Source organism: Pseudomonas tremae (genome assembly GCF_023278125.1).
Classification (GTDB): domain Bacteria; phylum Pseudomonadota; class Gammaproteobacteria; order Pseudomonadales; family Pseudomonadaceae; genus Aquipseudomonas; species Aquipseudomonas tremae.
Window position 1 is genome coordinate 5,210,934 of sequence record NZ_CP066270.1, and the last position, 57,671, is coordinate 5,268,604.

Genomic DNA, 57,671 nt, shown 5'->3' on the forward strand with positions numbered 1-57,671 from the left:
GCCAAGCGGATTTGTAACCGGCCTTGTAGAGAATATCGGCGTAGGCATCAGCGCCCAGTACTTCCTCGATCCCCATGTGGTTGTTGACGAAAAAGTGACGGGGCACGTAGAGCATCGGCAACGCATCGGAGGTCCAGACTCCTGTTTCGCTGTCGACTTCGATGGGCAGTTGCGGGGCGATTTTAGCCATGGGGGACAAACTCCAGATGATTCGGGTTACACCCACCGCCGTCAGGGCCGCGGGCGTTCAATTCAATAAGGTATGGCTGGCGGGTTACTCGCCCCAGACATCGGCCAGAACGTTGACCCAGTTCTCACCCATGATCTTGCGCACCACGCGCTCGGAATGGCCGCGCTTGAGCAAGGTCTCGGTCAGGTTGGGAAACTCGCCCACGGTACGAATGCCCAGCGGGTTGATGATCTTGCCGAAGCTGGTCAGGCGGCGGGCATAGCCCTTGTCGTGGGTCAGGTACTCAAAAAAGTCCTGACCGTGCCCCTGGGTGAAATCGGTGCCGATACCGATGGCGTCTTCGCCCACGATGTTCATCACGTATTCGATGGCTTCGGCATAATCGTCGATGGTCGACTCGATGCCCTTGGCCAGAAACGGCGCGAACATGGTCACGCCGACAAAGCCGCCGTGGTCGGCGATGAACTTCAGCTCGGCATCGGATTTGTTGCGCGGGTGTTCCTTGAGGCCGGAAGGCAGGCAATGGGAGTAGCACACCGGTTTTTTGGATTCGAGAATGACCTCTTCAGAGGTTTTCGAGCCGACGTGAGACAGGTCGCACATCACCCCGACGCGGTTCATTTCGGTGACGATTTCACGCCCGAAACCCGACAGCCCGCCGTCACGCTCGTAGCAACCGGTGCCGACCAGGTTCTGCGTGTTGTAGCACATCTGTACGATACCGACGCCGAGCTGCTTGAAGATCTCGACGTAACCGATCTGGTCCTCGTAGGCATGCGCGTTCTGGAAACCGAAAAGGATGCCGGTCTTGCCCAGTTCCTTGGCCTTGCGAATGTCGGCGGTGGTGTGCACGGGCATCACCAGGTCGCTGTTCTCGCGCATCAGCTTCTGGCTGGTGCAGATACTGTTGATGGTGGCCTGAAAGCCTTCCCATACCGACACCGTGCAATTGGCCATGGTCAGGCCGCCCTTGCGCATGTCTTCAAACAGCTCGCGATTCCACTTGGCGATGATCAGCCCGTCAATGACGATGCTGTCGGCGTGCAGTTCGGCTGGGCTCATCAGGCTGTCCCCTTTTTTGGTTCCGGCGCACCGAATCGGCTGTCGGCGCTAATGGGGTCAGCATATGCCGGAGGGTCCTGAGAGCCGGGTGCAAAAACGACAGGGGGTTTGCCGAAAGCGTCAAGATGCGACAAAGGGTGACAGCGTGTCGCCTGTCGGTGTTGCAAACCTGTTCATTGTCTCGCGCTTGAGACAGAATTCAGCGTATCAATGGATCGGAGCGACTCGATGAAAACGTTTTTGCTGACCCTGGCCCTTATGGCAACGGCTGTGACAGGCGTACAGGCTGCTCAGAACCCTGACGCCACGCCTTGCGACGGTGTCGACGATGACAAGCAGACACTTGAATGTTCGGCCTACAGCCGCACGACCGCCGAGCAGTTGCTCAAGGAAAACTTCGACAACCTGCTCAAGTGCGTTCAATCGCAGTTCGTCGCCAACAAGACGCAGTTCAACGATTTTACGAGCAAACTCAAGACCGCCCAGCAAGCTTGGGAGAAGCTGCGCGACGCCGACTGTGCCGTTGAAGTCTTCCCTTCTGCAGCAGGCAGCAAAGCCTTCAGTATCAGTGAGAACGACTGCATCGCGCGGATGAGCGACGAACGCTCGGAATATCTGGAGTCGATAGCTCAGGAATAACGTCTACGATGAGATAACCTGCGTCTTTTATATGAACGAGCTCATCAGGTTTTCTCATGATTATTTGCGGTGTAGAAATCAAAGGCAGCGAAGCCATTTTCGCGCTTGCCACACGGCAGAACAACGGCCTCGCCCATTTGCCGTTAGCCACGAAAAAAATTGCGCTGGAGGACGATGAAGAGCCCGCCAACGTCAAGGCTTTCGCTGCGCATCTGGCCAGCTTCGTGCGCGAGAACGGCGTCAGCCACATCGCCATCAAAAAGCGCAGCAAGAAAGGCGAATTCGCCGGCGGGCCGACCACGTTCAAGATTGAAACCATCTTTCAATTGATGGCCGATTGCAACGTAGCCCTGATCTCACCGCAAACCATCAACGCGCAGAACAAGAAACACACCTTCGCCCTGCCCGACACGCTGAACAAATACCAGCACGAGGCTTACAAAACGGCGTGTGCAGGACTGATGAAAAGCGTTTAAGCCCACACGCAGAGCGTCTTGAACTGCATGCCCACGCGGAGCATGGGCACGATAGGTGTCTTCCACGGGGACGATAGCTGCTTTCCGGGCGCCCATCGTTCCTCACGCTCAGCGTGCGAATGCCTTGCGTGACGCTCTGTGTCACATTTGCGCTGACGCAGCCAGTTTTGGCCAGACATAAAAAAACCCGCATTTCTGCGGGTTTCTTCAATGCTTGATCAACTTAGTTGACCTTGGCATCCAGCTCGCCACGGGCGTAGCGTTCGAACATGGCGTCCAGGGAGATCGGTTTGATCTTCGAGGCGTTGCCAGCGGTACCGAAAGCTTCGTAACGCGCGATACATACGTCGCGCATGGCGACTACGGTTTTGGCCAGGTACTTGCGCGGGTCGAACTCGCTCGGGTTTTTAGCCATGAATTCGCGGATGGCACCAGTAGAGGCCAGACGCAGGTCAGTATCGATGTTGACCTTGCGCACGCCGTGCTTGATGCCTTCAACGATTTCTTCGACCGGCACGCCGTAGGTTTCTTTGATGTCGCCGCCGAACTCGTTGATGATCTTCAGCCATTCCTGAGGAACCGACGAAGAACCGTGCATGACCAAGTGAGTGTTCGGGATGCGCTTGTGGATCTCTTTGATGCGCTCGATCGCCAGAATGTCACCGGTAGGCGGCTTGGTGAACTTGTAAGCGCCGTGGCTGGTGCCGATGGCAATGGCCAGGGCATCGACCTGAGTGCGCTTGACGAAGTCAGCCGCTTCTTCCGGGTCGGTCAGCATCTGGCTGTGATCCAGAACGCCTTCCGCGCCGACGCCATCTTCTTCACCGGCCATGCCGGTTTCAAGCGAACCCAGCACGCCTAGCTCACCTTCCACGGAAACACCGCAGGCATGAGCAAAGGACACCACGCGACGAGTGACGTCGACGTTGTAGTCGTAGTCAGCCGGGGACTTGCCGTCTTCGCGCAGCGAACCGTCCATCATCACCGAGCTGAAGCCCAGCTGGATCGAACGCTGGCAGATGTCAGGGCTGGTGCCGTGATCCTGGTGCATGACAACCGGGATGTGCGGAAACTCTTCGATTGCCGCGAGAATCAAGTGACGCAGAAACGGCGCACCGGCGTATTTGCGGGCACCAGCCGAGGCCTGAACGATCACCGGGGAGTCGGTCTTGTCGGCCGCTTCCATAATGGCGCGCATCTGTTCCAGGTTGTTCACGTTGAAAGCTGGAACGCCGTAGCCGAACTCGGCTGCGTGGTCCAACATCTGGCGCATGCTGATAAGTGCCATTGTCTGTCTCTCTCCCGGTAGGGTCGTTATCGTGCAAGCCTGCCGTAGTGGCGGCTGCTATTCAAGTTATAAGCATCGGCCACGAAAGCCATGCGTGTGTGCGTGATCCGACTTATCGGGCCTTGCAGCCGCGACCGATCAGATCGTTGGTAGCGTCCCAGTAAACCAGGCCTTCGCTACCCTTGTTGACGAATGCCAACACGTTGTTGCTATAAAGGGTGCCGCTGGCGGCACCGGGTTCGGCCTTGAGCCTGAACACCTGCTCGCTCTGGTTCAGACGCACATCGACCTCCTTCTGGGACGAGTCGATATAACGCCAGTGAACCTCAGCGTTACTGTCGCAGACCCAGCGATTCCACGGGTCATTCTGCTGCGGAGTGCCCATGCTCGAACAACCGCCGAGCACTGCCAAAGCCACGAGGGCAAACAAGCCTTTCATCACGTCTCCTGCCTGCCCCCGTCAAACCGCAATATCAAGGGCAGTTCTGTTCCTGTTTACTATCGTCGGCCGGTTCACCCGTGACGTGTGCTTCGACCCGCTGAGCGTTTTCGGTCGTAGGCACATTCACAGCGGCCGGGCTCAATACTTGACACGTCTTGGCATGCGAACCAGAACCGGTACAGCCAGCCAGTGCAACAACACTCATCAGAGCCAGGGCAGGGATCTTCATGGCGAAACTCCTTCCTCGGAAAAGACATCCACTCAATAAAGACCGCCGAGCCCCCTCAATGGTGCCGAGTGTTTTTCAGGCCCGGACTACAGGCAACCAATGCCGCCTGTCGTCCTGGGCATGAACTCGTACCGATCCCAGACCTCCTGACCGCCACGTTTGTAAATCACCGGCACTGTCTCGGCCTGCCAACCTGCCTGATAGCAGCTCAACTGGAGCGGTTGAGTCGGGGAGTCACCCTCCACTTCCTCAGCCACAGGTTTGCCGGCACAACCGGCCAGCAAACCCGCGACAAGAAACCACGGTAACGCCCTGACCATTGACCACTCCTTGTCCAAGGGCATCATTCAGGCCTTGGCACGTTGTTCGAGCATTTCGACCGCTGGCAGAACCTTGCCTTCCACGAATTCGAGGAACGCACCGCCGCCTGTCGAGATATAGGAAATCTGTTCTGCCACACCATACTTGTCGATGGCCGCCAGTGTGTCACCACCGCCTGCAATGGAGAACGCCTTGCTTTCGGCAATGGCCTTGGCGAGCGTCTTGGTGCCTTCGCCAAACTGGTCGAATTCAAACACGCCGACAGGGCCGTTCCACAGGATAGTCCCGGAAGATTTCAACAGTTCGGCGAAGTGCGCTGCAGTTTGTGGGCCGATGTCGAGAATCATGTCGTCATCGGCGACGTCGGCAATCAGCTTGACGGTTGCAGTCGCACTTTCGGCGAACTCCTTGGCAACCACCACGTCAGTCGGCAAAGGCACGCTGACCTTGGCAGCGATGGCGCGAGCAGTGTCGAGCAGATCAGGTTCGTACAGCGATTTGCCTACCTTGTGACCGGCTGCGGCCAGAAAGGTATTGGCGATGCCACCGCCGACAATCAGCTGATCGCAGATCGCGCTCAGGCTATTGAGCACGTCCAGCTTGGTGGAAACCTTTGAGCCCGCCACGATGGCGGCCATTGGCTGTGCCGGAGCGCCCAGCGCCTTGCCCAGCGCTTCGAGCTCTGCCGCCAGCAACGGGCCCGCAGCTGCAACCTTGGCAAATTTGGCCACACCGTGGGTCGAACCCTCTGCGCGGTGAGCGGTGCCAAAGGCGTCCATCACGAACACGTCGCAGAGCGCTGCGTATTTCTGCGCCAGCTCATCGGCGTTCTTTTTCTCGCCCTTGTTGAAGCGAACGTTTTCGAACAGCACGACGTTGCCGGGCTTGACGTCAACGCCGTCCAGATAATCGGCGATCAGCGGAACATCACGACCCAACGCCTTGCTCAGGTAATCGGCAACCGGCTTGAGGCTGTTTTCGGCAGAAAACTCACCCTCGGTCGGACGACCCAGGTGCGAGCAGATCATGACCGCGGCACCTTTCTCCAGCGCCAGCTTGATGGTCGGCAGCGATGCGAGGATGCGTGCGTCACTGCTGACAACGCCGTCTTTGACCGGGACGTTGAGGTCTTCGCGGATCAGTACACGTTTACCCTGCAGATCGAGGTCGGTCATCTTCAACACGGTCATGAGCATTCCTGTTTTTTACTGTTATTGGTCAGCGACGCGCAGAAAGTGATCGGCGACGTCGAGCATTCGGTTTGCAAAACCCCATTCGTTATCGAACCAGGCCAGCACATTGACCAGCCTGGGACCGGAAACGCGGGTCTGACTCGCATCGACGATGGCCGAATGCGGGTCATGATTGAAATCGCAGCTGGCGTGCGGCAGCTCAGTGTAGGCCAGCAATCCCTTGAGCGGGCCGCTTGTGGCGGCCTCACGCAGAAGGCGGTTGATCTCCACGGCATTGGTGTCGCGCGACATCTGCAGCGTAATGTCCAGACACGACACATTGACGGTCGGCACACGAACAGCTTTGGCCTGAATTCGGCCGGCAAGTTCCGGAAGCAGCCGCTCGATTCCTCGCGCCAGACCGGTGGACACCGGAATGATCGACTGGAACGCCGAGCGTGTGCGGCGCAGATCCTCGTGGTGATAAGCATCGATCACCGGCTGATCATTCATCGCCGAATGAATCGTGGTGATGGTGATGTACTCGAGGCCAATCGCCTGATCCAGCAAACGCAGCAGAGGCACACTGCAGTTGGTGGTACACGAGGCCGCAGAAACCAGCAGCTCGCGGCCGGTTAGCCGGTGCTGGTTGATGCCGAACACCACGGTGGCATCGACATCCCGCTCGCTGGCCATCGGCTGGGAAAACAGCACGCGCGGCGCACCGGCGTCCAGAAAACGCTGGCCGTCTTCACGAGTGTTGTAGACACCGGAACATTCGAGCACCAGATCGACCTCGAGACCCGCCCAGTCGACACCTTCCGGCGTAGGGCTGCGCGAGACCTTGATGCGGTGATCATTGATGTGCAGGTATTGCCCTTCGACCCGCACTTCGCCGGGGAACCGGCCGTGAGTGGAGTCAAAGCGCGTGAGGTATTCGAGACTGGCCATATCGGCCAGATCGTTGATGGCGACCACTTCAAACCCGGCCTTGGCCCCTCGCTCGCACAACGCGCGTACAACACAACGGCCAATACGGCCGTAACCGTTCAGAGCAACTTTGTAAGGGCGGGGCTGGGGCATGAAATTTTCGCCAGAGGAAGATAACGATGTGGGAGCGGACCGTCGCCCGGTCCGCTCCCACAAAATCAAACACAAACCATCAAGCAGGTGATCAGTCTTCCAGCAGCTCGTCAGCAATGCTCAGGACGTTTTCCAGCGTGAAACCGAACTCTTCGAACAGCAACGGCGCCGGGGCCGATTCGCCGAAGGTGGTCATGCCGATCACGCGACCTTCCAGGCCGACGTACTTGTACCAGTAATCTGCATGAGCAGCCTCGATGGCGATACGCGCGCTGACCTGAAGCGGCAGAACGGCTTGCTTGTAGCCTGCGTCCTGAGCTTCGAAGACGCTGGTGCACGGCATGGAGACCACACGCACGTTGCGGCCCTGAGCGGTCAGCTTGTCGTATGCCTCTACAGCCAGACCGACTTCCGAACCGGTAGCGATCAGGATCAGTTCAGGTTCCGCAGCACAGTCACGCAGCACGTAGCCGCCACGGGTGATGGCATCCAGCTGCTTGTCGTCACGCGCCTGATGAGTCAGGTTCTGGCGAGAGAAGATAAGTGCCGAAGGACCGTCATTACGCTCCAGCGCATATTTCCAGGCCACTGCCGACTCAACGGCATCCGCCGGGCGCCAGGTGTCGAGGTTCGGCGTGGTGCGCAGGCTGGTCAATTGCTCGATCGGCTGGTGAGTCGGACCGTCTTCACCAAGACCGATGGAGTCGTGGGTAAATACGTAGATAACACGCTTCTTCATCAACGAGGCCATACGCACGGCATTGCGAGCGTATTCCATGAAGATCAGGAAGGTTGCGCCGTAAGGCACGAAGCCACCATGCAAAGCGATACCGTTCATCATCGCGGCCATGCCGAACTCGCGAACGCCGTAATGCAAGTAGTTGCCGTTAGGGTCTTCGCCGGTGATGCTCTTGCAGCCCTTCCAGATGGTCAGGTTGGAGCCAGCCAGGTCGGCCGAACCGCCGAGAATCTCAGGCAGCAACGGGCCGAGAGCGCTCAGGGCGTTCTGGCTGGCCTTGCGGCTGGCGATGGTTTCGCCCTTGGCGTTGACTTCGGCGACATAAGCAGCCGATTTTTCCGCGAAGTCAGCAGGCAGTTCGCCACTCATGCGGCGGATAAAATCATTGGCCAGCTCTGGAAACTCGGCGGAGTACGCAGCAAAACGCTGGTCCCACTCGGCTTCGACTGCCAGGCCTTTTTCCTTGGCGTCCCATTCGGCGTAAATATCAGCCGGGATTTCGAAAGGACCGTGGGTCCATTTCAGCGCGGCACGGGTCAGGGCGATTTCGTCGGCACCCAGCGGCGCACCGTGGGACTCTTCCTTGCCCTGCTTGTTCGGCGAACCGAAACCGATGGTGGTCTTGCAGCAGATCAAGGTGGGTTGATCGCTCTTGCGAGCTGTGTCGATGGCCGTCTTGATTTCTTCAGGGTCATGACCGTCGACGTTGCGAATGACCAGCCAGCCGTACGCCTCGAAGCGCTTTGGCGTGTCGTCGGTGAACCAGCCTTCGACTTCACCGTCGATGGAAATACCGTTGTCGTCGTAGAACGCGATCAGCTTGCTCAGTTGCAGCGTGCCGGCCAGCGAAGCGACCTCGTGCGATATACCTTCCATCATGCAGCCATCGCCCATGAACACGTAGGTATTGTGATCAACGATGGTATGACCTGGGCGGTTGAACTGCGCAGCGAGGGTTTTCTCGGCAGCAGCAAAGCCGACTGCGTTGGCGAAGCCCTGGCCCAGTGGACCGGTGGTGGTCTCAACGCCCGGGGTGTAGCCGAATTCCGGGTGGCCCGGGGTGCGGCTGTGCAGCTGGCGGAAGTTCTTGATGTCGTCGATGGACAGGTCATAGCCGGTCAGGTGCAGTAACGAGTAGACCAGCATCGAACCATGACCGTTGGACATGATGAAGCGGTCACGGTCGGCGAACGACGGGTTTTTCGGACTGTGCTTCAGGTAGTCACGCCACAGTACCTCGGCGATATCCGCCATGCCCATCGGGGCACCCGGATGGCCGCTGTTGGCTTTTTGCACGGCATCCATGCTTAAGGCACGAATAGCATTTGCACGCTCACGACGGCTTGGCATCGCTGATCTCCTGGGAATTGAGAAATAGGACTGGAAAAACGGGGGTCATTTTCCCTCACGGACAGGCCGGGGGCAATCACAGATAGACGACCATAGGCTTTTTTCCTGAATAACGGACATTATTTAGCCGGTAAAGACTGGATCACCTGTGCGCATGACAAGTTCATGAAGGTTGACCAGCGCGATCCGCCGGGCAATATCAAAACTTTTTGATATTGCCCTTGCAGGGTCAGGAATCGCTCTCTAGACTGCGATGCCTATGAACCTGCGCGTACCAGCAATCCGCCACGACGCATGCGACGACCTCTCTGCCCTGTGCAAGGCCGGCGGCGATCCGTTACGGCTGAATGTATTACGCGCACTGACCAACGACTCGTTCGGTGTGCTCGAACTGGCGCAGATTTTCGCGATTGGCCAGTCAGGCATGAGCCACCACTTGAAGGTGCTGGCGCAGGCCGATCTGGTAGCGACCCGCCGCGAAGGCAACGCGATTTTCTATCGCCGTGCCCTGCCCCATACCGCATTGCCGGGCGGCAGGCTGCACGCGGCACTGCTTGAAGAGGTCGACACGCTGGATTTGCCAGATGATGTTCAGGGCCGCATCGGCCTGGTCCATCGGCAGCGCGCATTGGCCAGTCAGGACTTTTTTGCCCGGACTGCCGAAAAGTTTCGCGCCCAGCAGGATCTCATCGCCGGCCTCGCGCAGTACAGCGAAAGCCTGCTGACGCTGCTCGACAAACTGAGCTTCGGCACGCAGGCAACCGCGCTGGAAGTAGGCCCCGGTGACGGCGGCTTCCTGCCAGAACTGTCCCGGCGCTTCGGCCAGGTCATTGCAATGGACAACAGCCCGGTCATGCTAGACCTGGCACGTGGCGTCTGCGAGCGCCGCGCGCTGGCTAACGTTGAGCTGAGACTGGCCGATGCACTGACCGACAGTAAAGTCAGCGCAGACTGTGTCGTCCTCAACATGGTGCTGCATCACTTCGCTGCACCGGCAGACGCCTTGAGGCAACTGGCCGAACACGTAAAACCCGGCGGTAGCTTGCTGGTAACAGAATTGTGTAGTCATGACCAGAGCTGGGCCAGGGAGGCCTGTGGCGATCTCTGGTTAGGTTTCGAGCAGGAAGACCTGGCCCATTGGGCCATCGCTGCGGGGCTAGTTCCCGGGGAAAGCCTTTATGTAGGCTTACGTAATGGTTTCCAGATCCAGGTTCGCCATTTTCAGCGACCGGCTGGCGACACTCACCATCGGTAAAATGAAGGAAACCCGTAGAGATGAGCGAATACTCACTTTTCACCTCCGAGTCCGTGTCCGAAGGGCATCCGGACAAGATCGCCGACCAGATTTCCGACGCGGTTCTGGACGCCATCATCGCTGAAGACAAATACGCCCGTGTGGCGTGCGAAACACTGGTCAAGACTGGTGTGGCGATCATCGCTGGCGAAGTGTCCACTTCGGCCTGGGTCGATCTGGAAGACATCGTGCGTAACGTCATCCTCGACATCGGCTACAACAGCTCCGACGTCGGTTTCGACGGCGCAACCTGCGGCGTGATGAACATCATCGGCAAGCAGTCGGTAGACATCGCCCAGGGCGTTGACCGCAGCAAGCCTGAAGATCAGGGCGCTGGCGACCAAGGCCTGATGTTCGGCTATGCCAGCAACGAAACCGACGTGCTGATGCCTGCACCGATCACCTTCTCGCACCAGTTGGTGCATCGTCAGGCCGAAGCCCGCAAGTCCGGCCTGCTGCCGTGGCTGCGCCCGGATGCCAAATCCCAGGTCACCTGCCGTTACGAGAATGGCAAAGTGGTCGGCGTCGACGCCATCGTGCTGTCGACCCAGCACAACCCGGACGTGTCCTATAAAGACCTGCGCGAAGGCGTGATGGAGCTGATCGTCAAGCACGTCATCCCTGCGCACCTGCTGCACAAGGACACCCAGTTCCACATCAACCCTACCGGCAACTTCATCATCGGTGGCCCGGTGGGTGACTGTGGCCTGACCGGCCGCAAGATCATCGTTGACACCTACGGCGGCATGGCCCGTCACGGTGGTGGCGCATTCTCCGGCAAAGACCCATCGAAGGTTGACCGTTCGGCCGCCTACGCCGGTCGTTACGTTGCCAAGAATATCGTTGCTGCTGGCCTGGCCGAGCGCTGCGAAATTCAGGTGTCCTACGCCATCGGCGTCGCCCAGCCTACGTCGATCTCGCTGAACACCTTCGGCACCGGCAAGCTGTCCGACGACAAGATCATCAAACTGGTCCGCGACAACTTCGACCTGCGTCCATATGCCATCACTACCATGCTCGACCTGCTGCACCCGATGTACCAGGCCACTGCGGCCTACGGCCACTTCGGTCGTACCCCGGTCGAAATGACCGTTGGCGATGACACTTTCACCGCCTTCACCTGGGAAAAAACCGACCGCGCCGACGCTCTGCGCGCCGCTGCCGGTCTGTAAAAACCCGCAGAAAAGCCCCGGACGACCAAGTCGTTCGGGGCTTTTTTTCGCCTGCATGCACAGCTCTTCAGCAGCCACTTTTTACGCCCGCCGCGACACCAGCAACACAGACGCAGCCCCCGCCAACAGCCCTGCGCATAGCCTGTTGAACAACCGCTTGCCACTGGGCTTGGCCAGCAGACGACGAGCATGGATACCCATAGCGGCGTACAACGCAATCGCTACGCACTCCAGTACCAGAAACAAACCGCCCAACACTGCGAACTGAACCGAAACATCACCTTCGCGATCAACAAACTGTGGAAGGAAAGCCGTAAACAGCAGGATCGCTTTCGGATTGCCAATAGCCACCAGAAACTCCTGACGCGCCAGGCTGCCTTTTTTTGCTGTCGCAAAGCCTGCCTGATCCTGTCCATTCGGGTCGGCACGCCATAGCTGCACCGCGAGATAGAGCAAATAAGCCGTGCCTATGACCTTGATCACATGAAACATCCATTCAGACGTATGCAGCACAACCGTGAGCCCGGCCGCTGCCAACGTAATCATGATGACAAACGCCAGCAAACGCCCAATACCACCCACACATGACTGGACGAAGCCATAGCGAGTAGCGTTGCTGATCGACAGAAGATTGTTCGGGCCCGGCGCCATGTTCAGCGCAAAGCAGGCGGGGATGAAGACAGCGAGCATCGAGATATCCATTGGCATCAGTCCCTGAAAATAGATCGCTATCCAGTCTGACTTCATTTTATGAATGATCAAGACACAGTTGCGCGATGAGTTCGGCCATGACCGTATCGTCCAGGCCGCTCTCAAAAGACACCCGGGAAACCGCGCTTTTGTAGCAGGCACCTAGAGAATCAGGCTTTTGTGGGAGCGGACTTGTCCGCGAGGACGCGAGATCGATAAGTCACTTTGGGGGAAACTACAGGTCTTTCCCCGAATGATCGAGGCAGAACCGGTCCCCTTCTCACGTATGCGGACATAAGCCCCGAACTGTTCTGGAAATATCGGCGAGGAACTCCGGAAAAACCCGGTAACCAGACCATTCACCTGTAAAGCACACCAGCAACTAGCCTCATCGGGCCTATCCCTAAAGCAAGGATGCTTCGATGTTGCCCACCATCCGCCTGATGACGTTCGCTCTGGTCTTTTTTCTCCCCGGCCTCGGCTACGCCAGCCAGTGCCCTGACTGGTCTGCCGCCAGGGCAAACAACGAAATAACCGCACTGCAAAAACAAATCGCCGAATGGGACGACAGTTACCACCGGCAAGGCGTATCGCAGATCCCTGACGAACTTTACGATCAGTCCCGGCTGAAGCTGAAGGTCTGGCGGTCGTGCTTCAGGGTCTCGACGGTCGCAGACAACCCACTTAAAACCGTTACCGGTCCGCTTGCCCACCCCATCCCGCACACCGGCGTGAACAAGCTCGCGGACGAGAAAAGCGTCACAGCCTGGCTCAGGGGCCGCACCGACGTCTGGATTCAACCCAAGGTCGATGGGGTAGCGGTCACGCTGGTCTACGAGGGCGGCAGATTGGTGCAGGCGATCAGTCGCGGTGACGGGAAAAAAGGTAAGGACTGGACCCCGCAAGCCCGGTTGATCAAGGCAGTCCCTCAGCAGTTGCCCCACGCTGAATATCTCGTCCTGCAAGGCGAGCTTTACTGGCGGCTGGACGATCACATTCAGGCAATATCCGGCAGCATCAATGCACGCAGCAAGGTCGCGGGGCTGCTGGCCCGGCGGACAATCAGCCCGCAGCAGGCCGACGCCATCGGGCTTTTCGTCTGGGATTGGCCGAACGGCCCTGCCGACATGCCTCAGAGGCTCGCAGGCCTGCAAGCACAAGGCTTCGAGGACAGCGCGACTTACACGCATAGGCTGGAAAACCACGCACAGGCCTCACAGTGGCGTGAGCACTGGTATCGCAACCCGCTGCCGTTTGCCACCGACGGCGTGATCATTCGCCAGGGTCAGCGCCCACCGGCACAGCGCTGGCAAGCCAGTGCGCCTTACTGGATTGCAGCATGGAAGCATCCCTATGCCCAAGCCCTGGCCGAAGTGCGCAAGGTCAATTTCAATATCGGTCGCAGTGGCAGGATCACGCCGGTGCTGGAGCTGAAACCGGTGCGCCTCGACGACCGCACTGTCAGTCGTATCAGCACGGGCTCACTGCAGCGCTGGCAGACTCTGGATATAAGGCCTGGCGATCAGATTGCCGTGAGTCTGGCCGGGCTGACGATTCCTCGACTAGACGGCGTAGTTGCGCGCGCTGCCGAACGAGTGAGCATGACCATCCCGCATGCCAGTGATTTTCATGAACTGAGCTGCTGGCAAGCAACACCGGGCTGTGAAAGTCAGTTCCGCGCCAGGCTGATATGGCTCAGCGGCAAGAAGGGGCTGGCGCTGCCGGGCGTCGGTCCGGGAACCTGGGACAAGCTCATTGAAAGTGGCCAGATCAGCGGCTTGCTCGATTGGATGACGCTTAATCATACTGAGCTTGCTAACATTCCCGGCCTTGCCGAGCGCAGCAGCGCTAAACTGCTCGACAGCCTGCAAACAGCCCGTGCAAAGCCGTTTCTGGCATGGCTCAAGGCCATCGGAATGCCGCCCACAGGTGACGCGAAGCTGCCTGATAACTGGCACGACCTGACAACACGCAGCGTCGAGCAATGGCAGGCTGAACCGGGTGTCGGCGCGGGCCGGTCGGCAAAACTCAGGGCCTTTTTTCAGGACCCGCACGTAAAAGCCATGAGCCAGCAATTGCAGGCGCACGGTATTTCAGGTTTTTAAGCAGCGGACTTTCATTTTCTCGTCCGGACATCGTCATCTTCAAACGGAGTTCATATGAAGTTTTTGTCACCCTTGATTCTTTTCACCAGCTGCACGCTGCTGGCAACCGCATTGCTGGCGGACGAACAGGCGACCGCCCCCTCAGAATGCTTGATCAAAAGCCAGGAAATCAGCAGCAAGGTTCAGGACGCCAAAACCGAAGGCAACAAGGCCGAGCAGACCGGGCTGGAAAAAGCGCTCGCTGAGGTCAACGCGAACTGCACGGAAACGTCACTGCTCAAACAGCGCGAGCAAAAGGTGCTGGACGCCAAACGCGAGGTCAGCCGCCGTCAGACCGAGCTGAACAAAGCAATGGACAAAGGCGACCCGGAGAAGATCAACAAGCGTAAGGACAAACTCGCCGAGTCGCGCAAGGAACTGCAGGAAGCCCAGACCGACCTGGAGAAAGTGCAGCCGGACGAGTGATCGACGCGCCAGCGACACTGTCCATCACAGACAGCGTCGCACTCCTACCGTCAGGCCGCAGCAGGAAAGGCCGAAACGCCGAACAGCGCGATGATCAGACCCATGCCGACCAGCCACGCCAGCGAACGCAGCGCGGCCAGGTCGGCTAGATAGAAAATGATGTACAGCAGACGACTGGTGATAAACAGCACCGCCAGCACATCAATGGTGACCAACGAAGCATTGCCGGCAATGTGCGCAATGATGACGGCAGCGGCGAACGCCGGTGTCACCTCAAAACTGTTGAGCTGCGCAGCATGGGCACGTCGCGGAAACCCTTCAAGCTTATCGAGAAAAGCACGCGGATCATGGTTGTGACCACTGCCGAATTTGCCGCTGCCGAACTTGGCAATGCCGGCACAGACAATCGGCAGCAATATCGCGACCAGCACGCACCAGAAAGCAACTGTCATACGTCCATCCTTATCGTTTTGGCTTCATCAGAAGCATTCGGGCCAGGCCCGCTCACACACTATGAGCCAGGCGATCCGCGAAAGGTTCTTGAAGAACGACCAACACCTGACGCATCTACACCAGTTTAGGAAAGATCAGACTGAACGTGGTGAATTTTTCCGGCTCGCTGTGTACCGTCACCTGCCCTTCATGCAGGCTCATGATCGAACGCACGATCGCAAGCCCAAGCCCTGTACCGCCCTGCTGCCGTGCGCGGCTGACGTGGACCCGATAAAAACGGTCGAACAGGCGTGGCAGATGTTCGGCATCGATACCATCGCCTGCATTGCGCACGGCAAGCACCACTTCGTCCTTGAGGACAGTGAGCGTTATCGTGACGACACTGCCGGACAGGCCGTGGCGGATGGCGTTGGACAGCAGGTTTGAAATCGCTCGCTGAATCATCAGCCTGTCGCCCGTGACCTTTGCGCTGCCCTGAACCTGCAGGTTGATGTCGCGCTCTTCAGCCGAAGACGAAAACAGCTCGGCGACCTTGTCCGCCTCCTCACGCAGATCAATCACATCGACCGGCAGCGGCGCAGCAGGCTGACTCACGCTGGCCAGAAACAACATCTGGCTGATCATCCGCGACATCCGCTCCAGCTCCTCGGTGCAGGATTCCAACGCCTGCTTGTATTCCTCCGAAGGGCGCGGCCTGGACAGCGTGACCTGCGCCTTGCCCATCAGGTTGTTCATGGGCGAGCGCAATTCATGGGCCAGATCGTCTGAAAACTGCGCAAGCTGCTGCACATCACCATCCAGCCGGTGAAGCATGAAATTGACCGCATGGGCCAGATCCCGCAACTCGTCGGGCAGCCCATTGACCTTCATGCGGTGTGACAGATCGCGGGCCGAGATCAGCGCAGTCACTTTGCGAAACGCACTCAACGGCCTGAGGCCACGACGCACCGCCCACCAGACACCGACGCCAATCAGCAGCAGCACTACCGGCAGCATCAGAAAAGTCGACTTCATGTAGGCGTTCAGCAGTTCGGTATCGCTCTCTCTGTCCACCGACAGCCTGACCACAATGTCCTGATCCGTCTTCAGGCGTATTTTCTTGTAGCCCAGCAGAATCTTGTGGCCTTGGGCCGAAGCCAGTTCCTGAAAACCCTGCGGCGGGTCATCAGCATTCAGAACCGGCAGATTGCGTCCCTCTTCATTGCCGACACTCATCAGTTGCTGACGAGGGTTGCCCGAATCGAGAATGGTCAGCGCGAAGCTGTCATTCCCGACGATCTGGTCACGCAGCGTATGAGGGTATTGAACGATGTCCTCGACACTCAGAAACCCCTCGCTCAGGCTGTGCTCGATCTGCGCGAACCTGTCTTTCAGAGCATCTTCGGCGCGCAAGTCCAACTGATGGGAAATGGCGGCGTACGCGAACGTTTCCATCACCAGTACCAGAGTGGCGATCAACGCCGTCACCATCAGCCCCAGGCGCGTCGATAGACGTGTCGGGATCATTCGCGCACTTCCAGCACATAGCCCACGCCGCGCAACGTGTGAATCAGCTTGGTCTCGAACGGGTCGTCGATCTTCGCCCGCAAGCGACGGATCGATACTTCCACCACGTTGGTGTCGCAATCGAAGTTCATGTCCCAGACCAGTGAGATGATCTGGGTACGCGACATGACCTCGCCGCTATGACGCATCAACAGGTGCAGAAGCGCGAACTCTTTGGTGGTCAGGTCAATGCGTTGCTTGCCGCGAAAAGCCCGGTGACGGCCCTGATCGAGCTCCAGGTCGCCGACCTGCAACACCTTGGCCGTGGTGGTCTGCTCGCTGCGGCGCATGAGGGTCCGAACCCGCGCCAGCAGTTCGGGAAATTCGAACGGCTTGACCAGATAGTCATCAGCGCCCATTTCCAGACCTTTGACCTTCTCCTCCAGACGACCGCGCGCAGTGACCATCATGATGCGCGTGTTGACGGTTTTCCTCAGGCGGGTCAGCACCTCCCAGCCGTCCATCTCAGGCAGGTTCACATCCAGTATCACCACATCGTAAGCCTGATGCTGCGCGAGGTAGAGCCCATCAAGCCCGGTGGCAGCGATATCGACGATATAGCCACTTTCGGTCAAACCCTGATGCATATACTCGGCAGTTTTCGGCTCGTCCTCTACGACAAGGATTCGCATAAGGGGCTTCCTGTTTGATGAACGGGTAATGACGATGCCGTGCAGTGTACTGAAAAGAAACGCCCTTCTCGCTGGATAACAGAAACGTAATTTTCCAGTAATCCCAGTGATAACTCATGTGTTGGTCGCCGCTGGCGCGGGCTTCATCGCTTGGTTAGATGTGGCCGTGCTGTGGGCGCATCGGCGTCAGGAGGCTCCAGACAGAGTGTCCTGACAATTTCATTTGCCCGCAATGAGCTTTCACTCAAAGGAAGGTCGAGACCTTCGCTTTTGCCAGTAGAAGTTATCCGTAGTCTCGGTCCCACAGGATTCTCAGGCTTTTCCGGGCCATCAGTCGGCCGCTGGCTATACCCTCGCCGTTTTAAAGTGCTTATCGTCTACTCACAAGTGGGCTGTCCGGCAAAGCATTGATGGGCAGCGTCCTGCATAAGAGATTATGAGGCGTACCAGTCTTTACGACCGCATTTCCGAGCGCCGACTGGCTGACGAGGCACTGGCGCGTGAGGAAGCTGTACGTGCTGCCGCGCAACGGGAACGGGAACTCATCGAAGTGGCCATTCCCGTACCACAGCCCTTGCTCGTTGCTGAGCGTCAGCGCTTCTCCGGGTGATCAGACCTCCACAGCCCGCTGCATGCAGGAATAACGGCGATGTTCGAGGCAGCCCGGTTAATGGATGAAATCGAGCACACCGGTGCGCTGACCGGCTTTGTGCTCGGAGCAGTGGTGGGCATCGCGGCGGTGGCGTATGTATCGTTCGCCTTCGCTACATGTGGCTTGGGCGCGATTTTACTGGGCCTGGCTGTCGGACTGGCGGGTAACGCCCTTGCCAGTATCGGGGAAAGCATAGGCAGTGCCTTCAGCTCTCCGGCGGGGCAGATCGATTCTGCCTCGCCCAACGTGTTCATCAACGGTCGGCCGGCTGCATTTGCCATCGAAAGCACAGCTGTGTGTGACAAGCACTCGCCTATCGTCAAGGTTGCAGAAGGCTCCAGCAACGTCTTCATCAACGGTCAACCGGCAGCGCGCAAAGGCGACAAACTGACCTGCGGCGCAAAAATCGGCACGGGCTCCCCCAACGTCTTCATCGGCGGCGGCACCCATCGCTACCTGGCAGTCCATGATGAGGTGCCGACGATAGTCCGCTACACCGTGGACATTCTGATGGTAGTGGCAGGCGGCGCTAAAGCGGTCGGCAGCATTGCCAAGCTGGGCCTGCAGGCCGGCCTGAAAGCTGCCGGGCCTTGCGCACTGCGCTTTATGGGCGGTGTCTTTCTCAGCGACGCAATCGTTCGTTTCGGCGTCGCCCCGCTGGCCGAAAAAGTGCTGGGAGGCCTGCACGGCAACCCGGTCGACTCCACCACCGGGCGCAAACTGCTGATCGATGAGTCCGACTTCAGCCTGCCGGGCCTTATGCCCATCGAGTGGACGCGCTTCTACGCCAGCGACCTCAATGTCGACAGCGTGCTGGGCAAGGGCTGGGTGCTGCCCTGGGAACAAAGCCTGCGCCGCAAGGGCAGTTTCCTGTACCTCAGCGACAATCAGGGATGCAGCGTGCCGTTTGTGACACTGGGCTACAACGAGCGCATCTATAACGCACAGGAACAACTGTATCTGGTACGCACTGTCGGCGGTCATTACCTGTTACAAACGCTGGACAACATCTTCTATTACTTCGGCGAAGTCCCCGACGACAACCAGCCCGTTCCCCTGCAATGCATCGAAAACGCACTGGGTCATTTTCTGCATTTTGTGCGCAGCGAAGACGGCGTTCTGACCGATATCTGCTCTACCGGCGGGCAGCGCATACACCTGCATTACGACGAAGTGACCAACCGCCTGAGCATCGTCAAACGCATCGTTGGCGATCAGGCAGTCGAAACGCTGGTGCGTTACGGCTATGACAAAAACGGCCAGTTGAACAGCGTGTACAACCGCAACGGCGATTCAGTACGCAACTTCAGTTACACCGACGGGCTGATGAACCGACACGCCAACGCAATGGGGCTTGCTTGCGAGTATCGCTGGGAAGTTATCGGCGACAAACCGCGGGTGGTCGAACACTGGACCAGCGACGGCGAGCACTTCCATTTCGATTACGATCTGGTGGCGCATCAGACGCGGGTGACGGATGTATTGGGCCGCCATGCCGAAGTGACCTACAACAAGGATCGCCGCGTGGTAGCCAGCACCGACTTCAGTGGCGAGCACTACCACATCGCGCTGGACGACACCGGCAACATCACCGGCCTGACATTGCCCGACGGCAACCAGTTGGGCTTTGAGTACGACGAGCTGTCGCGCCTCAACGCAGAGACCGACCCGCTGGGCCGAACCACGCGCTATCGGCATCACTACAAGACCACACTGGTCAAACAGGTCACCTACCCGGACGGGGCCATCTGGAAAGCTCATTACGACGACAGGGGCAACCTTGTCGCTGAAATCGACGCATTGGGCCATAAGACCGAATACCTCAACGGCGAAGACGGCCTGCCGCACACCATCATCGACGCGACCCATAAATCAAAAAACCTGTGGTGGAACAACCTGGCGCAGGTCGAACGCTTTCAGGACTGTTCAGGCAAGAGCACGTATTACCGGTATGACGCGCACCAGCAACTGGTCGCTGTCACGGATGCCCTGAACAACACAACAACGCTGGAACGCAAACCCGGCGGCGAAGTGCTGCGCATCCACCACCCGGACGGCAGCCACGAAAGCTTTACCTATAACGCCCACGGTCAGGTACTGACGCACACCAATGAAGGATCAGACCACTCATCTGGCACGTAACGCACGCGGCCTGCCGATCCGCCGTCAGGACCCCAAGGGCCTGATGGTCGCATACCAGTACGACGAGGCCCTGCGCCTGGTGGCACTGACCAATGAAAACGATGCAACCTACACCTTCGCCTACGACAGCGCCGACCGGCTGATCGAAGAAAAGCGCATCGACCAGTTGACCCGGCGTTTCAGATATAACCTTGGCGGTCATCTGACCCAGGTTGAAGAAACCGGCTACAGCGAAAAAGGCGAACGACCACAACGCAGTACCTGGTTCGAGCGCGATTCGATTGGCCGTCTGCTGGCCAGACTCAACGACGATGCCCGTCAGGATTTCGAGTACGACGACAGCGACCGCCTGCGCTCCATTCAACGCACGCCCACCGATGGCGGCAGAAAACTCGGGGTCGCAGCTGAAAAACTGGAATTTGCCTACGACATACTGGGCCGCCTGACGCAGGAAACCTCACCGCAGGGTGCGTTGGACTACGAGTACGACCCGCTCGGCAACCTGACCACGCTGACACTTCCGACCGGTCAACACCTGAACCACCTGTATTACGGAAGCGGCCACCTGCACCAACTGAACCTCGACGGCCAACTGATCAGCGACATCGAGCGCGACGACCTGCACCGCGAGATCTACCGCACCCAAGGCAAACTCACCAGTTGCTTTGGCTACGACGCATTAGGTCGCAAGGCCTGGCAGTACGCGACCACTCTGCCCGCCGAAAAACTGTCGCAGATCCAGAACCCGCTCATAAAGCCAGAGCGCTACGTCGAACACGCCTACAACTCAATCCACCGCCGTTACGAATATGACCTGGCTGGCGAACTGAGCCGCACCCTCGACAAGCTGCGCGGCGAAGTCAGCTATGAATACGAAGCCAACGGCCGACTGCTCGAGCACAACCCCGAAAAACGCTTCGAGGGCGAAGCATTCCGCTATGACGCAGCTGGCAACCGCCTGAACTTCAACACCAGCCGCTTCGACCGCGTCAAAGACAACCGGCTCAAACAGTGGAGCAACCACGAATACACATACGACGCCTGGGGCAACCTGGTCGAGAAAATCGTCGGCATCGTGAGTTGGCAGACCTTCACCTACGACTGCGAAAACCGGCTGGTCAAAACCGAGACCATGGCCAACAGCCAGATAGAAAGCACCAGCAGCTACCAGTACGACAGCCTGGGTCGACGCGTCGCCAAACACTCAGACATCAAAGGCCAGACCGACCAGAAACGCTTTCTCTGGCAGGGGCTGCGCATGCTGCGCGAAGAAAGCCCGGAGCAGACCAGCCTTTACCTCTATGAGCCTAGCAGCTACGCGCCGCTGGCCCGCGTCGATCAACGCGAAGGCAAGGCAGAAAACAAGGTTTACTACTTCCACACCGACCAGATTGGCACCCCGCTGGAGATGACCGATGCCGAAGGGCAGATCGTCTGGCAGGCCAAATACAAGCCGTGGGGGATGATCGAGAAGCTGGTGGTGAACGAGGTCGAGCAGAACCTGAGGTTTCAGGGTCAGTATTTCGATGTCGAGACAGGGCTTCACTACAACACGTTCAGAACGAGCAAACGTCAACCGATATTCAAGACAGGCCGTAGAGCGTCCAGAACTGCATTCCCAAGCAGAGCGTGCGGAACGATAGGTGACAAAGAGAACGCTTCTCGTCGACATTTTTGCGGGAATAAAAAACGCCCCGAAGGGCGCTTGAAGATTCGCCCCGACCAAAGGAGCAGGGAGCTGCCGCAGGGCGAATGGGGGTGCAGCGGTTTAGGCATCAACGGCATCAGCCCTCGGACTTGGTCGACCGCTCGGTCTTGGCGTTGTCGTCTGCATTGACGTAGCGCTCGGCCTTGTTGCTGCTGGTCTGTTCCTTGAAGCGCAGCTCCTGTGCAAGGCGCATCTTGTCGGCAGCCGGGCTGGCGTATTCGTTGCCGTCGTCGGCGAAGGCTGCGGTGGCGGACAGGGCAGCTACCGCGAAAACCATCGACTTGATCAGTTTCATCATCATTACCTCTTTCGGTGTGTAAGGAGTTCCTTAAAAGCTCAGTGCTCGTCAGGGATGAAACAAGCCTACGCCGCACCGGCTAACAGGAAGGTGAGCGAACAATGACAATACTGTTAGAAAACTGACAGTTACGAGATAACCGATTTGTAATGTTTCAGCCACTTTCTGGTTAGTGTGCGCTTGTTAAGGTTGAGCCACATTCAAACGGAGACAAAAGAAAATGCGCACCGCCAAATCGTTGTTACTTGCTCTGGTTATTCTTTCACCCCTGAGTGCTTTTGCTTACACCACTGATGAAGTCAAAGCCACCACAGTGATCAAGGAACACCAGGCGAGCGTGGAGAAATATGCCGCCATCCATAACAAACCCGTGCCGGAGATCAAGGAATACAAATACGGAATGAAGCTCGACGTCGCCAAACTCATTCGCAAGTCACCGGACCTGCAGACGTGTGCGGTTATGCCGAAGCTGATGACCTACGAGGACTCCAAAGGCAAGCTGAACACCGTGCAGTATCAGGTCCTGGGCGGGTGCAGAAACAGCCAATGATTCTGAACCTGCCAGGGAGGCCACCCACCGCTGCATCCCCCCTCAGCCCGGACCGTCATCCGGGCTGACTCTTTTGCATTTGTCACTCGTCACAAAGCCCCTCCTACAGCGCGCCTGACTGTTTATTCCTGCCTTTTTTGCAACATCACCGTCTTTACGTGGTCAACGCAGACCCGTATGTCGTATCGCCATGTGTCTGGAAGCCGCTCAGGTCCATCCAACACAGTCTCGGTTATGGCGATCGAGAAACTGCACTCACGGATTTTGGAATGACGGATGCTTGAACTCGCTGCTGGTTTTATCTGCCTCACTGCACTGCTGACCTATGTGAACTATCGCTTTATCGGTCTGCCCCCCACCATCGGCGTGATGGTGACTGCGCTGATGTTCTCGCTGCTGCTGCAGGGGTTGAGCTTTCTGGGCTATCCCGGCCTGGAAGATCGCGTGCAGCAACTGATCGGCCAGATTGACTTCGGCGACCTATTGATGAACTGGATGCTGTCCTTCCTGCTGTTTGCCGGGGCACTGCACGTCAACCTTGGCGATTTGCGAAGTTACCGCTGGCCCATCGGCCTGTTGGCGACGTTTGGCGTGCTGATTGCCACGACCGTGATCGGCGCACTGGCCTACTGGATCTTCGCCCTGTTCGGCTGGCACGTCAGCCCACTGTACTGCTTGCTGTTTGGCGCATTGATCTCGCCCACCGACCCGATCGCGGTGCTCGGCGTGTTGCGGACTGCCAATGCGTCCAAGCCGCTCAAGACAACTATCGTCGGTGAATCGCTGTTCAACGACGGCACGGCGGTAGTGGTGTTCACCGTATTGCTGGGCATTGCGCAACTGGGGGAAACGCCCACGGTCGGAGAAACTGCGCTGTTGTTTGTCCATGAAGCGGTCGGCGGCGTGCTGTTTGGCGGCCTGATCGGTTACGCCGTGTACCTGATGATCAAGAGCATCGAGCAGTATCAGATCGAGGTCATGCTGACTCTGGCGCTGGTCATCGGCGGCTCGGCGATGGCTTCCGAACTGCATGTTTCAGGCCCTATCGCGATGGTCGTGGCCGGGCTGATCATCGGCAACCTGGGACGTAATCTGGCGATGAACGACATGACCCGTCGTTACATGGACGGTTTCTGGGAGTTGCTGGATGACATGCTCAACGCGCTGCTGTTCGCGCTGATCGGCATGGAGTTGTTGCTGTTGCCGTTCTCGTGGCAGCACCTGATCGCTGCCAGCCTGCTGGCCGTGGCGATTCTGCTGTCGCGCTTCGTGACCGTGGCACCGGCGATTCTGCTGCTGCGTCGCTGGCGCAATGTGCCGCACGGCACGATCCGCATTCTGACCTGGGGCGGCTTGCGCGGCGGCGTCTCGGTGGCATTGGCACTGGCGCTGCCCACCGGGCCGGAACGCGACCTGCTGCTGAGCATCACCTACATCGTGGTGTTGCTGTCGATCCTTTTGCAGGGCCTGACCATCGGCAAGCTGGTGCATGCCGTCACCCGTTCACCGCAGGCGAAAGACCCGGCAGAACACTGATCAGGCCAGTGCAGCAGCGCGTCGGTATTCACTGGGCGTCTGCTGCATTTCCACCCGGAAGTGCCGGTTGAAGTTGGAGAGGTTGGCGTAGCCGACTTCAAAGCAGATGTCCGACACCGACATCTCGCTGTGCAGCAGCAACCGGCACGCGCGCTGGACCCGCAGTTTGCGCATCAGGTCAATGAAACAGTGGCCGGTGGTACGTTTGAAGAAGCGCGAGAAGCCCGGATCACTCATGTCCAGCCGCTGCGCGATGACCGACAGCCGAATATCGCTGGTCAATTCCGTGAGCAGGTAATCGAACGCCTTGTTGATCCGTTCCGAGCTGCGCGCATCCAGGGTCGGGGCATACCAGGCGCTGGCCAACTGACGAGCCTCCTGCGATGGCGCTTTCATCAGCGTATTGACCAGTTGCAGGAACAGAATCAGCCGCTCCAGACCTTGCGCGGGCCCGATTTTCTCCAGCAACTCTGCAGCCTGCTTCGCGGTAGCGCCGGAGAACTCCAGCCCGCGACGTGCCCGCTCGAACAGGTGCTGCAGGTCACCCATTTCAGGCAGCGTACCGCGCAATGCCAGAAGCGCAGCGCCATCGAACTGCAGTACCACGTCGCGCCCCGCCAGATGCTCTCCAGCGGCCAGGTCACCGATCCAGTCGTGGGGCAGATCCGGACCGATCAGTGCCACGTGCCCGGCACTGAATTCACCGATGTAATCCCCGGCCACCAGCTTGCCGCTGCCCTGACGGATCAGATGGATTTCGAATTCCGGGTGGTGGTTCCAGCGCGCTAACGCGTAGGGATAGTCGTGCTCGTACCAGCGAAAACAGTGGTCGGGTTGCGGGAGAATGACCTCAAGCTCGGCAGGACGATGCTCGAACAAGGCGGCTCGACTGTCAGGCACTGGATGCCCCTTTTTATCGTTATGAATGCTCTATGGCCACCCAAACATACGCCCTTGCGCGCGACCAGTGCTAGCGCGGGTTCAGGTCGACGCCGATACTTTTTTGATTTCGGACGGTCGGCCAGTGCTCGGTTAAAAAAGTATCAGTCCGGGGCTCCCGATGCGTTTGTCCGGCCGTGCGCGGGCTGCTGTAATCGAATCGTCCACCAAGGCCGCTCAGCCGTGGTCAACAACAAAAACAATAACTCCCGCCCCAAGGCGCGGAGTGGAGAGCACTACGATGAATATTCAGAAAGCACTTTTCCTGTCCGCAGGCGTGTCTGTCGCCCTTCTCGGCGCAGCCGTTCAGGCGGCCGAAACCGTGACCATCGCCACGGTGAACAATGGCGACATGATCCGCATGCAGCGCCTGTCGAAAACCTTTGAACAGCAGCACCCCGAGATCAAGCTCAACTGGGTGGTGCTGGAAGAGAACGTGTTGCGCCAACGCCTGACCACCGACATTGCCACCCAGGGCGGCCAGTTCGACGTGTTGACCATCGGCACTTACGAAACCCCGCTGTGGGGCGCCAAGCAGTGGCTTGAACCGGTCACGGCCCTTCCCGCGGAATACGATTTGGAAGATATATTTCCGTCGGTGCGTCAGGGGCTGTCGGTCAACAACACCCTCTATGCCCTGCCCTTCTATGGCGAAAGCACAATCACCTATTACCGCACCGATCTGTTCAGGCAGGCCGGCCTGAGCATGCCCGAGCACCCGACCTGGACACAGTTGGGCGAGTTCGCGGCAAAGCTGCATCAACCTGACAAGGGTATATACGGTATGTGCCTGCGCGGCAAGGCCGGTTGGGGCGAGAACATCGCGCTGCTCAGCACCATGGCCAATGCCTTCGGCGCGCGCTGGTTCGATGAGCAGTGGAAGCCTGAATTAAACAGCCCGGAATGGGCCAATGCCGCAAACTTCTACGTCAACACCCTGAAAAACTACGGCCCGCCGGGCGTGTCGAGCAACGGTTTCAACGAAACACTTGCGTTGTTCAACAGCGGCAAATGCGCGTTGTGGGTGGACGCCAGCGTGGCCGGCTCCTTCACTACCGACAAGGAGCAAAGCAAGGTGGTCGACAGCGTCGGCTTCGCGCCGGCGCCGGTTGAGGTCACTGACAAGGGGTCGTCATGGCTGTATGCCTGGTCGCTGGCGATACCGGCCACCTCCAAGCACAAGGACGCAGCCAAGGCATTCATCACCTGGGCGACCTCTAAAGAGTATATCGACCTGGTCGCCAGGACCGATGGCATCTCCAACGTGCCGCCCGGCACCCGGACCTCCACCTACAGCGAGGCCTACCTCAAGGCTGCGCCGTTCGCCAAGGTTACGTTGCAGATGATGCAGCACGCTGACCCTGCTCACCCCTCGGCCAAGCCGGTGCCTTACGTGGGCATCCAGTACGTGACCATTCCGGAATTTCAGGCCATCGGCACCTCGGTCGGCAAGCTGTTCTCTGCCGCTGTGACCGGGCAGACCACTACTGAGCAGGCGCTCACCGCCGCACAGGCTGTCACCGAGCGCGAAATGAAACGTGCCGGTTACCCGAAGTAGACCGGCAGCCCCCACATGTATTCGACGGATGATGAACCCATGAAACGACTTGAAGGTAAAAGCGCGCTGATCACCGGATCCGCGCGGGGTATCGGGCGGACTTTTGCGCAGGCCTATATTCGCGAAGGAGCCAGCGTGGCGATTGCCGACATTGATCTGCAGCGCGCGCAGGCCACGGCCACTGAACTGGGACCGAACGCCTATGCGGTCAGCATGGACGTGACGGATCAGGCGTCCATCGATGATGCCATCGCTGCAGTGGTCGTGCAGACCGGCAAGCTGGACATTCTGATCAACAACGCCGCGCTGTTCGACCTGGCGCCAATTGTCGATATCACCCGCGAAAGCTACGAGCGACTGTTTTCGATCAACCTCGCAGGCACGCTGTTCACATTGCAGGCTGCTGCAAAGCAGATGATTGCGCAGGGTCACGGCGGCAAGATCATCAACATGGCCAGCCAGGCGGGGCGGCGTGGCGAGGCCTTGGTGGCGGTGTATTGCGCGACCAAGGCCGCTGTGATCAGCCTGACGCAATCGGCCGGCCTGGACCTCATTAAACACAGCATAAACGTGAACGCCATCGCGCCGGGCGTGGTAGATGGCGAGCACTGGGATGGCGTCGATGCGATGTTCGCCCGCTACGAGAACCGGCCTTTGGGCGAGAAGAAAAAACTGGTAGGCGAGCAGGTGCCCTACGGGCGGATGGGGACGGCAGAGGACCTGACCGGCATGGCCATTTTTCTAGCTTCACCGGACAGTGAATACGTGGTCGCCCAGACCTATAACGTCGACGGTGGCAACTGGATGAGCTGAGCACCGACTGTTGCAGCGATGAGCCGGACTGCGCAAAAAAGCCCGGACACCGCTTCCATTGCCGAGGCGATTGGCTAAGATGCGCGGACCGCCTGCTGGCCGAGGCGGTTCATTGATGCACAGGAGCACGAATGTCCATTGAAGAGGAGATCGCCATTTCCGGCGGTACACCTATGATTCCCGATCAGCGCCGGGAGCTGATGCTGCGCCAGTTGCGCAAGCATCAGGTGCTCAGCGTTCATCAGTTGATGGAGATGTTCGATTGCTCGCACATGACCATCCGTCGTGATATCGCTCAGCTGGAACAGGAAGGCCGCGCCTACTCGGTCACTGGCGGTGTGCGTATTGCCAGCCAGGTACACAGCGAGCCCAGCCACCAGTCAAAGGCGGTGGTCGAACTGCCGCACAAGCAAGGCATGGCGCGGCTGGCAGCAGGTTTGCTGCACCCGGACATGACGATCTACCTGGACGCGGGCACCAGCACGCTGGAAATCGTGCCGCATATCGTTGCCCTGTCGGGCATGACGGTTGTGACCAATGACTTCGGCGTGGTCAATGCACTGGCCGATGCGGCGCATGTGGATGTGATTCACACCGGCGGGCTGCTCGATCACCCGAACCGCTCCAGCGTCGGCGGCCTGGCCGCCGCAACGTTGCGACAACTGGCAACCGACGTGGCGTTCATGTCCACCAGTTCGTGGGACCTGCAACGCGGTACTACCACGCCTTCGGCACTGAAGGTCGAGGTCAAGCAGGCCGCGATGCAATCAGCGTCACAAACCGTGCTGATCGCCACCAGCTCCAAATACGGCACTTTCGGCATGTACAAGGTGGCTGGACTCGAGCAGTTCGACACCATCATTACCGACGCAGCCCTGGCCGAAGCCGCCGCCGACGGCATTCGCAAACAGCGCATCGAGCTGCTGCTGGCCCCAGTGGGCAATCGCACAAAATAGCTTGCCGACAAGCACGCTGATGCCGGATGGCACAAATAGCAGGCATAAAAAACCCGGTCTCGCGACCGGGTTTTTTGTGTCTAGCCGACTAACTGATCACTCAGTTGCCCGACTTCTTGGCAGCGCGGGTACGCTCGCTTTCGCCAAGGATTTTCTTACGCAGGCGGATCGACTTTGGAGTCACTTCGCAGAGTTCGTCTTCTTGTACGAATTCCAGCGCTTGTTCCAGAGTGAAGCGGATAGGCGGAACCAGAGCGATGGTTTCGTCTTTTCCGGAAGCACGCATGTTGTCGAGCTTCTTGCCTTTGGTTGGGTTTACACCCAGGTCGTTGTCGCGGCTGTTGATGCCGACGATCTGACCTTCGTACACGTCTTCGCCATGACCCAGGAACAGCTTGCCACGGGCTTGCAGTGTTTCCAGGGAGTAGGTCAGCGCCTTGCCGGTAGCAACCGAAACCAGAACGCCGTTCTGACGGCCGGACATGTCGCCAGACTTCATCACGTCGTAACGGTCGAAGATGCTGGTGAGGATGCCTGCGCCGGAAGTCAGGGTCAGGAATTCGTTACGGAAACCGATCAGGCCACGAGCAGGGATGTTGTATTCGAGACGAACACGGCCCTTGCCATCCGGAACCATGTTGGTCAGGTCGCCCTTACGGATACCGATCTGTTCCATGATCGAACCCTGGGATTCTTCCGGCAGGTCGATGGTGACGTTTTCGAACGGTTCGTGCTTGACGCCATCAACCATGCGGATGATCACTTCAGGACGACCGACACCCATTTCGAAGCCTTCGCGACGCATGGTTTCGATCAGTACCGAGAGGTGCAGCTCACCACGGCCGGAGACCTTGAACTTGTCGGCGGTGTCGCCTTCTTCAACGCGCAGGGCAACGTTGTACAGCAGTTCCTTGTCCAGACGTTCCTTGATGTTACGGCTGGTGACGAACTTGCCTTCTTTACCGCAGAACGGCGAGTCGTTTACCTGGAAGGTCATCGAAACGGTAGGTTCGTCAACGGTCAGCGGCTTCATCGCTTCAACGTTCTGTGGGTCGCACAGGGTGTCGGAGATGAACAGCTCTTCGAAGCCGCTGATGCAGACGATGTCGCCGGCAGCTGCTTCTTCGACGTCGATACGGTGCAGACCGTGGTGACCCATCAGTTTCAGGATACGACCGTTACGGCGCTTGCCGTTGGCGTCGATAGCCACAACCTGGGTGTTTGGCTTGACCTTGCCGCGAGCAATACGGCCAACGCCGATAATGCCGAGGAAGCTGTTGTAGTCCAGTGCCGAGATCTGCATCTGGAACGGGCCGTCACGGTCAACGGCAGGTGCCGGAACGTTGTCGACGATGGACTGGTACAGCGGGGTCATGTCTTCAGCCATGTCGGTGTGTTCCAGACCGGCAATGCCGTTCAGGGCCGAGGCGTAGACGACTTTGAAGTCCAGCTGTTCTTCGGTGGCACCCAGGTTGTCGAACAGGTCGAAGATCTGATCCAGAACCCAGTCCGGACGCGCGCCTGGACGGTCGACCTTGTTGATGACCACGATTGGACGCAGGCCGGCTTCGAAAGCCTTTTTGGTCACAAAGCGGGTTTGTGGCATAGGGCCGTCTTGGGCATCGACCAGCAGCAGCACGGAGTCGACCATCGACATCACGCGCTCTACTTCACCACCGAAGTCGGCGTGGCCCGGGGTGTCCACGATGTTGATGTGGTAGCCATTCCAGTTGATCGCGGTGTTCTTCGCGAGAATGGTAATACCGCGTTCTTTCTCCTGGTCGTTGGAGTCCATCACGCGCTCGTCGTTGAGCTCGCCGCGCTCCAGAGTGCCGGATTGACGCAGGAGTTTGTCTACCAGGGTGGTCTTACCATGGTCAACGTGAGCAATGATGGCGATGTTACGTAGATTTTCGATCACTTGTGTATCTCGATCAGAGGATTCGGTCTGCTGACTGTTAAGGACAGCGATTACTATTTCGAGCCGGCAAAAGCCGTAACGGCATGACGACTGGTGTCGGGGGGCCGGTGACGCAAGCCACAGGCAAACAGCCCCGGGCACTTAGCTCGGTCGATAAACGCGCACATTGGCATGCCCCTCACTGAGCAAATGGTGGGCATGCAGGCGACTCATGACGCCTTTGTCGCAATACAACAGGTACTGGCGTGTGTCATCCAGTGCCTTGAAGCGGCTGTTCAATGCGTAGAACGGCAACGTCTGTATCTCCACGCCGGTCACTTGCAGCGGCTGGTCTTCCTGGGCATCCGGGTGACGGATGTCGATGATGACCTGACCGGCCAGCGCCTGGCTGACTTCTTCAATGTCGACATTGCGGCTCAGATCGTCGATGACCCGATCGATCGAAACCAGCTTCGCGCGCTCGAGCGCTTGCTCGAGGATCGCCATGTCGAACTGTTTTTCTTCGTACTCAACGCGGTTACGCTTGGCGTTGGTCTTGGGGTTGACCGAGATCACCCCGCAATACTCAGGCATGTGCCGGGCAAAATCAGCGGTGCCGATTTCAGTCGCCAGGTCCACGATGTCCTGCTTGTGAGTAGCAACCAGCGGCCGCAGGACCAGCTTGTCGGTCGCCGCGTCAATCAGCGACAGGTTGGGCAGCGTCTGGCTGGCAACCTGGGAAATCGCTTCGCCGGTGACCAGCACGTCGATTTCAAGACGATCAGCCACGGCAGATGCAGCGCGTAACATCATACGCTTCAAAACTACACCCATATGACTGTTATCGACTTTCTGCAGAATTTCTCCGAGAACTTCCTCGAACGGTACGCTGACAAACAGCACGCGCTGCGAGCTGCCGTACTTTTTCCAGATAAAGTGCGCAACTTCCATCACGCCCAGTTCATGGGCACGTCCGCCCAGATTGAAGAAGCAGAAGTGCGCCATCAGGCCGCGACGCATGATCTGGTAGGCCGCAACGGTCGAATCGAAACCGCCGGACATCAATACCAGGGTCTGCTCCAGCGCGCCGAGCGGGTAGCCGCCCATGCCTTTATGCTGGTCATGAACCACAAACAACCGTTGGTCGCGAATTTCCATCCGCACGACCAGATCAGGCTTTTTCAGCTCGATTCCGGCAGCGCCGCATTGCATGCGCAGCTTGCTGCCGACGTATTTCTCGACGTCCATCGAGCTGAAATCGTGTTTTCCGGCACGCTTGCAACGCACTGAAAACATCTTGCCCGGCAGCAGGTCGGCATAGTGCAGTTTGCACTTGGCAACGATGTCATCCAGATCGCCCAGCGGGTACTCGGCCACTTGCAGATAGTTGGCGATACCCGGCATGCAGCTCAGCCGATCCCTTATGCCCTGCAGTACTTTGGGGTCAGTCAGGCGGGTTTCGACCTCGAGGTTGTCCCATACGCCACCCACGACAATGTCCGCGTCCAGTTCACGGAGCACGGTACGAATGTTCTTGCCCAGCTGCCGGATGAATTTCTTGCGCACCGGCGGGCTTTTGATGGTGATTTCTGGAAAAACTTTAACGATTAGTTTCATGGAAACAGTGGGTGAGGTGCCGACCAAAAAAGGGGGGCGCGGATTATAGCGGAAATTGCTCAGCGTTTAACCAGTTATCGTACACCCGATCATTCGCGCACCAAAAAGAGACGCCGCACCATTTTGAAGCGCCATTAAGGTGCGTACTTTTCTCGTCTGACGCGTTTTCGCCCCCTGAAAGGCTGCACTTGAGGCAAAAAACCCAACACGGGGCACTGGCATGCAAATTGCTCCCTTGTGAGGCAGGTTGCCTTGGCAGAGTATTCGCGCCGGCACCACCACATTTCAAGGGGCCACAACTCTACCAAGTCGGTCCCTAGCCACCCGGAGGACACCATGTCGAAGTCGGTTCAACTCATCAAAGATCATGACGTTAAATGGATTGATCTGCGCTTCACAGACACCAAGGGCAAGCAGCAGCACGTCACGATGCCTGCGCGCGATGCACTGGAAGACGACTTCTTCGAAGTCGGCAAAATGTTCGACGGTTCCTCCATTGCTGGCTGGAAAGGCATCGAAGCCTCCGACATGATTCTGCTGCCGGATGACGAAACTGCCGTTCTCGACCCGTTCACCGAAGAGCCGACCCTGATCCTGGTCTGCGACGTCATCGAACCTTCGACCATGCAAGGCTATGACCGTGACCCGCGCGCCATCGCTCACCGTGCCGAGGAATACCTGAAGTCCACCGGTATCGGCGACACCGTTTTCGTGGGTCCCGAGCCAGAATTCTTCGTATTCGACGAAGTGAAGTTCAAGTCCGACATCTCCGGCTCGATGTTCAAGATCTTCTCCGAACAGGCTTCGTGGATGACTGACGGCGACGTCGATGGCGGCAACAAGGGCCACCGTCCTGGCGTCAAAGGCGGCTACTTCCCGCTGCCACCGGTCGACCACGACCACGAAATTCGTACCGCAATGTGCAACGCCCTGGAAGAAATGGGCCAGATCGTGGAAGTTCACCACCACGAAGTTGCCACTGCCGGCCAGAACGAAATCGGCGTGAAATTCAACACGCTGGTCAAGAAGGCTGACGAAGTTCAGACCCTCAAGTACTGCGTACACAACGTGGCCGACGCCTACGGTCGTACTGCTACCTTCATGCCGAAGCCACTGTACGGTGACAACGGTTCGGGTATGCACGTACACATGTCCATCTCCAAGGATGGCAAGAACACCTTCGCAGGTGAAGGCTATGCCGGTCTGTCCGACACTGCCCTGTTCTTCATCGGCGGCATCATCAAGCACGGCAAGGCCCTGAACGGCTTCACCAACCCGTCGACCAACTCCTACAAGCGTCTGGTCCCGGGCTTCGAAGCTCCGGTCATGCTGGCCTACTCGGCCCGTAACCGCTCCGCATCGATCCGTATTCCTTACGTCTCCAGCCCACGCGGCCGTCGTATCGAAGCACGCTTCCCGGACCCGGCAGCCAACCCGTACCTGGCGTTCGCCGCACTGTTGATGGCTGGCCTGGACGGCATCCAGAACAAGATCCACCCTGGCGACGCCGCTGACAAAAACCTGTATGACCTGCCGCCTGAAGAGGCCAAAGAGATCCCGCAAGTTTGTGGCAGCCTGAAAGAAGCCCTCGAAGAACTGGACAAGGGCCGTGCGTTCCTGACCAAGGGCGGCGTGTTCAGCGACGACTTCATCGATGCCTACATCGAGCTGAAAAGCGAAGAAGAAATCCGCGTTCGCACCTTCGTACACCCACTGGAATACGAGCTGTACTACAGCTGCTGATCCAGCCACGCCAGCATTGATGGTGTGACAAAAGACCTCCTTCGGGAGGTCTTTTTTTTGCCTGACATTCACAGCGTGAATTTTTGTTCACACCGCAACGCTGGCTCTGGTAAGCGACCTGGAGTTAAATCTGCGTCTTCCCAATAGACCCGAGATGGAACCGCCATGCGCCTGCTTCTGGCCACTTCCCTGCTGACCCTGACATGCATGTCCTCCTGCTTTGCGTTCGCCGCCGAGCAGAAACCTTCTGTCATCGAGCCGCTGCTGCAAGCCATCAGCGAACGCCTGACCATTGCCGATCAGGTCGCCCTGAGCAAATGGGACAGCGGCAAGGCTGTCGAGGACCCGCCCCGCGAGCTGCAAGTGATCAGCGCCGCGCAGGCTCGCGCTGCGGAGTTCAAGCTGGACCCCAATGACGTTCAACGCCTGTTCCGCGCGCAGATAGAAGCCAACAAACAGGTGCAGAACGCCCTGCTCGCACAGTGGCACGCAGCGGGCAAAGCCCCTGACACCGTCAGGCTCAGCCTGGTGGATGACATCCGCCCGAAACTCGACCGGTTGCAGACTCAACTGTTGCAGGCCTACGCGGACTTCCAGCCGCTGCGCAAGAGTGAAAACTGCAAGCTCCAGCTGGACGCCGCGCTGAAGCGCTACCAGACCGACCCGATTCATGATCAGGCGCTGATCATGGCCACTGCGGATCTGTGCTCGGCAAAGCTCTGACACATCAGGCGGATAGCGCAGCACAGGACGATGTGTTCTATGCTGACGGCCATTCGTGCCCCTTGTCGTCGAGAGTCTCATGCGTCAAAGCCTGATTTGCCTGCTGCTGTTGATCAGCCTGCCTGCCTTGGCGCAGATTTATAAGTACACCGATGCGAACGGCAACACCGCCTTCAGCAATCAGCCACCCAACGGTACCAAAACCGAAGTGGTCGAGTTGCCGCCGCTCAACAGCATCGAAACCCAGGCGCCACCGAGGCCCGTGATAAACAGCGCTCCGCAATCCTCGTCGCCTTCGGCACCTGCGCAGCAAAAGCCACAGACAGCCTACGATGTGCTGGAATTGACCGACCTGCCGGCCGATGAGGCGTTACGCGCCAACAACGGTACGTTCATCATTGGCGTGAAGATCCAGCCTCGGCTGCAACAGAACCATCGCCTGCAGTTGCTGCTGGACGGCAACCTGTATGGACAAGACACCAACCTGCCGCGCTTTCAGGTGGTCAATATCGATCGCGGCGAACACAGCTTTGCCGTGGTGGTGAAGGATGGCGAGCGGATCATTCAGCAAAGCGAGACGATCACCCTGACCGTACAACGCGTCAGCCTTGGCAGACCATGAACAGGCTCACTCTGCACGGCCTGTTGATCTGCCTGCTGGGGCTGTCGGCGCTGCCCGTGATGGCAGACGTCTACACCTACATCGATGCACAGGGCAACCGGGTGTTCACTGATCAGCCGCACAAGAACGCCAAACGCGTAGACATCCAGCCCAGCAACAACATGACCGGCACACCGCCCACCCGCACCTTGAAAGCTCGCCCTGCCAAACCTGTGGCGCAACCGATGTTCCATTATCAACTATTGAGAATTCTGGTTCCGGAACCGGATGCGTCGTTCAGTATCCCCAGCGGAGACCTGATTGTTACCGTCACCAGCGATCCCGCGTTGCAGCCGGGCCACAGTTATCGGTTGTTGCTGGACGGCGTTCCCGTGGGTGAGCCGGGGCGCAGTCCGGTTTTCCCGCTGAGCAATGTGGACCGCGGTACCCATCAGCTTTCCGTGGAGGTTTTCGACGAGCTTGGCCGGGTCCTGGAAAAGACGCCGAACCAGCCCTTTCACCTGCAACGTATGTCGCTGGCGCAAAAGCGCGCGACGCGGCCCTGCAAGGACGATGATTTCGGCGTGCGCCCGGAGTGCCCGCTCAAGGATAAGCCCAAGCCGAAAAGCATCATCCCCTTCCTCTGACCTCAGACAAAACACAAGCACCTTTTTGGTGCGAAAATCAGCCATTAGCGCAACAATACAGCCCAGATTGGTTCAGGAACGCTACCCAAGTGGCGCCGTATGCGGGCACGTGTGCAAAAAATGACACGCTTTTTCAGATAAAACGCTTCTTTTCGGAGCCTTGGTTTGTTTTTTGCAACTTCACTTGCACAGCACCGTATTGGTGGCTTTGCTCCTGCTGGCGCAGACCAACCAGCACCAGCATTGCGCGACTGCAATGTGCCAAAAGAGGTCAACACGATTCATGACTATCAGCGATGCGCTGCACAGACTGTTACTGGATAACCTGACGACTGCCACCATTCTGCTCAACGCCGACCTGCGACTTGAGTACATGAACCCGGCGGCGGAAATGCTGCTGGCCATCAGCGGGCAGCGTAGCCATGGGCAATTCATCAGCGAACTGTTCACCGAATCGACTGAAGCCCTGAGTTCACTGCGTCAGGCGGTGGAGCAGGCACACCCTTTTACCAAACGCGAAGCGATGCTCACCGCACTGACCGGCCAGACCTTGACCGTCGACTATGCGGTGACGCCGATCCTCAGCAAGGGCGATACCTTATTGCTGCTGGAAGTACACCCCCGTGACCGGCTGTTGCGTATCACCAAGGAAGAAGCCCAGCTGTCCAAGCAGGAAACCACCAAGATGCTGGTGCGCGGCCTGGCCCACGAAATAAAGAACCCGCTGGGCGGGATTCGCGGGGCCGCACAGTTGCTGGCCCGCGAGCTGCCGGAAGAAAGCCTCAAGGACTACACCAACGTCATCATCGAAGAGGCCGACCGCCTGCGTAATCTGGTTGACCGCATGCTGGGCTCCAACAAGCTACCGTCGCTAGCCATGACCAACGTGCACGAAGTGCTCGAGCGCGTGTGCAGCCTGGTCGAGGCCGAGAGCCAGGGCTGCATCACCTTGGTGCGTGACTATGACCCAAGCATTCCCGACGTTTTGATCGACCGTGAGCAGATGATTCAGGCAGTGCTTAATATCGTGCGTAACGCCATGCAAGCCATCAGCGGCCAGAACGAACTGCGTCTGGGCCGGATCACCCTGCGCACCCGCGCCATGCGCCAGTTCACTATCGGGCACGTACGCCACCGACTGGTGAGCAAGATCGAAATCATCGACAACGGCCCGGGCATCCCGGCCGAGCTTCAGGAAACCATTTTCTATCCGATGGTCAGTGGCCGCCCGGACGGCACAGGGCTCGGTCTCGCCATTACCCAGAACATCATCAGCCAGCACCAGGGTCTGATCGAGTGTGACAGCCATCCCGGCCACACCACGTTCTCGATCTTCCTGCCGCTGGAACAAGGAGCAGCTTCGACATGAGCCGTAGTGAAACTGTCTGGATCGTAGACGACGATCGTTCCATCCGCTGGGTACTGGAAAAAGCCTTGCAACAGGAAGGCATGACCACGCAAAGCTTCGACAGCGCCGACGGAGTGATGAGCCGTCTGGCCCGTCAGCAACCGGACGTGATCATTTCCGACATCCGCATGCCCGGTGCCAGCGGGCTGGATTTGCTGGCACGGATTCGCGAACAGCATCCTCGCCTGCCGGTCATCATCATGACCGCGCATTCAGACCTGGACAGCGCTGTGGCCTCTTACCAGGGCGGCGCTTTCGAGTACCTGCCCAAGCCATTCGACGTCGACGAAGCCGTCTCGCTGGTCAAACGCGCCAACCAGCATGCGCAGGAGCAACAGGGCCTGGACGTCGCACCGACGTTGACCCGTACGCCTGAAATCATTGGCGAAGCGCCCGCCATGCAGGAAGTGTTTCGCGCCATCGGGCGTTTGAGCCACTCCAATATCACCGTGTTGATCAACGGTGAATCGGGAACCGGCAAGGAACTGGTTGCCCACGCCTTGCACCGCCACAGCCCGCGTTCGGCCTCGCCGTTCATCGCGCTGAACATGGCGGCGATTCCCAAGGATCTGATGGAATCAGAACTGTTCGGCCATGAAAAAGGCGCGTTCACCGGTGCGGCCAACCTGCGCCGCGGTCGGTTTGAGCAGGCTGACGGCGGCACGTTGTTCCTCGATGAAATCGGTGACATGCCCGCCGACACCCAGACCCGTCTGCTGCGCGTGCTGGCGGATGGCGAGTTTTACAGGGTGGGCGGTCATACGCCGGTCAAGGTCGACGTGCGGATCATTGCCGCCACTCACCAAAACCTTGAAACCCTGGTGCAGGCCGGCAAGTTCCGTGAGGACTTGTTTCATCGCCTGAACGTGATCCGTATCCATATCCCACGCATGTCGGACCGTCGCGAAGACATTCCGACCCTGGCGAGGCACTTTCTGAGCCGCGCGGCGCAAGAGCTTTCCGTGGAACCAAAGCTGCTCAAGGCCGAGACCGAGGAATACCTCAAGCATCTGCCGTGGCCGGGCAACGTTCGTCAACTGGAGAACACTTGCCGCTGGATCACGGTGATGGCCTCGGGCCGTGAGGTGCACATCAGCGACCTGCCGCCGGAACTGCTGAGCCTGCCGCAGGACGCCGCGCCGGTTACCAACTGGGAGCAGGCGTTGCGCCAGTGGGCCGATCAGGCGTTGTCGCGTGGTCAGTCCAGCCTGCTGGACAGCGCGGTGCCAACCTTTGAACGAATCATGATCGAAACCGCCTTGAAACACACCGCCGGACGCCGCCGCGATGCTGCCGTGCTACTGGGCTGGGGCCGCAACACCTTGACCCGCAAGATCAAGGAACTGGGCATGAAGGTCGATGGCGGAGATGACGACGAGGCCGATGAGGGCTGAGTAGTTATATGATGGTCGGTCATGCCAATGCCCTGCGTGGGCATGAACGACCACTCAACGCAGGACGCAGAGCGTGGGGGCGAAAGTCATCTCAAGAACGATTATCGTGCCAATGCTCCGCGTAGGCCTGCAGTTCGTGACGCTCTGCGTCACAAATCTTCAGTCTGACGAGCCCTAGTGCGGAACTGAGTTCCCACGCGAGCGTGGGAACTCAGTCATGGGCGGTAGCGCATCACTCGGCCAGCGATGGCTTTTCCCACAAGTTGATCCCGCCTTCCACCGCGAAGCTGTCGATCTCGGTCAGCTCTTCGGGGCTGAACGCCAGGTTCTTCAACGCACCGACGTTTTCGATGATTTGCTCGGGACGGCTGGCACCGATCAGCGCGGACGTCACGCGAGGGTCACGCAGGGTCCAGGCCAGGGCCATTTGCGCCAGGCTCTGACCGCGCCGCTGGGCGATTTCGTTGAGGGCGCGCACATGGGCAATGTTCTGCTCGGACAAGTGCGAAGCCTGCAGCGAGCCGCCACCCGGACGATTGACTCGAGCATCCTTGGGCACGCCATTGAGGTACTTGTCGGACAACAGCCCTTGAGCCAGTGCAGTGAAGGCGATCACGCCGGCACCCAGCTCTTCGGTGGCGTCCAGCAGGTCTTTCTCGACCCAGCGATTGAGCAGGTTATAAGCCGGCTGATGAATCAGCAGCGGCACTTTCCACTCTTTCAGCAACGCGGCGATTTCGCGGGTCTTGGCGCCGGAATACGAGGAGATACCGATGTACAGCGCCTTGCCCTGCTGCACCGCAGTGGCCAGCGCGCTGGCGGTTTCTTCCAGCGGAGTGTCGTGGTCAAAGCGGTGGGAATAGAAAATATCGACGTAATCGAGGCCCATGCGTTGCAGGCTCTGATCAAGGCTGGCGAGTACGTATTTACGTGAGCCACCGCCCTGCCCGTATGGCCCCGGCCACATGTCCCAACCGGCCTTGCTGGAGATGATCAACTCGTCACGGTAGTGCTTGAAGTCTTCGCGCAGCAAACGGCCAAAGTTGATCTCGGCACTGCCGTACGGCGGGCCATAGTTGTTGGCCAGGTCGAAATGGTTGATACCCAGATCGAATGCGGTACGCAGCATGGCGCGCTGGGTGTCGATCGGCGTGCTGTCACCGAAGTTGTGCCACAAGCCCAGGGACAGCGCCGGAAGTACCAGCCCGCTGCGACCGGTACGGCGATAAGGCATGTCGTTGTAACGATTTTCGGCAGCGATGTAGGTCATTGAATCCTCTCTTGTCTGGGGGATATTCGAGGCGTCTTGCCATGCGCTCGCGAGCCTGAAACGTCTGCTCGCCACGCAGGCATCATGGCTTTTGCCAGACAACCTGCTGAATATCGACCCGCTTGGGTATCAGGTGGTTGTCGTAAAACAGATCGGCGGTCGCTTGCTGCGCACCTACGATCTGCGGCGTGATCGGCAGACTGGGCGATTCAGGTCGATGATCAAGATACTGAGTGATGACCGCTTCGGACAACCCCATGCTGCGCGACAGAATCTGAATGCTCTCGGCGCGCTGGGTGCGGGAAAGGCCATCGGCGACAGTCAGTTGGTCGAGAACCTGCTGCACGAACGCGCCATTTTTCTCGGCAAACGCACGGCGTGCGGTGTAAAACGACCCGGCCAAACCCAACCCTTCGCCATTGGCCAGCAGCCGGCTATGACCTTCGTTAATGGCGATGGAGGAGTAAGGGTCCCAGGTAGCCCATGCATCGACGCTACCGTTTTCAAAGGCAGCGCGTGCATCGGCCGGCGTCAGGTAAACAGGCTGAATGTCCTTGAACGTCAGGCCTGCCTTGTTCAGCAAACGCAGCACAAGGTTATGCGAGCTTGAGCCTTTCTGAAGTGCGACCTTGCGGCCTTTAAGCTCCGCAACGCTGTGCAGCGGGCTTTCGTTGCGCACCAGTATGGTTTCGGCTTGAGGCTTGGCCGGTTCTGCGGCTATGTAGACCAGATCGGCACCAGCGACTTGAGCGAAGATCGGCGGTATATCACCGGTCGAAGCGATGTCCAGGCTGCCGATGTTCAGCGCCTCCAGCATCTGCGGCCCAGCCGGGAATTCGATCCATTTGATCTGCGTTTGCGGGAAGCGCTTCTCCAGCAGGCCGTGCTCTTTGGCCAGCACCAACGTGATCGAGCCTTTCTGGTAGCCCATGCGCAGCGTGTCGGGTTCGTCGGCAGAGGCTGTATTGAGCAATCCGCTGAAGGCCACGATGGTGGCAATAAAGGTGAATCTTTTCATGGGTAATCCTTTAATTCTGTATAAAAATCCGCCCTGGATTCTGGCCGGAGGCCGTGGGATCGAACGTCTTCGCGAACAAGTTCGCTCCCACGCCCTGCGAGCAGAAGCCCCGTTTTCTGCGCTCTTCAGGACTTGCATGTAACGTCCAGTAAGGGGAAACACTCAAAACCTGTAGGCAGGCCGCTGCAATCCAAGGTTCTCGCGCAAGGTCGTGCCTTCGTATTCAGTACGAAACAGCCCGCGCCGCTGCAGCTCCGGCACCAGCAACCGGGCGACATCCTCAAGCCCACCGGGCAGGTGCGGCACCAGTACGTTGAAGCCATCCGCTGCGCCTTGCTCGAACCAGACTTGCAGCTCGTCAGCGATCTGCCCAGGTGTGCCGATCAGGCTGTAGTGCCCTCGCCCACCGGCAATCCGGCGACCCAATTGCGCCAACGTCAGGTTTTCCCGATCGGCCAGTTCGGTAAGCAGTTTCTGTCGGCTGCGCTGGCCGCTGTCGGTCAACGGCAGTTCCGGTAGCGGGCCATCCAGCGGGTAACCCGACAGGTCGAAATTGCCCAGCATGCGCCCCAGCAGGGCGACGCCTACCCGAGGCTCGACCAACGCCTGAAACGACTCGAATCTTGCGTTAGCCAGCGCTTCGGTTTCTGCCACGACGATGAACACGCCGGGCATCACTTTCAGCGAATCTACGCCACGCACGTAAGCGCTCAAACGCCCTTTGATGTCCGCGTAAAAGGCCTGGGCACTGGCCAGCGAGGTCTGTGCGGTAAACACCACTTCCGCCGTCTGCGCTGCCAGATCGCGACCAACCTCCGAGGAACCGGCCTGCACCACCACGGGCTGCCCCTGCGGCGAACGCGCCACGTTCAGTGGACCTTTGACGCTGAAGTGCTCGCCCACGTGATTGAGCACATGCACCTTGGCCGGGTCGTAATATTCACCGCTGGCCTTGTCGCGGGTAAAAGCGTCGTCTGCCCAGCTGTCCCACAGGCCGGTAACCACCTGATGAAACTCCCGTGCGCGGCTGTAACGCTCGGCATGCGCGACATGTTCGGCGCGACCGAAGTTCTGCGCTTCGGCGGCGGCATCCGAGGTCACCAGATTCCAGCCTGCTCGCCCACCAGACAGATGATCCAGCGAGGCGAACTTGCGGGCCACGTGATAGGGCTCGTTGTAGGTGGTGGTTGCGGTTGCAATCAGGCCGATGTGATCAGTTACCGCGCTCAGCGCCGAGAGCAGCGTCAGTGGCTCGAAATGATCGGAGCGCGCCATGCGGCTGGCTATATCGCCAGTCGCAGCAGCCACACTGTCCGCCACAAACAGCGCATCGAATTTCGCCGCTTCCGCGACTTGGGCCAAGTGCCGGTAGTGCTTGAAATCAAGCCCTGCGTCCGCAGGCACTTCAGGGTGTCGCCAGGCAGCAACGTGATGCCCGGTGGCCATCAGGAACGCGCCCAGCTTCATCTGTCGAGCAGTCGTGCTCATTTCTCTCTCCTTACTGGGTGACTGAGGGCGACGGCTCAAAAATCCTTGCGCAATTGCACGCCGAAATAACGTTCGTCATCACGCGGCACGGATCGGTAAACGTAGTTGCCGCCAGTGGCCAGCATCGGCGAATAAGACTTGTCTGCCAGGTTCTTGCCGAGCAGTGCCACGCGCCAGCCACTGTTGTAATCAGCCAGCGCCACGCTGGCATTCCAGATGCCGTAAGCGCCCTGCCTGGTGTCCGGGTTCTGGCTGATGTCGTACTGCACTTCGCTCTGCCAGCTGTAATCGGTGCCCAGCTCGATATCCAGGCCGTTGTCCAGCGGGATGGTGTAATCAGCGCGAACGTAGCTTTTCCAGTCCGGGCTGTAAGGCAGGGTCTTGCCATCGACGTCGCACGACGCCGCCGCGCCCGCTGGGCAGCCGAAACTGTCGATGCGCGCGCGGGTATAGGACAGCGCGCCGGAAAATTTCAGGTTTTGAGTGGCCTGCAGGGCGTAATCCAGCTCGATGCCTTCAGAGCTGACAGTGCCGGCGTTGATCAGGCGCGTCACGACCTGCCCGGCAACACTGTCGAAGAAGTTCGCCTGATAGTTGTCGTACTCGCTGTGGAACACCGCCAGATTGGTGGTCAGGCGATTGTCCCAGGTGGTGGCCTTGAGGCCGACTTCCCAGGTATTGGAGGTTTCTGGCTTGAGGGCTTCGGTGTCACGCGGCTGCATGTTGAAAAACACGTTGTAGGCCGGGCCTTTGTAGCCGCGCGAGTAAGTGATGTACGTCATCACGCTGTCGCTCAGGTCGTACTGCAGGCCAAGACGCCCCGACTTGCCGTCCTCGTCCACCGACCCGGAACTGCTGGTCGCAGGCTGAATGCCGCTGACCGTGGTAGCCGATGTCGAGAGGCGGCGGTGATCGTATTCCAAATCGTCGTGGGTCCAGCGCGCCCCCGCAATGGCGCGAAAGTCCGGCGTGAAATTGAACGTGGTTTCGCCAAACACCGAGTAGCTGTCGGTGGAGGTGCTGTAATCGGCGATGCCGCGATCCTGAGTCGTTGGCGTGATCAGCGTGCGCCTATAGGTTTCGTCGCTCTTGCCGTGCATATAGAACAACCCGCCGACGTACTCGACGAACTGCCCCTTGGGCGATGCCAACCGTAACTCCTGCGAGTACTGGTTGAACTCCAGATCGCCCTTGTCTTCGGTACCGGGAAAGGCAGCGCTGACGGTGCCCAGGCGGTCGCCGTCCTGATACTGGGTGTTGTCCCAGCCGCGCCAGGCAGTAATGGACGTGAGGGTGTAATCGCCCAGTTGCCAGTCGAGCTGGCCGGACAGGCCTTTATTGACGTCCTCGACATGGCTGCGGTAATCGCTGACCACGTTGCGGCTGTTGCTGTCGGCACGTACCGGTGACAACGCACTGGCGAACGCTGGCGTCAGCGCCTTGCTCACCACGCCATTCGGCGCGTCGTCATGCGACTGCATGTAGTCTGCGGCGAGGGTGAAGGTGATGTCGTCGTTGGGCGTGAACTCCAGCTTGCCGCGCGCGCCCTTGCGGTTGTAACCGTTGACTTCATGACCATTGAGCGTGTTGTCGACGTTGCCGTCGTAGCTGCCGAACAGCGTGGTGATCGAGCCCTTGAGGGTCTGCGGAATCAGACTGCCGCCAATGCCGAAACGGGTGCGGCTTTCGTTGCCGCTGTAGTACGACTGATCGATATAACCGTGGGTCTCTTCGGTCGGCGCCTTGGTGGTGACGTTGAGCACACCAGCCGATGCATTCTTGCCGAACAGCGTACCTTGCGGACCGCGCAGCACTTCGATGCGTTCGAGATCGAGCAAGTCCAGCGTGGCCTGACCCGGACGCGCATACACCACACCATCGATCACGGTAGCCACTGTCGGCTCGACGCCCGGTGATGTAGAAATGGTGCCGACACCGCGAATGAACAGTGAGGTGTCCTTGTTGGAAGCGCCGGTGCGGAAATTCAGCGACGGCACTTGCTGCACGATGCTGGCAACGCCGGTGCGGTTGTCCCGCTCCAGCTGTTCGCCCTGAATCACCGACACCGCGACCGGCACCTTTTGCAGCGATTCTTCGCGGCGCGTGGCCGTTACAGTGACCGATTCCAGCGATATGGTTTGCGCATTCTCAGCGGCCTCGGTATCAGCCAGGGCTGCTCCCCACGGCAAGGCGGCAAGCCCCATCAACAGCCAGCCGTATTGACGCCCCCGCCCCGCATGAGCCTGCCCAATGGCCTGCGCCAGAAGTGTGTGTTTGACCCCATCCCCGCGTGTTGTGTGCATCTGCGTGCCTGCCTGAAATATGCCCCTGATACGCCAGTGCAATGCGCGCTGGCGCTTATCGTTGCTGGCTAAAGCGGGTCCGGGCATTCGCGGTGACGAGTAGCAGACAACCATCTTTGTTAGCGCTAACATCGGCAGTATCGGGAAACAGCCTATAGATCGTCCAATACTGAAAAATTAGTTTTATATTCTTTTTAATTTTATACGAAGCGATAGAGCATGGCCGACGAGAAAGCTACGACACGCAAACGCCGAGGCGCAGGTCGAGTGACTATCACCGCCGTCGCACGCCAGGCGGGAGTTTCGGCCATCACCGTGTCGCGCTATTTCAACCAGCCGGAGCAAGTGTCGAACGAACTGCGCGAGCGCATTGCCGCTGTGGTCAATACGCTGGGCTATGTGCCTAATCTGGTGGCCGGCGGTCTGGCGTCGGCGCGCAACAAAGTGGTGGCGATGGTGATTCCCAATATCTCCGGGCCCATATTTGCCAACACCATCCAAGGCTTCAGTGACACGCTGAGCCGGCATGGTTTTCAGTTGCTGCTGGCTTCCAGCTACTTTTCCGCCGGGCAGGAAGAAAGCGCCGTGCGGGCGTTTCTCGGCTGGTCCCCGGCGGCACTGGTGCTGACCAGTCGCTTCCACAGCCCCGCGACTGAAAAGATGATCGAGCAGACCGATATCCCGGTGATCGAAACCTGGGACCACCAGCCTGAACGCAGCCCGATCCAGATCGGCTTTTCTCACTATGACGTCGGTGTTACTGCCGCTCGATATCTGTACGACAAGGGCTATCGCCGCATTGCGTTCGTGCAGAACAGCATTGCAGGTGACTTCAGCGCACTGGAGCGCCGCGACGGTTATGTCGTAACCCTGGAAGGGCTCGGCATCACGCCGAGGGTATTCGTCCCGGACGCCGGGAGAGCGCCATTCGAAGCAGGCAAACAGGCGATGGAAACGCTGATGAACCAGCAGCCACGCCCCGACGCCGTCTTCTTCGCCAACGACAACCTGGCCGCAGGCGCCCTGCTCGCCAGCCAGCGCGCAGGCCTGAGCATTCCGCAGGACTGCGCCGTTATGGGCTTTGGCGATTACGCCTTCGCAGAAATGATGCTACCCAGCCTCACCACCATCAAACCGCCGGCCCTGGAAATCGGCGTAATGGCTGCGACGCGGGTGCTCGAAAGCCTCGGGGTACTGCCAGTGCGTGGGGAAATACAGCGTTTGAATCTGCTGGAGTGCAAATTGGTGGAGCGGGAGAGTACCTGAGCCGACGCAATCGCGTGCCCATGCGGGAGCGTGCGGAACGATAGGTGCTCCCAAGCCCTGATCAACGCACCAGATGCAGGAACTGCATATGCCGTTCGTACTGGTCGAGCACGTCGTTGATCACCTGCTCCTTGGTGTAACCCACTAGGTCATAGTCCTGGCTGCCTTCGCTCAGGTGAACCTCGGCGCGGTAATAGCGGCGGTTGTTCAACTGTTTGGAGCCCATGCCACCGCGCGCAAACGAAGGCGTGAAGAAGCCTTTCATCTGCACCTGGTAGATGAATGGACGCTCTTCGCCGTGACCGATTTCCAGGGTCACGGAGTCGTTGGACGGGTCAGGCACGTTGACCACGCTCAAGCCCTTCTCGACGAATACTGCCGTTACTTCATCAATCGCCGGGCGCACGGTCTGGTCGAGGAAGCGATACACCTCATCCCGCGACGGGTAATGCACGGCCTGACTCAGGCGCTGACGCCAGCCGCCGCGTCGTGAACCGGACACAGGAGCCAGCGAGTACAGTTGCGCGATCTTGCGCTGTGACTCCATGACGAATGCCTTGTGCAGGCCCCACATCATCAGCAGCAGAATCAGCGAAAACGGCAGCGAGGTCAGGACCACCGCCGACTTCAGCGCATCGATACTGCCTGAAAACAGCAGGCCGCTGGTGATCAGCGCAGTGGCGACACCCCAGAAGACGCGCAGCCATTTCGGCCCGTCTTCGTCAGGGTTGCCACCTTTGGCGGAAAGCGTCGACAGCACCACCGTGCCCGAATCGGCCGAAGTGACGAAGAACACGAAGCTGATGAACACCGTCACCGCGATGACCGTCTTGCTCCACGGGTAGGTTTCCAGCAGCAGATACAGGGTCATCGACGGATCATCGATAGCCGATTGGCCCAACGCGACCATGCCGTGGTTGAGCACCTGGTCGATGGCGCTGTTGCCGAAGATCGACATCCACGCCAGGGTGAAGCCAAGCGGAATCAGCAGCACGCCGAAAACGAATTCACGGATGGTCCGGCCACGAGAAATACGTGCAATGAACAGGCCCACGAACGGCGACCAGGCAATCCACCAGGCCCAATAGAACACGGTCCAGCCGCCCAGCCAGTCACTCGGCTCGTTGTAGGCGTAGACATCGAAACTCTTGCTTGGCAGCGCCCCCAGATAGTCACCGATGTTCTGCACCAGGGTATTGAGCAAATGCTGTGTAGGGCCGGCAAACAGCACGAACAGCAACAGCGCACAGGCCAGTAGCATGTTGATGTCGGACATGAGGCGCACGCCTTTGTCGACACCGGCAATCGCCACCAGAATCGCTGCGCCCATCATCAGAGTGATCAGACCGACCTGAATCCAGTGGGTATGCGCCACACCAAACAGGTAATCCAGACCGGAGTTAAGGTGCAGCACGCCAAAACCCATGTCTGCGCCCAGCCCGAAAATGGTCGCGATGATGCCGAAACCATCGACGGCATAGCCGATAGGGCCATTGATGCGCTTGCCGATCAGCGGGTACAGCGCCGAACGCAAGGCCAGCGGCAGATTGTGTCGATAGGCGAAGTAGGCCAGCGCCATGCCGACGAAAGCAAAGACGCCCCAGCCATGCAGGCCCCAGTGCAGAAACAGCAACTGCATGCCCTGACGTGCAGCCTCAGCGGTGCCGCCCTCGCCCTGTGGCGGTTGCAGCAAGTGCGTCAGCGGTTCCGAGACACAGAAGAAGAACAACGTGATGCTGATCCCGGCAGCGAACAGCATCCCGGCCCATGACAGGTAACTGAACTCGGGCTCGTCGTGGTCGGCACCGAGCTTGATCTTGCCAAAGCCCGACAAGGCGGTGACCACCACGAAGACCAGGTACAGAGTCATGACCATCATGTAGTACCAGCCGACCGTATTGGCAGCCCAGTTCTGCGCAGCCAGCAGCCATTCGCCGCTGGCTTGCGGGAAGGCGATGACAATGATGCCGAAGATGAGGATGAAGCTCGCAGCGAAGTAGAACACTGGGGCGTTCATGCGGACCATGCCGCTTGAAGAAGTACTCGGAGAACTCATCGTATGAACGCCTCCGGACTGATAAAACCAACTGCAAAAAACGGATACGGCAAGGGTTAGCCTCCTGTTGTGAGCGGGCAGCGAACCACCGGTTTAACTTGAACGAGCGTTCAATTTAAACATGAAAGTACCCGCAAATACTAATCGCAGGCCGGTAAGCGCTGGCTCAGGCCACGGTATGACGCACGCCCGGGCGGGATCGTTCCAATCGTCCAGCCACGCAATTCAGGCCCTCCAGATGGAGGTATTTGCAGACATGGATCAACTGTCCAACATGAGCCTGGCCTCGCACACATTTCACGCACCGTTCTGTTACCTGCCGCCCCAAAAACGCGCAAATCACGTTTCAGGTAACGCTGTCGGTCTCGTTGCACAAAGCCTCAAATCGCTGTGAGAGAGGCTGCCGACCCGCAAAAACACTGGATGGCATACCCATCAAACGATCAATTAGCCGGGGTGCGGACGAAGTTGGTCCTTTGATTGCATATGCTTGTATGTACAAGTAGAGACAGGCTACACATTCTGCTCTCCACTGGACTGAATCAGCCTGCTTCGCCAGGCACTGCTCGCCCTTTCATCGGGCTGGTTTGGATTGATCGCCGAGGATTCTTTTGTGACCGAGAATAATCAAGACCTGAAGCAGGACTGGACCCGCCACCGCGAAGGCGTGGTACGGGCTGCACGCGGCACTCGATTGACTGCCAAAAGCTGGATGACCGAAGCACCGCTGCGCATGTTGATGAACAACCTCGACCCGGAAGTCGCCGAAAACCCCAATGAGTTGGTGGTTTATGGTGGCATTGGTCGCGCGGCACGCAACTGGGAATGCTACGACAAGATCGTCGAAAGCCTCACCCAGCTCAACGATGACGAAACCCTGCTGGTGCAGTCCGGCAAGCCGGTCGGCGTGTTCAAGACCCACAGCAATGCCCCTCGCGTACTGATCGCCAACTCTAACCTGGTGCCGCACTGGGCCAGTTGGGAGCATTTCAACGAGCTGGACGCCAAGGGTCTGGCGATGTATGGCCAGATGACAGCTGGCAGCTGGATCTACATCGGCAGCCAAGGCATCGTTCAGGGCACTTACGAAACCTTCGTCGAAGCCGGCCGCCAGCACTATGACGGCAACCTCAAAGGCCGCTGGGTGCTGACCGCAGGGCTCGGTGGCATGGGCGGCGCACAGCCGCTGGCAGCTACGCTGGCCGGGGCCTGCTCGCTGAACATCGAATGCCAGCAAAGCCGTATCGATTTTCGCATCAAGACCCGCTACGTCGACGAGCAAGCGGCTGACCTGGATGACGCACTGGCGCGCATCGCCAAATACACCGCCGAAGGCAAGGCCATTTCCATCGCCCTGTGCGGCAACGCGGCAGATATTCTGCCGGAAATGGTCCGTCGCGGTGTGCGTCCGGACATGGTCACCGACCAGACCAGCGCCCACGACCCGCTCAATGGCTACCTGCCCAAAGGCTGGACCTGGGACGAATACCGCACCCGTTCGGTTAGCGAGCCGGCCAATGTGGTCAAGGCTGCCAAGCAGTCGATGGCCGAACACGTCGAAGCCATGCTGGCGTTTCAGCAAGCGGGCATTCCGACCTTTGACTACGGCAACAATATTCGCCAGATGGCCAAGGAAGTCGGCGTCGCCAATGCCTTCGATTTCCCAGGCTTTGTCCCCGCCTATATCCGCCCTCTGTTCTGCCGCGGCATCGGGCCGTTCCGCTGGGCCGCGCTGTCGGGTGACCCGCAGGACATCTACAAGACCGACGCCAAGGTCAAAGAGCTGATCCCGGACGACGACCACCTGCACAACTGGCTGGACATGGCCCGCGAGCGCATCAGCTTTCAGGGCCTGCCGGCGCGTATCTGCTGGGTTGGTCTGGGCCAGCGCGCCAAGTTGGGTCTGGCATTCAACGAGATGGTCCGCAGTGGTGAACTGTCGGCACCGGTGGTGATCGGTCGCGACCATCTGGACTCCGGCTCGGTCGCCAGCCCCAACCGTGAAACCGAATCCATGCGTGACGGCTCGGATGCGGTTTCCGACTGGCCACTGCTCAACGCCCTGCTCAACACCGCCAGCGGTGCGACCTGGGTATCGCTGCACCACGGCGGCGGCGTCGGCATGGGCTTTTCGCAGCATTCCGGCATGGTGATCGTCTGTGACGGCACCGATGAAGCCGCCGAGCGAATTGCCCGCGTACTGCACAACGACCCGGCCACCGGAGTGATGCGCCATGCCGATGCAGGTTATGACATCGCCATCGACTGTGCCAAAGAGCAGGGCTTGAACCTGCCGATGATTGGACGTTAAGAGCCTGCGGTTATCGAACCGACAGACTTGGGGAACGGGCATGAGCATGCCCATGGGCCGGATGCCTGATTGAAGCTGCCGTCATCCATTTCAGGCTTAGGAGCATCGACAATGAAAATGAAAAAGGCCCTGTTGACCACATTGGTATCCGCTGGCCTTCTAGCCAGCGCAGGCGCAAGTCAGGCTGCGGGCTGGTGCGAATTAGGCAAACCGGTGAAGTTCGCCGGGCTGAACTGGGAAAGCGCGATGCTGCTGACCGACATCCTGCAGGTCGTGCTGGACAAGGGCTACGGCTGCACTGTGGACGCCCTGCCCGGCAACTCCATTGCCATGGAAAACGCCCTTGGCACCAACGACATACAGATCTTTGCCGAAGAATGGGTCGGCCGTAGTGAAGTCTGGAACAAGGCCGCCGCAGCGGGGAAAGTCGTCGGTGTCGGCGCGCCGATAGTCGGCGCAGTGGAAGGCTGGTACGTACCGCGCTATGTGATCGAAGGCGACGCCAAACGTAAGCTGGAAGCCAAGGCACCCAACCTCAAATCCATCAGCGATCTGACTCAGTATTCTGCAGTGTTCAAGGATCAGGAAGAGCCCGGCAAAGGCCGCTTCTACAACTGCCCGGCCGGCTGGACCTGTGAGCTGGAAAACAGCGAAATGCTCAAGAGCTACGGCCTGGAAGGCAAGTACACCAACTTCCGCCCTGGCACCGGCCCGGCGCTGGACGCGGCTATTCTCTCCAGCTACAAACGTGGCGAGCCAATCCTCACCTACTACTGGTCGCCAACGCCATTAATGGGCCAGGTGGACCTGGTGCGACTGGAAGAGAAACCCGGCGTCAACAAGACGATCGATATCAAGGTCGGCGTGTCCAAAGTGTTCCACGACGAGGCCCCTGAACTGGTCGCGGTGCTGGAGAAGGTCAATCTGCCGATCGACCTGCTTAACCAGAACCTGGGACGCATGGCCAAGGAACGCATCGAATCGCCGAAACTGGCGAAGATTTTCCTTAAAGAGCACCCGGAAGTCTGGCACAAATGGGTCAGTGAAGACGCCGCGAAAAAGGTGGACGCTTCGCTGTAAACGACCGGGCTGCCGGACTGAAAGGTTCGGCAGCCCGGCCGTTGACCCGACACACCTCATTTGAGAGCCGCTTATGTTTCCTGAAAGCTTCACTTTCTCGATCGCCAACTGGGTCAACGACGGGGTCGACTCATTGGTAACGCAGTACGGCGATGTGTTCCGGCACATTTCCGAGACCCTGCTGTGGGCCATCGTCAACCTCGAAGGCCTGCTGCGCATGGCCCCGTGGTGGCTGATGCTGATCATCGTCGGCGGTATCGCCTGGCACGCGACGCGCAAAATCATCACGACGCTGGTGATCGTCGGCCTGCTGTTTCTGGTCGGCGCGGTCGGGTTGTGGGACAAGCTGATGCAGACATTGGCGCTGATGCTGGTTGCCACGATCATTGCAGTGCTGATCGGCATTCCGCTGGGCATTCTCTCGGCGCGCAGCAATCGCCTGCGCTCGGTATTGATGCCGTTGCTGGACATCATGCAGACCATGCCCAGCTTCGTTTACCTGATCCCGGTGCTGATGCTGTTCGGCCTTGGCAAGGTCCCGGCCATCTTCGCCACGGTTATCTACGCCGCACCACCGCTGATTCGCCTGACTGATCTGGGCATTCGTCAGGTCGATGGCGAAGTGATGGAAGCGATCAACGCCTTCGGGGCCAACCGCTGGCAACAATTATTCGGCGTGCAACTGCCACTGGCCATGCCGAGCATCATGGCCGGGATCAACCAGACCACCATGATGGCGCTGTCGATGGTGGTGATTGCCTCGATGATCGGCGCACGCGGGCTGGGCGAAGACGTACTGGTGGGCATTCAGACGCTCAACGTCGGGCGCGGGCTGGAAGCGGGCCTGGCCATTGTCATCCTCGCGGTCGTCATCGACCGTATCACGCAGGCCTATGGCCGCCCACGTCATGAGGCGAACAAATGAGCAGCGTGGAACCGAACAAGATCGTCGTCAAAAACGTGTTCAAGATTTTCGGCAATCGCGCCAAAGACGCCCTGGCGCTGATCAAGCAGAACCAAAGCAAGGATCAGGTGCTTGCGCAGACCGGTTGCGTGGTCGGGGTCAACGACCTGTCGCTGTCGATCGGCAGCGGCGAAATCTTCGTCATCATGGGCCTGTCCGGCTCGGGAAAATCGACGCTGGTGCGCCACTTCAACCGGTTGATCGACCCTACCAGCGGCGAAATCCTGATCGACGGCGAAGACATACTGCGTTACGACATGGAGGCTCTGCGCGAGTTTCGGCGGCACAAGATCAGCATGGTGTTCCAGAGCTTCGGCCTGCTGCCGCACAAGACCGTGCTGGCCAACGTCGCGTACGGCCTGAAAGTGCGCGGCGAGAGCAAGGCGCTGTGTCAGGAACGCGCGCAGCACTGGGTCACCACAGTTGGCCTGAAAGGCTACGAGAACAAATACCCGCACCAGCTTTCCGGCGGCATGCGTCAGCGCGTCGGCCTGGCGCGAGCCTTGGCAGCGGACACCGACATCATCCTGATGGACGAGGCGTTCAGCGCGCTCGACCCGTTGATTCGTGCCGAGATGCAGGACCAGTTGCTGGAGCTGCAAGCCAGCCTGCACAAGACCATCGTGTTCATCACCCACGATCTGGACGAAGCCGTGCGCATCGGCAACCGCATCGCGATCCTCAAGGACGGGCGATTGATTCAGGTCGGTACGCCGAAAGAAATCCTTCATTCGCCTGCCGACGATTACGTGGACCGTTTCGTTCAGCGTCGCGTGGCCACCCTTTAAGGACTGTTGCAGATGTCGCGAGCAGAACAGATCGTCATCGGCGAAGCCCCAGTGGGCTGGAAGGATGTAGTCACCGTGGCCCGACATGGCGCGCAACTGGCCTTGTCGGATGCCGCCTGGGCGCGGATCGATAACGCCCAGGCCATCGTGCAACGCATCGTCGTCAGCGGCGAGCGCGCGTATGGCGTGAATACCGGGCTCGGCGCGCTGTGCAATGTATCGCTGCAAGGCGAACAGCTCAGTCGTTTGTCGCGCAATACCCTGCTCAGCCACGCGTGCGGGGTGGGTACGCCATTGGCCGATGAACAGACTCGCGCAATCATCTGCGCCGCGATCCTCAACTACAGTCAGGGCAAGTCCGGCATCCATCGTCAGGTGGTCGAGGCGCTGCTGGCGTTGCTTAATCGAGGCATCACGCCGCAAGTACCGTCGCAGGGCTCAGTGGGTTATCTGACCCACATGGCGCACGTCGGCATTGCACTGCTGGGCGCTGGTCAGGTCAGTTATCGCGGGCAGATCGTCGCTGCGCAGCAGGCGCTGGACGAAGAAGGTCTGGCACCGGTAATACTCGGCGCCAAAGACGGCTTGTGCCTGGTCAACGGTACGCCGTGCATGACCGGCCTGAGCTGCCTGGCCATCGCCGATGCCGAGCGTCTGAGCCAATGGGCCGACGTGATCGGGGCGATGACCTTCGAGGCCCTGCGCGGCCCTGCGCGGCCAGCTGGACGCGTTCGATGAAAGCATTCTCGCTCTCAAGCCTCACCCAGGCATGCAGCAGGTAGGCAAGAACCTGCGCAGCTTGTTGTCAGGCAGCGAAGTGCTGGCCAGCAGCCAGGGCATTCGTACCCAGGATGCACTGAGCATTCGCTCGATTCCTCAGGTGCATGGCGCGACCCGCGACCAGTTGGCCCATGCCATTCGCCAGATAGAAACAGAACTTAATTCGGCCACCGACAACCCGCTTTTGCTCGGCACGCCGGACGCTTGGCGCGTGGTGTCCCAAGCCAACCCGCATGGTCAGTCGGTGGCGATGGCGGCGGATTTGCTGTGCATGGCGATGGCCGAACTGGGCTCCATTGCCGAGCGGCGACTGGACCGCCTGATCAACCCGATGGTCAGCGGCCTGCCGGCTTTTCTGGTCAGTCAGCCCGGAGTCAACTCGGGAATGATGATCGTCCAGTACGTCGCCGCCTCGCTGTGCGCAGAAAACCGCCAGTTGGCCCAGCCGGCAGTGGTCGATAACTATATAACCTCCGGCCTGCAGGAAGATCACCTGAGCCTGGGCACCAGCGCTGCACTCAAGCTGCACAAGGTGTTGGCCAATGTCACACAGATTCTCGCTATCGAGTATTTGCTCGCCGCGCAGGCATTCGAGTTTCTCAAGACGCAGCGCTTCGGCGTCGGTACCGACATGGCCTGGCGGTTGCTGCGCGAACAGGTTGCGGCCTACGACGAAGACCGCTGGCTGGCCCCTGACATCGCCAGCAGCGCTGCCCTGCTCAAAGACGAAACATCGCTGGAAAGGGTTTTCCGGCACTGCCGCAATCATGCGGCAAACCTGTAGAGGCGGCTGACGGCCACCAGCCGTTGCCGACATCCATCAAGGAGTAGCAGCATCGTGACCACCTTATCTGCCAAGACGCTGAACCTGATCCCCGGCCAACTGACCCTGGCGCAATTGCGCGCCATTCATCAGCAGCCAGTCAGCCTGACGCTGGACAGCAGCGCCAACCAGCAGATCGACGACAGCGTCGCCTGTGTCGAGCGCATTCTGGCCGAGAACCGCACCGCCTATGGCATCAACACCGGTTTCGGCTTGCTGGCCTCGACCCGAATCGCCAGTGAGGACCTGAAGAACCTGCAGCGTTCGCTGGTGCTGTCGCATGCGGCCGGTGTCGGCCAGCCGATCAGCGATGATCTGGTACGGCTGATCATGGTGCTCAAGGTCAACAGCCTTAGCCGCGGTTTCTCGGGCATTCGGCGGGTGGTGATCGACGCGTTGATCGCGCTGATCAATGCCGAGGTCTACCCGCACATTCCGCTCAAGGGCTCGGTCGGTGCCTCCGGCGATCTGGCCCCGCTGGCGCACATGTCGCTGGTACTGCTGGGTGAAGGCAAGGCGCGCTACAAGGGCGAATGGCTCAACGCTGTCGATGCACTTGCCGTTGCTGGCCTGAAACCGCTGACCCTCGCCGCCAAGGAAGGGCTGGCGCTGCTCAACGGCACTCAAGTGTCGACCGCTTACGCACTGCGCGGGCTGTTCGAGGGCGAAGACCTGTTCGCCGCTGCGCTGACCTGCGGCTCGCTGACGGTCGAAGCGGTGCTCGGCTCACGCTCGCCGTTCGACGCACGGATTCATGCCGCGCGCGGTCAGCGCGGGCAGATCGATGCGGCGGCCTGCTATCGCGATTTGCTGGGCGAAAGCAGCGGTGTGTCGGAGTCGCATCGCAACTGCGACAAGGTTCAGGACCCCTACTCGCTGCGCTGCCAGCCGCAGGTCATGGGCGCATGCCTGACACAGCTGCGTCAGGCCGCTGAGGTGCTGGAAATCGAATCGAATGCGGTGTCCGATAACCCGCTGGTGTTCGCCGCCGAGAACGACGTCATATCCGGTGGCAATTTTCACGCAGAGCCGGTCGCGATGGCAGCGGACAATCTGGCGCTGGCCATCGCCGAGATCGGCTCGCTCAGCGAACGCCGCATTTCGCTGATGATGGACAAGCATATGTCGCAGCTGCCGCCCTTCCTGGTGGCCAACGGCGGCGTCAACTCAGGCTTCATGATCGCGCAGGTCACAGCCGCCGCGCTGGCCAGTGAAAACAAGGCGCTGGCCCATCCGCACAGCGTCGACAGCCTGCCGACCTCCGCCAACCAGGAAGACCACGTGTCGATGGCACCGGCTGCTGGCAAGCGGTTATGGGAAATGGCAGAAAACGTTCGCGGGATTCTTGCCGTAGAATGGTTGGCTGCCTGCCAGGGGCTGGACTTGCGTGAAGGCCTGAAAACCTCCGCAAAGCTGGAGCAAGCCCGCAGCCTGTTGCGCAGCAAGGTCCCGTTCTATGAAAAGGACCGCTTTTTTGCACCGGACATCGAAGCTGCCAGTCAGCTGTTGTCCTCCACTTGCCTGAACCCGCTGGTTCCTGCACGTCTGCTACCGAGTCTGTGATGCACCGCGAGCCTGGCAGGGCTCGCTTTGGTCATTGCTGCGGGAAGCCGGATGCAGGCGTTCTCGCGGCTTTTGCCATACCTGTAATGAAATGGACCTGAAATGACGTCACAAGATGGTTTGAAACGCGGGTTATCCGCCCGCCACATCCGCTTCATGGCCTTGGGCTCTGCCATCGGCACAGGGTTGTTCTACGGCTCGGCCTCGGCGATTCAACAGGCCGGTCCCGCTGTATTACTGGCGTACCTGATTGGCGGCGCGGCGGTGTACATGGTGATGCGCGCACTGGGCGAAATGGCCGTTCACGACCCCGTGTCCGGTTCGTTCAGCCATTACGCCACGCGCTACATGGGGCCGCTGGCCGGTTTCGTGCTGGGCTGGACCTACGCGTTCGAGATGATCATCGTGTGTCTGGCCGACGTGACCGCCTTCGGCATTTACATGGGCTTCTGGTTTCCGGAAGTGCCGCGCTGGATCTGGGTGCTGGGCATCGTGTTCCTGATTGGTGCGCTCAACCTGTGCAACGTCAAAGTTTTCGGCGAAACAGAATTCTGGCTGTCGATCCTCAAGGTCAGCGCCATCGTGGCGATGATCGTTGCAGGCTTCGGCATCATGATCTTCGGCATCGGCAGCTCGACCAGCGGCACTGAAATCGGCATCAGCAACCTGTGGGCGCATGGCGGCTTCATGCCCAACGGCGTGGCTGGCCTGATCGCTTCGTTTGCCGTGGTGATGTTTGCGTTCGGCGGCATCGAGATCATCGGCATCACGGCCGGTGAGGCAAAGGACCCGCAACGCAGCCTGCCGCAGGCAATCAACGCGGTGCCGCTGCGTATTCTGCTGTTCTACGTGCTGACCCTGTTTGTGCTGATGTGTATTTATCCGTGGCCGCAAATCGGCACCCAGGGCAGCCCGTTCGTGCAGATTTTCGACAATTTGGGCATTGCCTCGGCGGCGACCATTCTCAACATCGTGGTGATCTCGGCGGCGGTGTCAGCTATCAACAGCGACATCTTCGGCGCAGGCCGCATGATGTACGGCCTGGCCCGCGACGGTCAGGCGCCGGCGAGTTTTGCGCGCCTGTCGCGTCAGGGCGTGCCGTGGATGACCGTGCTGGTGATGGGCGTGACGCTGCTCGGTGGCGTGCTGCTCAACTACCTGATCCCCAAAGACGTGTTCCTGCTGATCGCGTCGCTGGCAACCTTCGCCACGGTCTGGGTCTGGCTGATGATCCTGCTGACTCAGGTCGCCATGCGTCGCTCGATGAGCCGCGAAGAGGTCACACAGCTCAAGTTTGCGGTGCCGTTCTGGCCTTACGGGCCTGCCGCCGCCATCGTCTTCATGCTGTTCATCTTCGGCGTTCTGGGTTACTTCCCGGACAACCGTGCAGCCCTGATCGTCGGTGCAGTCTGGATTGTGCTGCTGCTCA

At 59.2% G+C, this 57,671-nt stretch carries 47 protein-coding genes and 2 pseudogenes (2 of these 49 cut by a window edge); 27 read left to right on the forward strand and 22 right to left on the reverse strand.

Annotation, left to right across the window (positions count from 1 at the left end; all coding sequences use genetic code 11):
- Both I9H09_RS23455 and I9H09_RS23460 read right to left on the reverse strand, forming a co-directional pair.
- A protein-coding gene (locus I9H09_RS23455; RefSeq protein ID WP_005896293.1) for a DUF5943 domain-containing protein crosses the window boundary here: on the reverse strand, positions 1–190 show its start. The gene continues 341 nt to the left of window position 1, outside the view; only the first 190 of its 531 coding nucleotides appear in the window; its start codon is at positions 188–190; its stop codon lies beyond the left edge, outside the window.
- Between the two features lie 84 nt (positions 191–274).
- Positions 275–1,252 (reverse strand): dipeptidase, encoded by a 978-nt coding sequence (locus tag I9H09_RS23460; RefSeq protein ID WP_005896291.1) that lies wholly within the window; start codon positions 1,250–1,252, stop codon positions 275–277.
- Positions 1,253–1,480: 228 nt separating this feature from the next.
- Between I9H09_RS23460 and I9H09_RS23465 the strand changes: the two genes are divergently transcribed.
- Positions 1,481–1,891, forward strand: a complete 411-nt coding sequence (locus I9H09_RS23465) for a lysozyme inhibitor LprI family protein (RefSeq protein WP_122346880.1) — start codon at positions 1,481–1,483, stop codon at positions 1,889–1,891.
- A gap of 56 nt (positions 1,892–1,947) precedes the next feature.
- Positions 1,948–2,367: a DUF3010 family protein gene (locus I9H09_RS23470; RefSeq protein ID WP_005896287.1), complete on the forward strand. Its 420-nt coding sequence runs from the start codon at positions 1,948–1,950 to the stop codon at positions 2,365–2,367.
- Positions 2,368–2,590: 223 nt separating this feature from the next.
- Here the strand turns inward: I9H09_RS23470 and fba are convergent, their stop codons facing one another.
- The 7 genes from fba to tkt all read right to left on the reverse strand — a co-directional run bounded on the left by fba (position 2,591) and on the right by tkt (position 8,991).
- Positions 2,591–3,655 carry a class II fructose-bisphosphate aldolase gene (gene fba / locus I9H09_RS23475; RefSeq protein ID WP_003372623.1) on the reverse strand — a complete coding sequence of 355 codons (1,065 nt, stop codon included), beginning with the start codon at positions 3,653–3,655 and terminating at the stop codon, positions 2,591–2,593.
- A 112-nt stretch (positions 3,656–3,767) separates the two neighbouring features.
- Positions 3,768–4,094 carry an MliC family protein gene (locus I9H09_RS23480; protein ID WP_005896284.1) on the reverse strand — a complete coding sequence of 109 codons (327 nt, stop codon included), beginning with the start codon at positions 4,092–4,094 and terminating at the stop codon, positions 3,768–3,770.
- A 34-nt stretch (positions 4,095–4,128) separates the two neighbouring features.
- Positions 4,129–4,326 carry a hypothetical protein gene (locus tag I9H09_RS23485; RefSeq protein WP_122324860.1) on the reverse strand — a complete coding sequence of 66 codons (198 nt, stop codon included), beginning with the start codon at positions 4,324–4,326 and terminating at the stop codon, positions 4,129–4,131.
- Between the two features lie 86 nt (positions 4,327–4,412).
- Positions 4,413–4,646, reverse strand: coding sequence for a putative periplasmic lipoprotein (locus I9H09_RS23490; protein WP_024670433.1), 234 nt, complete (start codon positions 4,644–4,646; stop codon positions 4,413–4,415).
- 27 nt (positions 4,647–4,673) lie between these two features.
- Positions 4,674–5,837 (reverse strand): phosphoglycerate kinase, encoded by a 1,164-nt coding sequence (locus tag I9H09_RS23495; RefSeq protein ID WP_024670434.1) that lies wholly within the window; start codon positions 5,835–5,837, stop codon positions 4,674–4,676.
- Positions 5,838–5,858: 21 nt separating this feature from the next.
- Positions 5,859–6,902, reverse strand: coding sequence for an erythrose-4-phosphate dehydrogenase (gene epd / locus I9H09_RS23500; RefSeq protein WP_053481016.1), 1,044 nt, complete (start codon positions 6,900–6,902; stop codon positions 5,859–5,861).
- A gap of 91 nt (positions 6,903–6,993) precedes the next feature.
- Positions 6,994–8,991, reverse strand: coding sequence for a transketolase (gene tkt, locus I9H09_RS23505; RefSeq protein ID WP_005896273.1), 1,998 nt, complete (start codon positions 8,989–8,991; stop codon positions 6,994–6,996).
- Between the two features lie 259 nt (positions 8,992–9,250).
- Between tkt and I9H09_RS23510 the strand changes: the two genes are divergently transcribed.
- Together I9H09_RS23510 and metK are read left to right on the forward strand one after the other, a co-directional pair.
- A complete protein-coding gene (locus I9H09_RS23510) occupies positions 9,251–10,246 on the forward strand; it encodes an ArsR/SmtB family transcription factor (RefSeq protein WP_005896270.1) in 996 nt (331 codons plus the stop codon).
- A gap of 20 nt (positions 10,247–10,266) precedes the next feature.
- A complete protein-coding gene (metK, locus tag I9H09_RS23515; RefSeq protein WP_005896268.1) occupies positions 10,267–11,457 on the forward strand; it encodes a methionine adenosyltransferase in 1,191 nt (396 codons plus the stop codon).
- An 81-nt stretch (positions 11,458–11,538) separates the two neighbouring features.
- On the opposite strand, the gene I9H09_RS23520 is transcribed toward metK, so the two are convergent.
- Positions 11,539–12,159, reverse strand: a complete 621-nt coding sequence (locus tag I9H09_RS23520) for a LysE family translocator (protein ID WP_122346894.1) — start codon at positions 12,157–12,159, stop codon at positions 11,539–11,541.
- Between the two features lie 410 nt (positions 12,160–12,569).
- On the opposite strand from I9H09_RS23520, the gene ligB reads away from it, so the two are divergent.
- Both ligB and I9H09_RS23530 read left to right on the forward strand, forming a co-directional pair.
- The gene (gene ligB, locus I9H09_RS23525; RefSeq protein WP_122354752.1) at positions 12,570–14,252 is read left to right on the forward strand and encodes an NAD-dependent DNA ligase LigB; all 1,683 of its coding nucleotides are present in this window, start codon (positions 12,570–12,572) and stop codon (positions 14,250–14,252) included.
- A gap of 54 nt (positions 14,253–14,306) precedes the next feature.
- Positions 14,307–14,717, forward strand: a complete 411-nt coding sequence (locus I9H09_RS23530; protein WP_005896260.1) for a DUF1090 domain-containing protein — start codon at positions 14,307–14,309, stop codon at positions 14,715–14,717.
- Positions 14,718–14,767: 50 nt separating this feature from the next.
- Here the strand turns inward: I9H09_RS23530 and I9H09_RS23535 are convergent, their stop codons facing one another.
- The 3 genes from I9H09_RS23535 to I9H09_RS23545 all read right to left on the reverse strand — a co-directional run bounded on the left by I9H09_RS23535 (position 14,768) and on the right by I9H09_RS23545 (position 17,347).
- Positions 14,768–15,169 (reverse strand): MAPEG family protein, encoded by a 402-nt coding sequence (locus I9H09_RS23535; protein WP_005896257.1) that lies wholly within the window; start codon positions 15,167–15,169, stop codon positions 14,768–14,770.
- Positions 15,170–15,284: 115 nt separating this feature from the next.
- The gene (locus I9H09_RS23540; protein WP_122323775.1) at positions 15,285–16,676 is read right to left on the reverse strand and encodes a heavy metal sensor histidine kinase; all 1,392 of its coding nucleotides are present in this window, start codon (positions 16,674–16,676) and stop codon (positions 15,285–15,287) included.
- A complete protein-coding gene (locus I9H09_RS23545; RefSeq protein WP_005896254.1) occupies positions 16,673–17,347 on the reverse strand; it encodes a heavy metal response regulator transcription factor in 675 nt (224 codons plus the stop codon). The genes I9H09_RS23540 and I9H09_RS23545 overlap by 4 nt, the downstream gene beginning before the upstream one ends.
- A gap of 436 nt (positions 17,348–17,783) precedes the next feature.
- On the opposite strand from I9H09_RS23545, the gene I9H09_RS23550 reads away from it, so the two are divergent.
- Together I9H09_RS23550 and I9H09_RS23555 are read left to right on the forward strand one after the other, a co-directional pair.
- Entirely contained in the window at positions 17,784–17,957 is a 174-nt protein-coding gene (locus I9H09_RS23550) for a hypothetical protein (RefSeq protein WP_183142431.1), read from the forward strand.
- A 39-nt stretch (positions 17,958–17,996) separates the two neighbouring features.
- Positions 17,997–21,702: pseudogene (locus I9H09_RS23555) on the forward strand (PAAR domain-containing protein); the annotation flags it as partial.
- Between the two features lie 223 nt (positions 21,703–21,925).
- On the opposite strand, the gene I9H09_RS23560 reads toward I9H09_RS23555, so the two are convergent.
- Positions 21,926–22,150, reverse strand: a complete 225-nt coding sequence (locus I9H09_RS23560) for a hypothetical protein (RefSeq protein ID WP_024670506.1) — start codon at positions 22,148–22,150, stop codon at positions 21,926–21,928.
- 217 nt (positions 22,151–22,367) lie between these two features.
- Between I9H09_RS23560 and I9H09_RS23565 the strand changes: the two genes are divergently transcribed.
- Both I9H09_RS23565 and I9H09_RS23570 read left to right on the forward strand, forming a co-directional pair.
- Complete coding sequence (locus tag I9H09_RS23565; protein ID WP_122323773.1) at positions 22,368–22,697, forward strand: DUF2790 domain-containing protein; 330 nt, start codon at positions 22,368–22,370, stop codon at positions 22,695–22,697.
- Positions 22,698–22,973: 276 nt separating this feature from the next.
- The gene (locus I9H09_RS23570) at positions 22,974–24,233 is read left to right on the forward strand and encodes a cation:proton antiporter (RefSeq protein WP_005896237.1); all 1,260 of its coding nucleotides are present in this window, start codon (positions 22,974–22,976) and stop codon (positions 24,231–24,233) included.
- Here the strand turns inward: I9H09_RS23570 and I9H09_RS23575 are convergent, their stop codons facing one another.
- Positions 24,234–25,133 (reverse strand): AraC family transcriptional regulator, encoded by a 900-nt coding sequence (locus I9H09_RS23575; RefSeq protein WP_024670507.1) that lies wholly within the window; start codon positions 25,131–25,133, stop codon positions 24,234–24,236. It abuts the gene before it with no gap.
- Positions 25,134–25,413: 280 nt separating this feature from the next.
- Here I9H09_RS23575 and I9H09_RS23580 point away from each other — a divergent pair, with 280 nt between their 5' ends.
- The 3 genes from I9H09_RS23580 to I9H09_RS23590 all read left to right on the forward strand — a co-directional run bounded on the left by I9H09_RS23580 (position 25,414) and on the right by I9H09_RS23590 (position 28,499).
- Complete coding sequence (locus I9H09_RS23580) at positions 25,414–26,730, forward strand: ABC transporter substrate-binding protein (protein ID WP_054989460.1); 1,317 nt, start codon at positions 25,414–25,416, stop codon at positions 26,728–26,730.
- Between the two features lie 39 nt (positions 26,731–26,769).
- Entirely contained in the window at positions 26,770–27,543 is a 774-nt protein-coding gene (locus I9H09_RS23585) for an L-iditol 2-dehydrogenase (RefSeq protein ID WP_122323776.1), read from the forward strand.
- Between the two features lie 131 nt (positions 27,544–27,674).
- The gene (locus I9H09_RS23590; RefSeq protein WP_054989461.1) at positions 27,675–28,499 is read left to right on the forward strand and encodes a DeoR/GlpR family DNA-binding transcription regulator; all 825 of its coding nucleotides are present in this window, start codon (positions 27,675–27,677) and stop codon (positions 28,497–28,499) included.
- Between the two features lie 100 nt (positions 28,500–28,599).
- Here I9H09_RS23590 and typA read toward each other — a convergent pair whose 3' ends face one another.
- Both typA and thiI read right to left on the reverse strand, forming a co-directional pair.
- Positions 28,600–30,420: a translational GTPase TypA gene (typA, locus tag I9H09_RS23595; RefSeq protein ID WP_122313415.1), complete on the reverse strand. Its 1,821-nt coding sequence runs from the start codon at positions 30,418–30,420 to the stop codon at positions 28,600–28,602.
- A gap of 141 nt (positions 30,421–30,561) precedes the next feature.
- Entirely contained in the window at positions 30,562–32,016 is a 1,455-nt protein-coding gene (thiI, locus tag I9H09_RS23600) for a tRNA uracil 4-sulfurtransferase ThiI (protein ID WP_122313414.1), read from the reverse strand.
- Between the two features lie 336 nt (positions 32,017–32,352).
- On the opposite strand from thiI, the gene glnA reads away from it, so the two are divergent.
- The 6 genes from glnA to ntrC all read left to right on the forward strand — a co-directional run bounded on the left by glnA (position 32,353) and on the right by ntrC (position 38,532).
- Positions 32,353–33,759: a glutamate--ammonia ligase gene (gene glnA, locus I9H09_RS23605; protein ID WP_005896223.1), complete on the forward strand. Its 1,407-nt coding sequence runs from the start codon at positions 32,353–32,355 to the stop codon at positions 33,757–33,759.
- 165 nt (positions 33,760–33,924) lie between these two features.
- The gene (locus tag I9H09_RS23610; protein ID WP_005896221.1) at positions 33,925–34,482 is read left to right on the forward strand and encodes a chorismate mutase; all 558 of its coding nucleotides are present in this window, start codon (positions 33,925–33,927) and stop codon (positions 34,480–34,482) included.
- A 79-nt stretch (positions 34,483–34,561) separates the two neighbouring features.
- A complete protein-coding gene (locus tag I9H09_RS23615; RefSeq protein ID WP_122313413.1) occupies positions 34,562–35,104 on the forward strand; it encodes a DUF4124 domain-containing protein in 543 nt (180 codons plus the stop codon).
- Positions 35,101–35,730, forward strand: a complete 630-nt coding sequence (locus tag I9H09_RS23620; RefSeq protein ID WP_122323772.1) for a DUF4124 domain-containing protein — start codon at positions 35,101–35,103, stop codon at positions 35,728–35,730. Before I9H09_RS23615 ends, I9H09_RS23620 begins: the two co-directional genes overlap by 4 nt.
- A gap of 283 nt (positions 35,731–36,013) precedes the next feature.
- Positions 36,014–37,099, forward strand: a complete 1,086-nt coding sequence (glnL, locus tag I9H09_RS23625; protein ID WP_003420138.1) for a nitrogen regulation protein NR(II) — start codon at positions 36,014–36,016, stop codon at positions 37,097–37,099.
- Positions 37,096–38,532, forward strand: coding sequence for a nitrogen regulation protein NR(I) (ntrC, locus tag I9H09_RS23630; RefSeq protein WP_005896211.1), 1,437 nt, complete (start codon positions 37,096–37,098; stop codon positions 38,530–38,532). Before glnL ends, ntrC begins: the two co-directional genes overlap by 4 nt.
- A 232-nt stretch (positions 38,533–38,764) precedes the next feature.
- Here ntrC and mgrA read toward each other — a convergent pair whose 3' ends face one another.
- From mgrA to I9H09_RS23650, 4 genes are all read right to left on the reverse strand, one after another.
- Positions 38,765–39,802 carry an L-glyceraldehyde 3-phosphate reductase gene (gene mgrA, locus I9H09_RS23635; RefSeq protein WP_122313412.1) on the reverse strand — a complete coding sequence of 346 codons (1,038 nt, stop codon included), beginning with the start codon at positions 39,800–39,802 and terminating at the stop codon, positions 38,765–38,767.
- 82 nt (positions 39,803–39,884) lie between these two features.
- On the reverse strand, positions 39,885–40,820 hold the full coding sequence (locus I9H09_RS23640) for a sulfonate ABC transporter substrate-binding protein (protein ID WP_122313411.1): 936 nt from the start codon (positions 40,818–40,820) through the stop codon (positions 39,885–39,887).
- A 162-nt stretch (positions 40,821–40,982) separates the two neighbouring features.
- Entirely contained in the window at positions 40,983–42,308 is a 1,326-nt protein-coding gene (locus I9H09_RS23645) for an LLM class flavin-dependent oxidoreductase (protein WP_122313410.1), read from the reverse strand.
- Between the two features lie 35 nt (positions 42,309–42,343).
- Positions 42,344–44,611, reverse strand: coding sequence for a TonB-dependent receptor (locus I9H09_RS23650; protein ID WP_122323770.1), 2,268 nt, complete (start codon positions 44,609–44,611; stop codon positions 42,344–42,346).
- Positions 44,612–44,830: 219 nt separating this feature from the next.
- Between I9H09_RS23650 and I9H09_RS23655 the strand changes: the two genes are divergently transcribed.
- Positions 44,831–45,877 (forward strand): LacI family DNA-binding transcriptional regulator, encoded by a 1,047-nt coding sequence (locus I9H09_RS23655; RefSeq protein ID WP_122346882.1) that lies wholly within the window; start codon positions 44,831–44,833, stop codon positions 45,875–45,877.
- Between the two features lie 61 nt (positions 45,878–45,938).
- Here I9H09_RS23655 and betT read toward each other — a convergent pair whose 3' ends face one another.
- Positions 45,939–47,894: a choline transporter BetT gene (gene betT, locus I9H09_RS23660; RefSeq protein ID WP_172678987.1), complete on the reverse strand. Its 1,956-nt coding sequence runs from the start codon at positions 47,892–47,894 to the stop codon at positions 45,939–45,941.
- A gap of 652 nt (positions 47,895–48,546) precedes the next feature.
- On the opposite strand from betT, the gene hutU reads away from it, so the two are divergent.
- The 7 genes and pseudogenes from hutU to I9H09_RS23695 all read left to right on the forward strand — a co-directional run.
- Positions 48,547–50,244, forward strand: a complete 1,698-nt coding sequence (gene hutU / locus I9H09_RS23665; RefSeq protein ID WP_122346895.1) for a urocanate hydratase — start codon at positions 48,547–48,549, stop codon at positions 50,242–50,244.
- Positions 50,245–50,355: 111 nt separating this feature from the next.
- Positions 50,356–51,324: an ABC transporter substrate-binding protein gene (locus I9H09_RS23670; RefSeq protein ID WP_122346883.1), complete on the forward strand. Its 969-nt coding sequence runs from the start codon at positions 50,356–50,358 to the stop codon at positions 51,322–51,324.
- A 73-nt stretch (positions 51,325–51,397) separates the two neighbouring features.
- Positions 51,398–52,249 carry an ABC transporter permease gene (locus tag I9H09_RS23675; RefSeq protein WP_005896196.1) on the forward strand — a complete coding sequence of 284 codons (852 nt, stop codon included), beginning with the start codon at positions 51,398–51,400 and terminating at the stop codon, positions 52,247–52,249.
- Complete coding sequence (locus I9H09_RS23680; protein ID WP_050586612.1) at positions 52,246–53,076, forward strand: quaternary amine ABC transporter ATP-binding protein; 831 nt, start codon at positions 52,246–52,248, stop codon at positions 53,074–53,076. The genes I9H09_RS23675 and I9H09_RS23680 overlap by 4 nt, the downstream gene beginning before the upstream one ends.
- A 12-nt stretch (positions 53,077–53,088) precedes the next feature.
- Positions 53,089–54,640: pseudogene (locus I9H09_RS23685) on the forward strand (HAL/PAL/TAL family ammonia-lyase).
- 54 nt (positions 54,641–54,694) lie between these two features.
- Complete coding sequence (gene hutH / locus I9H09_RS23690; protein WP_122346884.1) at positions 54,695–56,242, forward strand: histidine ammonia-lyase; 1,548 nt, start codon at positions 54,695–54,697, stop codon at positions 56,240–56,242.
- A 102-nt stretch (positions 56,243–56,344) separates the two neighbouring features.
- Positions 56,345–57,671: the 5' portion of an amino acid permease gene (locus tag I9H09_RS23695; RefSeq protein ID WP_054989380.1), read on the forward strand. The gene runs 50 nt beyond the window's last position; 1,327 of the gene's 1,377 nt are visible here — the first part of the coding sequence; it begins with the start codon at positions 56,345–56,347; its stop codon lies beyond the right edge, outside the window.

Bases quoted from the DNA above. Each gene is read 5' to 3' on its own strand.
- I9H09_RS23460 (WP_005896291.1), bottom strand. From the start codon at position 1,252: ATGAGCCCAGCCGAACTGCACGCCGACAGCATCGTCATTGACGGGCTG.
- I9H09_RS23465 (WP_122346880.1), top strand. From the start codon at position 1,481: ATGAAAACGTTTTTGCTGACCCTGGCCCTTATGGCAACGGCTGTGACA.
- I9H09_RS23470 (WP_005896287.1), top strand. From the start codon at position 1,948: ATGATTATTTGCGGTGTAGAAATCAAAGGCAGCGAAGCCATTTTCGCG.
- fba (WP_003372623.1), bottom strand. From the start codon at position 3,655: ATGGCACTTATCAGCATGCGCCAGATGTTGGACCACGCAGCCGAGTTC.
- I9H09_RS23480 (WP_005896284.1), bottom strand. From the start codon at position 4,094: ATGAAAGGCTTGTTTGCCCTCGTGGCTTTGGCAGTGCTCGGCGGTTGT.
- I9H09_RS23485 (WP_122324860.1), bottom strand. From the start codon at position 4,326: ATGAAGATCCCTGCCCTGGCTCTGATGAGTGTTGTTGCACTGGCTGGC.
- I9H09_RS23490 (WP_024670433.1), bottom strand. From the start codon at position 4,646: ATGGTCAGGGCGTTACCGTGGTTTCTTGTCGCGGGTTTGCTGGCCGGT.
- I9H09_RS23495 (WP_024670434.1), bottom strand. From the start codon at position 5,837: ATGACCGTGTTGAAGATGACCGACCTCGATCTGCAGGGTAAACGTGTA.
- epd (WP_053481016.1), bottom strand. From the start codon at position 6,902: ATGCCCCAGCCCCGCCCTTACAAAGTTGCTCTGAACGGTTACGGCCGT.
- tkt (WP_005896273.1), bottom strand. From the start codon at position 8,991: ATGCCAAGCCGTCGTGAGCGTGCAAATGCTATTCGTGCCTTAAGCATG.
- I9H09_RS23510 (WP_005896270.1), top strand. From the start codon at position 9,251: ATGAACCTGCGCGTACCAGCAATCCGCCACGACGCATGCGACGACCTC.
- metK (WP_005896268.1), top strand. From the start codon at position 10,267: ATGAGCGAATACTCACTTTTCACCTCCGAGTCCGTGTCCGAAGGGCAT.
- I9H09_RS23520 (WP_122346894.1), bottom strand. From the start codon at position 12,159: ATGGATATCTCGATGCTCGCTGTCTTCATCCCCGCCTGCTTTGCGCTG.
- ligB (WP_122354752.1), top strand. From the start codon at position 12,570: ATGTTGCCCACCATCCGCCTGATGACGTTCGCTCTGGTCTTTTTTCTC.
- I9H09_RS23530 (WP_005896260.1), top strand. From the start codon at position 14,307: ATGAAGTTTTTGTCACCCTTGATTCTTTTCACCAGCTGCACGCTGCTG.
- I9H09_RS23535 (WP_005896257.1), bottom strand. From the start codon at position 15,169: ATGACAGTTGCTTTCTGGTGCGTGCTGGTCGCGATATTGCTGCCGATT.
- I9H09_RS23540 (WP_122323775.1), bottom strand. From the start codon at position 16,676: ATGATCCCGACACGTCTATCGACGCGCCTGGGGCTGATGGTGACGGCG.
- I9H09_RS23545 (WP_005896254.1), bottom strand. From the start codon at position 17,347: ATGCGAATCCTTGTCGTAGAGGACGAGCCGAAAACTGCCGAGTATATG.
- I9H09_RS23550 (WP_183142431.1), top strand. From the start codon at position 17,784: ATGAGGCGTACCAGTCTTTACGACCGCATTTCCGAGCGCCGACTGGCT.
- I9H09_RS23560 (WP_024670506.1), bottom strand. From the start codon at position 22,150: ATGATGATGAAACTGATCAAGTCGATGGTTTTCGCGGTAGCTGCCCTG.
- I9H09_RS23565 (WP_122323773.1), top strand. From the start codon at position 22,368: ATGCGCACCGCCAAATCGTTGTTACTTGCTCTGGTTATTCTTTCACCC.
- I9H09_RS23570 (WP_005896237.1), top strand. From the start codon at position 22,974: ATGCTTGAACTCGCTGCTGGTTTTATCTGCCTCACTGCACTGCTGACC.
- I9H09_RS23580 (WP_054989460.1), top strand. From the start codon at position 25,414: ATGAATATTCAGAAAGCACTTTTCCTGTCCGCAGGCGTGTCTGTCGCC.
- I9H09_RS23585 (WP_122323776.1), top strand. From the start codon at position 26,770: ATGAAACGACTTGAAGGTAAAAGCGCGCTGATCACCGGATCCGCGCGG.
- I9H09_RS23590 (WP_054989461.1), top strand. From the start codon at position 27,675: ATGTCCATTGAAGAGGAGATCGCCATTTCCGGCGGTACACCTATGATT.
- thiI (WP_122313414.1), bottom strand. From the start codon at position 32,016: ATGAAACTAATCGTTAAAGTTTTTCCAGAAATCACCATCAAAAGCCCG.
- glnA (WP_005896223.1), top strand. From the start codon at position 32,353: ATGTCGAAGTCGGTTCAACTCATCAAAGATCATGACGTTAAATGGATT.
- I9H09_RS23610 (WP_005896221.1), top strand. From the start codon at position 33,925: ATGCGCCTGCTTCTGGCCACTTCCCTGCTGACCCTGACATGCATGTCC.
- I9H09_RS23615 (WP_122313413.1), top strand. From the start codon at position 34,562: ATGCGTCAAAGCCTGATTTGCCTGCTGCTGTTGATCAGCCTGCCTGCC.
- I9H09_RS23620 (WP_122323772.1), top strand. From the start codon at position 35,101: ATGAACAGGCTCACTCTGCACGGCCTGTTGATCTGCCTGCTGGGGCTG.
- glnL (WP_003420138.1), top strand. From the start codon at position 36,014: ATGACTATCAGCGATGCGCTGCACAGACTGTTACTGGATAACCTGACG.
- ntrC (WP_005896211.1), top strand. From the start codon at position 37,096: ATGAGCCGTAGTGAAACTGTCTGGATCGTAGACGACGATCGTTCCATC.
- mgrA (WP_122313412.1), bottom strand. From the start codon at position 39,802: ATGACCTACATCGCTGCCGAAAATCGTTACAACGACATGCCTTATCGC.
- I9H09_RS23640 (WP_122313411.1), bottom strand. From the start codon at position 40,820: ATGAAAAGATTCACCTTTATTGCCACCATCGTGGCCTTCAGCGGATTG.
- I9H09_RS23645 (WP_122313410.1), bottom strand. From the start codon at position 42,308: ATGAGCACGACTGCTCGACAGATGAAGCTGGGCGCGTTCCTGATGGCC.
- I9H09_RS23650 (WP_122323770.1), bottom strand. From the start codon at position 44,611: ATGCACACAACACGCGGGGATGGGGTCAAACACACACTTCTGGCGCAG.
- I9H09_RS23655 (WP_122346882.1), top strand. From the start codon at position 44,831: ATGGCCGACGAGAAAGCTACGACACGCAAACGCCGAGGCGCAGGTCGA.
- betT (WP_172678987.1), bottom strand. From the start codon at position 47,894: ATGAACGCCCCAGTGTTCTACTTCGCTGCGAGCTTCATCCTCATCTTC.
- I9H09_RS23670 (WP_122346883.1), top strand. From the start codon at position 50,356: ATGAAAATGAAAAAGGCCCTGTTGACCACATTGGTATCCGCTGGCCTT.
- I9H09_RS23675 (WP_005896196.1), top strand. From the start codon at position 51,398: ATGTTTCCTGAAAGCTTCACTTTCTCGATCGCCAACTGGGTCAACGAC.
- I9H09_RS23680 (WP_050586612.1), top strand. From the start codon at position 52,246: ATGAGCAGCGTGGAACCGAACAAGATCGTCGTCAAAAACGTGTTCAAG.